General features: G+C 39.5%; 43 protein-coding genes and 2 tRNA genes. 20 read left to right on the plus strand and 25 right to left on the minus strand.

What is annotated here, in order from left to right; translation table 11 throughout:
- Positions 1 to 204: 204 nt before the first annotated feature.
- On the minus strand, positions 205 to 672 hold the full coding sequence (tadA, locus tag DNJ75_RS09500) for a tRNA adenosine(34) deaminase TadA (RefSeq protein WP_117003224.1): 468 nt from the start codon (positions 670 to 672) through the stop codon (positions 205 to 207).
- Between the two features lie 93 nt (positions 673 to 765).
- Between tadA and DNJ75_RS09505 the strand changes: the two genes are divergently transcribed.
- The 4 genes from DNJ75_RS09505 to DNJ75_RS09525 all read left to right on the plus strand — a co-directional run bounded on the left by DNJ75_RS09505 (position 766) and on the right by DNJ75_RS09525 (position 7,732).
- Entirely contained in the window at positions 766 to 2,562 is a 1,797-nt protein-coding gene (locus DNJ75_RS09505) for an autotransporter assembly complex protein TamA (protein WP_117003225.1), read from the plus strand.
- Entirely contained in the window at positions 2,559 to 5,849 is a 3,291-nt protein-coding gene (locus tag DNJ75_RS09510) for a translocation/assembly module TamB domain-containing protein (protein ID WP_117003226.1), read from the plus strand. The genes DNJ75_RS09505 and DNJ75_RS09510 overlap by 4 nt, the downstream gene beginning before the upstream one ends.
- Before the next feature lie 69 nt (positions 5,850 to 5,918).
- Positions 5,919 to 7,202 carry a DEAD/DEAH box helicase gene (locus DNJ75_RS09515; protein WP_117003227.1) on the plus strand — a complete coding sequence of 428 codons (1,284 nt, stop codon included), beginning with the start codon at positions 5,919 to 5,921 and terminating at the stop codon, positions 7,200 to 7,202.
- A 227-nt stretch (positions 7,203 to 7,429) separates the two neighbouring features.
- Complete coding sequence (locus tag DNJ75_RS09525; RefSeq protein WP_117003228.1) at positions 7,430 to 7,732, plus strand: helix-turn-helix domain-containing protein; 303 nt, start codon at positions 7,430 to 7,432, stop codon at positions 7,730 to 7,732.
- A gap of 181 nt (positions 7,733 to 7,913) precedes the next feature.
- Here DNJ75_RS09525 and cdd read toward each other — a convergent pair whose 3' ends face one another.
- From cdd to DNJ75_RS09570, 9 genes are all read right to left on the minus strand, one after another.
- Positions 7,914 to 8,309 carry a cytidine deaminase gene (gene cdd / locus DNJ75_RS09530; RefSeq protein ID WP_117003229.1) on the minus strand — a complete coding sequence of 132 codons (396 nt, stop codon included), beginning with the start codon at positions 8,307 to 8,309 and terminating at the stop codon, positions 7,914 to 7,916.
- An 11-nt stretch (positions 8,310 to 8,320) separates the two neighbouring features.
- Complete coding sequence (gene leuB, locus DNJ75_RS09535; RefSeq protein WP_224742302.1) at positions 8,321 to 9,427, minus strand: 3-isopropylmalate dehydrogenase; 1,107 nt, start codon at positions 9,425 to 9,427, stop codon at positions 8,321 to 8,323.
- A 315-nt stretch (positions 9,428 to 9,742) separates the two neighbouring features.
- Complete coding sequence (locus tag DNJ75_RS09540; RefSeq protein WP_117003230.1) at positions 9,743 to 10,093, minus strand: nuclear transport factor 2 family protein; 351 nt, start codon at positions 10,091 to 10,093, stop codon at positions 9,743 to 9,745.
- A 6-nt stretch (positions 10,094 to 10,099) separates the two neighbouring features.
- On the minus strand, positions 10,100 to 10,432 hold the full coding sequence (locus tag DNJ75_RS09545) for a helix-turn-helix domain-containing protein (protein WP_117003231.1): 333 nt from the start codon (positions 10,430 to 10,432) through the stop codon (positions 10,100 to 10,102).
- Between the two features lie 12 nt (positions 10,433 to 10,444).
- The gene (locus DNJ75_RS09550; protein ID WP_117003232.1) at positions 10,445 to 10,726 is read right to left on the minus strand and encodes a type II toxin-antitoxin system RelE family toxin; all 282 of its coding nucleotides are present in this window, start codon (positions 10,724 to 10,726) and stop codon (positions 10,445 to 10,447) included.
- 72 nt (positions 10,727 to 10,798) lie between these two features.
- Positions 10,799 to 11,365, minus strand: coding sequence for a 3-isopropylmalate dehydratase small subunit (leuD, locus tag DNJ75_RS09555; protein WP_117003233.1), 567 nt, complete (start codon positions 11,363 to 11,365; stop codon positions 10,799 to 10,801).
- Positions 11,362 to 12,780: a 3-isopropylmalate dehydratase large subunit gene (gene leuC, locus DNJ75_RS09560; protein WP_117003234.1), complete on the minus strand. Its 1,419-nt coding sequence runs from the start codon at positions 12,778 to 12,780 to the stop codon at positions 11,362 to 11,364. The genes leuD and leuC overlap by 4 nt, the downstream gene beginning before the upstream one ends.
- A complete protein-coding gene (locus DNJ75_RS09565; RefSeq protein WP_117003235.1) occupies positions 12,773 to 14,416 on the minus strand; it encodes a LeuA family protein in 1,644 nt (547 codons plus the stop codon). The genes leuC and DNJ75_RS09565 overlap by 8 nt, the downstream gene beginning before the upstream one ends.
- Positions 14,417 to 14,469: 53 nt before the next feature.
- Complete coding sequence (locus DNJ75_RS09570; RefSeq protein ID WP_117003236.1) at positions 14,470 to 15,372, minus strand: branched-chain amino acid transaminase; 903 nt, start codon at positions 15,370 to 15,372, stop codon at positions 14,470 to 14,472.
- A gap of 365 nt (positions 15,373 to 15,737) precedes the next feature.
- Between DNJ75_RS09570 and DNJ75_RS09575 the strand changes: the two genes are divergently transcribed.
- The 9 genes from DNJ75_RS09575 (at position 15,738) to DNJ75_RS09615 (ending at position 26,823) form a co-directional block, all read left to right on the plus strand.
- Complete coding sequence (locus DNJ75_RS09575) at positions 15,738 to 16,178, plus strand: CBS domain-containing protein (RefSeq protein WP_117003237.1); 441 nt, start codon at positions 15,738 to 15,740, stop codon at positions 16,176 to 16,178.
- Positions 16,179 to 16,254: 76 nt separating this feature from the next.
- A complete protein-coding gene (locus DNJ75_RS09580) occupies positions 16,255 to 17,754 on the plus strand; it encodes a DUF3375 domain-containing protein (RefSeq protein WP_224742303.1) in 1,500 nt (499 codons plus the stop codon).
- Positions 17,755 to 17,773: 19 nt separating this feature from the next.
- Complete coding sequence (locus DNJ75_RS09585) at positions 17,774 to 18,445, plus strand: DUF4194 domain-containing protein (protein WP_117003239.1); 672 nt, start codon at positions 17,774 to 17,776, stop codon at positions 18,443 to 18,445.
- Complete coding sequence (locus DNJ75_RS09590) at positions 18,445 to 21,849, plus strand: ATP-binding protein (RefSeq protein WP_117003240.1); 3,405 nt, start codon at positions 18,445 to 18,447, stop codon at positions 21,847 to 21,849. The genes DNJ75_RS09585 and DNJ75_RS09590 overlap by 1 nt, the downstream gene beginning before the upstream one ends.
- Complete coding sequence (locus tag DNJ75_RS09595) at positions 21,850 to 23,046, plus strand: Wadjet anti-phage system protein JetD domain-containing protein (RefSeq protein ID WP_117003241.1); 1,197 nt, start codon at positions 21,850 to 21,852, stop codon at positions 23,044 to 23,046.
- A 178-nt stretch (positions 23,047 to 23,224) separates the two neighbouring features.
- Positions 23,225 to 23,596, plus strand: coding sequence for an EamA family transporter (locus DNJ75_RS09600; protein WP_117003242.1), 372 nt, complete (start codon positions 23,225 to 23,227; stop codon positions 23,594 to 23,596).
- A gap of 31 nt (positions 23,597 to 23,627) precedes the next feature.
- The gene (locus DNJ75_RS09605; protein WP_117003243.1) at positions 23,628 to 24,782 is read left to right on the plus strand and encodes a DegT/DnrJ/EryC1/StrS family aminotransferase; all 1,155 of its coding nucleotides are present in this window, start codon (positions 23,628 to 23,630) and stop codon (positions 24,780 to 24,782) included.
- A gap of 9 nt (positions 24,783 to 24,791) precedes the next feature.
- Complete coding sequence (locus tag DNJ75_RS09610) at positions 24,792 to 25,790, plus strand: glycosyltransferase (RefSeq protein WP_117003244.1); 999 nt, start codon at positions 24,792 to 24,794, stop codon at positions 25,788 to 25,790.
- A gap of 13 nt (positions 25,791 to 25,803) precedes the next feature.
- Positions 25,804 to 26,823, plus strand: coding sequence for a bifunctional UDP-4-keto-pentose/UDP-xylose synthase (locus DNJ75_RS09615; protein ID WP_117003266.1), 1,020 nt, complete (start codon positions 25,804 to 25,806; stop codon positions 26,821 to 26,823).
- A 131-nt stretch (positions 26,824 to 26,954) separates the two neighbouring features.
- Here the strand turns inward: DNJ75_RS09615 and DNJ75_RS09620 are convergent, their stop codons facing one another.
- On the minus strand, positions 26,955 to 27,263 hold the full coding sequence (locus DNJ75_RS09620; RefSeq protein ID WP_117003245.1) for a hypothetical protein: 309 nt from the start codon (positions 27,261 to 27,263) through the stop codon (positions 26,955 to 26,957).
- A gap of 130 nt (positions 27,264 to 27,393) precedes the next feature.
- On the opposite strand from DNJ75_RS09620, the gene DNJ75_RS09625 reads away from it, so the two are divergent.
- Positions 27,394 to 28,290, plus strand: coding sequence for an ROK family protein (locus tag DNJ75_RS09625; protein WP_117003246.1), 897 nt, complete (start codon positions 27,394 to 27,396; stop codon positions 28,288 to 28,290).
- Complete coding sequence (locus DNJ75_RS09630) at positions 28,291 to 29,313, plus strand: L-rhamnose/proton symporter RhaT (protein ID WP_117003247.1); 1,023 nt, start codon at positions 28,291 to 28,293, stop codon at positions 29,311 to 29,313.
- A 54-nt stretch (positions 29,314 to 29,367) separates the two neighbouring features.
- Here DNJ75_RS09630 and DNJ75_RS09635 read toward each other — a convergent pair whose 3' ends face one another.
- The 5 genes from DNJ75_RS09635 to DNJ75_RS09655 form a co-directional block, all read right to left on the minus strand.
- The gene (locus tag DNJ75_RS09635; RefSeq protein WP_157968291.1) at positions 29,368 to 30,237 is read right to left on the minus strand and encodes a LysR family transcriptional regulator; all 870 of its coding nucleotides are present in this window, start codon (positions 30,235 to 30,237) and stop codon (positions 29,368 to 29,370) included.
- Positions 30,238 to 30,324: 87 nt separating this feature from the next.
- Entirely contained in the window at positions 30,325 to 31,182 is an 858-nt protein-coding gene (lpxC, locus tag DNJ75_RS09640) for a UDP-3-O-acyl-N-acetylglucosamine deacetylase (protein WP_170137217.1), read from the minus strand.
- A gap of 32 nt (positions 31,183 to 31,214) precedes the next feature.
- A complete protein-coding gene (locus DNJ75_RS09645) occupies positions 31,215 to 31,631 on the minus strand; it encodes a DUF1634 domain-containing protein (protein WP_117003250.1) in 417 nt (138 codons plus the stop codon).
- The gene (locus DNJ75_RS09650) at positions 31,628 to 32,461 is read right to left on the minus strand and encodes a sulfite exporter TauE/SafE family protein (protein ID WP_117003251.1); all 834 of its coding nucleotides are present in this window, start codon (positions 32,459 to 32,461) and stop codon (positions 31,628 to 31,630) included. Before DNJ75_RS09650 ends, DNJ75_RS09645 begins: the two co-directional genes overlap by 4 nt.
- A 60-nt stretch (positions 32,462 to 32,521) precedes the next feature.
- Positions 32,522 to 33,322 carry a hypothetical protein gene (locus tag DNJ75_RS09655; RefSeq protein WP_117003252.1) on the minus strand — a complete coding sequence of 267 codons (801 nt, stop codon included), beginning with the start codon at positions 33,320 to 33,322 and terminating at the stop codon, positions 32,522 to 32,524.
- Between the two features lie 135 nt (positions 33,323 to 33,457).
- Between DNJ75_RS09655 and DNJ75_RS09660 the strand changes: the two genes are divergently transcribed.
- Complete coding sequence (locus DNJ75_RS09660; RefSeq protein WP_117003253.1) at positions 33,458 to 33,973, plus strand: cytochrome b; 516 nt, start codon at positions 33,458 to 33,460, stop codon at positions 33,971 to 33,973.
- A gap of 122 nt (positions 33,974 to 34,095) precedes the next feature.
- Here DNJ75_RS09660 and DNJ75_RS09665 read toward each other — a convergent pair whose 3' ends face one another.
- The 5 genes from DNJ75_RS09665 to kdpA are packed head-to-tail and all read right to left on the minus strand — an operon-like array spanning position 34,096 to position 41,899.
- Positions 34,096 to 34,803 (minus strand): response regulator transcription factor, encoded by a 708-nt coding sequence (locus DNJ75_RS09665; RefSeq protein ID WP_117003254.1) that lies wholly within the window; start codon positions 34,801 to 34,803, stop codon positions 34,096 to 34,098.
- A complete protein-coding gene (locus DNJ75_RS09670; protein WP_224742304.1) occupies positions 34,778 to 37,495 on the minus strand; it encodes an ATP-binding protein in 2,718 nt (905 codons plus the stop codon). Before DNJ75_RS09670 ends, DNJ75_RS09665 begins: the two co-directional genes overlap by 26 nt.
- Positions 37,496 to 37,527: 32 nt before the next feature.
- A complete protein-coding gene (kdpC, locus tag DNJ75_RS09675; RefSeq protein ID WP_224742305.1) occupies positions 37,528 to 38,088 on the minus strand; it encodes a potassium-transporting ATPase subunit KdpC in 561 nt (186 codons plus the stop codon).
- Between the two features lie 8 nt (positions 38,089 to 38,096).
- On the minus strand, positions 38,097 to 40,133 hold the full coding sequence (gene kdpB, locus DNJ75_RS09680) for a potassium-transporting ATPase subunit KdpB (RefSeq protein WP_117003256.1): 2,037 nt from the start codon (positions 40,131 to 40,133) through the stop codon (positions 38,097 to 38,099).
- A 53-nt stretch (positions 40,134 to 40,186) separates the two neighbouring features.
- Entirely contained in the window at positions 40,187 to 41,899 is a 1,713-nt protein-coding gene (gene kdpA / locus DNJ75_RS09685; protein ID WP_117003257.1) for a potassium-transporting ATPase subunit KdpA, read from the minus strand.
- Positions 41,900 to 42,204: 305 nt separating this feature from the next.
- On the opposite strand from kdpA, the gene DNJ75_RS09695 reads away from it, so the two are divergent.
- From DNJ75_RS09695 to DNJ75_RS09705, 3 genes are all read left to right on the plus strand, one after another.
- Positions 42,205 to 42,280: transfer RNA gene (locus DNJ75_RS09695), tRNA-Thr, on the plus strand.
- 8 nt (positions 42,281 to 42,288) lie between these two features.
- Positions 42,289 to 42,365 (plus strand) — tRNA-Asp (locus DNJ75_RS09700).
- A gap of 120 nt (positions 42,366 to 42,485) precedes the next feature.
- Positions 42,486 to 42,785 (plus strand): hypothetical protein, encoded by a 300-nt coding sequence (locus DNJ75_RS09705; protein ID WP_117003259.1) that lies wholly within the window; start codon positions 42,486 to 42,488, stop codon positions 42,783 to 42,785.
- Here DNJ75_RS09705 and rlmH read toward each other — a convergent pair.
- Positions 42,776 to 43,246 carry a 23S rRNA (pseudouridine(1915)-N(3))-methyltransferase RlmH gene (gene rlmH / locus DNJ75_RS09710; RefSeq protein WP_117003260.1) on the minus strand — a complete coding sequence of 157 codons (471 nt, stop codon included), beginning with the start codon at positions 43,244 to 43,246 and terminating at the stop codon, positions 42,776 to 42,778. The genes DNJ75_RS09705 and rlmH overlap by 10 nt on opposite strands.
- Positions 43,243 to 44,016, minus strand: a complete 774-nt coding sequence (gene yaaA / locus DNJ75_RS09715; RefSeq protein WP_117003261.1) for a peroxide stress protein YaaA — start codon at positions 44,014 to 44,016, stop codon at positions 43,243 to 43,245. The genes rlmH and yaaA overlap by 4 nt, the downstream gene beginning before the upstream one ends.
- 275 nt (positions 44,017 to 44,291) lie before the next feature.
- Here yaaA and DNJ75_RS09720 point away from each other — a divergent pair, with 275 nt between their 5' ends.
- The gene (locus DNJ75_RS09720; protein WP_117003262.1) at positions 44,292 to 44,954 is read left to right on the plus strand and encodes a hypothetical protein; all 663 of its coding nucleotides are present in this window, start codon (positions 44,292 to 44,294) and stop codon (positions 44,952 to 44,954) included.
- 40 nt (positions 44,955 to 44,994) lie between these two features.
- Here DNJ75_RS09720 and DNJ75_RS09725 read toward each other — a convergent pair whose 3' ends face one another.
- Together DNJ75_RS09725 and DNJ75_RS09730 are read right to left on the minus strand one after the other, a co-directional pair.
- Positions 44,995 to 46,548, minus strand: coding sequence for an AbgT family transporter (locus DNJ75_RS09725; RefSeq protein WP_117003263.1), 1,554 nt, complete (start codon positions 46,546 to 46,548; stop codon positions 44,995 to 44,997).
- A gap of 211 nt (positions 46,549 to 46,759) precedes the next feature.
- The gene (locus tag DNJ75_RS09730) at positions 46,760 to 48,475 is read right to left on the minus strand and encodes an AAA family ATPase (RefSeq protein WP_117003264.1); all 1,716 of its coding nucleotides are present in this window, start codon (positions 48,473 to 48,475) and stop codon (positions 46,760 to 46,762) included.
- Positions 48,476 to 48,911 lie beyond the last annotated feature (436 nt).

Genomic DNA, 48,911 nt, shown 5'->3' on the forward strand with positions numbered 1-48,911 from the left:
AACCCTGGTGTGAAAACAATTTGGCTTGGGTTTCAACGAATGCATGACTTTGCCCTAGCCTGGTCAAGCTTTCAGACTTTACAAGGAGAAGAATTAAATGAATAGAAAAGATCCCTATAAACCTATGTTTGCAAGAGGGGTGGCAGCCGCAGGCTGACGGGGTGTTTATAAAATCATAGTTTTTTCTAAAATGCGTAACTCCAATTAGTTACTATGCTTTTTCTGCAACCGCCGCTCATTAAAAAATGCTTTAAGCATATCACTGGCATCATCTGCCAAGATGCCTCCTTCCACATTCAAATAATGATTTAAAAATGGCTCTGTATGTAACTGTGCTTTTGAGCAAGCAACCCCTGCTTTTGGCTCTTTAGTCGCAAAATAAAGCGTTCTGATACGCGCGTGCACCATCGCACCTAAACACATCATACATGGCTCTAAAGTGACATAGAGATCACACTCCGGTAAGCGATAGTTTTGCATCATTTGCGCAGCACCGCGCAATGCAATAATCTCAGCATGTGCTGTGGGGTCGTTATTCATAATCATCTGATTAAAACCTCTCCCAATGATTTGATTATCTTTGACAATAATCGCACCAACGGGGACCTCATTATGCTCTTGCGCTTTCTTTGCCTCTAATAGCGCATACGCCATCCACTGTTCTTTAGTCATTAATGACATGCTTAGCTTATTTATCTACACCTCAAGTTAGCCTATACTATACTACACTTTATCAACAACATGACCCTATAGAGCAATATTAAGATGTTAAGGAAGAGTATTCTTCGTATATTTTTTATATTTAGCCTGTTTAGCCTTAGCTTCTTGTACGCTGCTGATGACAATAAAAGTGATTCCAAAGCGCCAACTCTTGATATTGTTATTAATGGTATTAACGACAATAAAATCAAATCAAGCATTCTTGATAATATCAGCTTATCGCGCTTTAAGGCGTTTGCTGTTTCTCACCCCAATCAAATGCAACTACTACTTAAAAAAAGTGATGATGAAATCAAAACATTACTTGAGCCATATGGTTACTATAAACCAGTCATTACCACAGACTTTAGTGTCAAAGATAACCTTTGGATTGCTACATTCAATGTCAAACTCAATGAACCATTACATATTGATGCCTTAACCGTTAACATCAATGGCTCAGGTCAACATTCTAAAATCGCTACTAAGACGCTAAATGACTTGCCACTAAAGCAAGGCGATATTTTAACGCAAACTGCTTATGAAAAATCCAAAGCATTACTGACTGATAGCTTTTTTAACGCGGGTTACCTCGATAGCGAACTCACAGAACATGAGATTCGCATTAATATGCTTAAATACACTGCTGAAGTCATCTTGAGCATTGATACTGGCGATCTTTATACGATTGGTGCTATTAATATTAAACAGCAGCGTTATGATTATGCCGAGCGTTTTATCGATGATATTATCAAGGTTAGCATCGGTGATGTCATGTCGCAGAAAAAGATCACCAAAGCCAATAAGCGTTTACAAGATAGCGGTTATTTTAGCAACGCTCAGCTTGTGCCTAAAATCTCTAAGCGTGATAAAGTTAACAAGACCGTCCCAGTGGATTTAAACTTAACAGCAGGGCACGCACGCACTTATACTTTTGGTGTGGGTTATGGCACATTCACAGGTCCTAGGGTAAGCTTTGGTACGCTTTTTCGTCATGTTACCGATACCGGACAGCAGTTTTCCTTTAACGTCTCAGCGTCTCCTGCCAATAGTACCTTTAGCACAAGCTATGTTTTTCCAGGACAAGATCCACTACACGACAACTGGAGTCTTATTGCCGAGCAAAGCTATATTGAAACCGATACCTACAATGAACGCCAAACTAATTTTGGTATTGCACGCACTCACAAATATGGTAATTGGCAAACCACCGTGAGTTTGCAGCAATATCTTACCAACTACAATACCGTTGCCAACCCCAATAATACCAATGGTAAATACCTTGTTCCGGCTTTAACCCTTCTCTACGACGGCAGCTGGCAAAATGGTTTTTGGCGTCAAGGCTTAGTGTGGAATGAATTATTACAAGCTTCCATCAAATCCCCACTGTCGGATCAGGATTTTATTCGCAACAATATGAGCATTTATTACTCACTCCCCATTAATCCAGAATGGAATCGCTTACTCTTTGGTGCTAACTGGGGATTTATCACGGTTGACGACATCCAAAATGTCGCCCCCAATTTTCGCTTTTATGCTGGTGGGGTGAGTAACCTTCTGGGTTATCCCTTCTTAAGCCAAGGACCTAGCATTAATGGTAATGTCACGGGTGGGCGCTATCTTGCCACAGGTCTTGCCGGCATTGAACAACGTATTTATGGCAACTTCAGCTCAATGCTTTACTACAATTTGGGTAATGCTGCCAATAAGCCTAACTTTAGTGATGTTGAGATTTTGCGCGCGGCAGGTATTGGGCTTAGCTATAAAACACCACTTGGACCCTTTATGGTATTTTTCACGCGTACATTGAATCATAATGATGAGCATTGGCGCTTTGATTTAAGCATCGGGATAAGCCTATGAGAAGCTTACGTAAAACAGTTAAATGGTGCTTAATCACGCTCGTAAGCCTAATATTGATCATTGCACTAGCGCTTGGATTTTTATTGTTTACCACGCCAGGGTTGAAGATAACGCAAAAAATCACCAATCATTTTTTGCAACCCCTTGGCATTAGTCTTAAAGGCAATATTTCAGGTCAAATTAATCAACTCAAACTAGATGAGCTTGATATTAAAAACGACACCGTGGATATTCGCTTAAGCCAAGTTGAGCTTTCGTTATCATTATGGTCCTTGATCAGTCACCAAACGCTTGATGTTAAACATCTATCCGTAGATAAAGTCTATGTTGATATCAATACACATACAACAAATAATGCAAGTGATAGTCAAGCACATGAAGATAGCAGCCCCTTTAGTATGCCGCTTGATCTTTATGCTAAAAACATCAACGTTAGTGATGTAAAGTATTTGATGAATAAACAATTAATCACTCATGCGACGAACGTCAGTGCAAATGGTATTAATTTAGTTGATGACAAACTAGAGCTTAATAAAGTTTCTGCCAAGGTCCCCGCTTATTCAGCCAGTGCAACGGTAAATAGCGGTTATATTATATTAAACGCGCCTTTTAAAACGTATTTAAAGGTCAATTTATCTGCTGCACAAAGTGGCGCTGATATTAGAAGTACCCAAACCCAAATCATTGGTAATTTTGCAGATAAATTTAGCATCATGAGCGATGGTATTATTCACTACAAAACAAGACCCTATCCTTACTCTCTTATTTCAAGCTTTGATCAAGGAGAAATAGTTAACCAACTAAAACTTGATCATCTTGCCATGATTAATAATACACTGCTGTTTAATGACCAACTGGACTGGTCCGTCAACCTCACCTCTTTAAACCCTGCAGTGCCACTTAAATTTAATATCGGTGGTAAGCTTAATACCACTGACCATGATCTTCGACTTAAAACTAGCTTTTGTGATATTTTCAGCCACGATTCTGAGTTACGTTGCCATATAAACCTATCTAGCAGCGATGGCACTTTTCACCTAAATCAATTCAAGCTATTTAATCCACGCAATGATGATCGTGTGCAAGTCAAACTTGCGCAATCCAAGCAAAATATTCAAGCGCAATGGGAAGTTTTTGTGAATGATCTTAATGCTTACCCTTTTAATGTCAGTGGCAATATCTACTCACAAGGAAAAGTTGACATCAATGACAAGACAACCAAAGCACTCAAAATGACGCTTGATGTCGATGATTTTCTCTATAAGCAATTTGATCTCTCTAAACTTGTGTTAGCTGTTGATAATCACTCATTAACACTCAATGCTGATTCTCATAAAATCTCAACGCTCATTAAGATGCAATTACAGAGTCTGTCACTGTCACAGATTACGGCAAAGCTTAATACTTTAAACTTCACCAGCAAAACCTTTAAGCAAGACTGGCATCTGACGAAAGCCGTTGATTTAGCACTTAGTCCTGATAAAAGTAGCATGAGTGATCTGTGTCTTCTGGCATCGAATGATAATCATTTTTGCATTAGCGCTTCATTAGCACCGAATGCCATTACGGTTCAAACAGCTGGCGAGATAACCCCTGCGCAATTTATCCCTAATCTGCCTTATGGCGGTGATAGCTTTGCCTTAAGCTTCAAGGGGAACTATTTACAAGAACCTAATAGTCATCCCAAAGCAAATTTCAGTATCTCCGGACATGGGTTTTTCTTTGCCAACAACACCTCATGGTTTAAGCAATTGCAACAGATTGTGCCGATCCATCAGTTATCTTACACGACGAATATCAATACCGACTTATCACTTCAAGATCAAAAGCTTGCATTAAGCAGCAATGTTTCCTTTCCGCAAAACTCACTGGTACTTAAGCTTAATAGTGATAATTTTGATTTATATAATTTGAGCAAAGCAAAATTAACTGGCGCGCTTGAGCTGTCATCAACGCGCCTTGATTGGATCAGTAATTTCATCCCACAATTCCCAACATTAATTAATAAAGGTGATTTACATAGCAGCCTACAAGTCACAGGTACTTTGTTTGACCCGCGCGTTGATGGCGATATCGCACTTAAAAATGCGCAAATTGAGCTATTACCATTAAACACCACCTTAGATGATATCAATGCCAATATCCTGATACGCAATCCGCTGAATGCTAAGATCAATCTTACGGCAAACATCCAAAAATCGCCATTAACCGTCAGTGGATTAGTTGATTTGCATGGTGCCACACCAAATACCAATATTAATATCAATGGTAAAAAACTATTAGTGCTCAACACGCCTGATATGGAGGTCACGGTAAGCCCTACTTTAAATTTCAATCAAAGCAATGGCAGCAGTAACTTAAGCGGCAATATTTTTATCGATAAATTAATTGTCAATCTCGCTGATATGAAAAGCAGTAGTCTACAAAATACCATTCAAAACGATGTTGTCTATGTTAACAACAGTAATCAAGCAATACAAACACAAAAAAATACGCCATTTAGCATGAATCTCAATATTGATATGGGTAAAAATGCGCATATCTCAGGGCTTGGCATCGATACCAACATTCAAGGCAAACTAAATATCATTAGCCAACCGAATCAGCCAATGCTTGGTATTGGGACGCTGCAACCAGTCAATGGCGTATTTAGCGCTTATGGTAAAACGTTCAGCGTTGACCCTAAATCAACTATCCAATTTAATAACTCGCCAGTTGGTAATCCGATGCTAGCAATTACCACGTTTTACAATATCCCAACCTCTGTTAAGCTGACACAATCAAATGCACCTGATACCATCGGCATTGAAATCACTGGCATGGCAAATAATCCAAAAATACAACTCTTCTCAGATCCGAGCATGTCACAAACAGATATTCTCTCTTATATCTTATTTGGTCAGACGTTAAATGATGCCAATAGTAGCCAAGCATCATCAGATGCGTTATCGCAAGCAGCGCTTTTAATAGCGATTAATGAAGGCGGTAGCGGGGTCATTGATGAGCTTAAAGACAAATTATCACTTGCAGAGTTTTCACTTGGCAACTTAAACAATAACCCAACCAATACCACAAATAACACAACCGCTGAGCAAAACAACACAGCCGTTTTTATTGGCAAACAAGTAACCTCAAGACTTTATCTAAGCTATGGTGTTGGCGTATTCACCGGTGAACAACAAGGCATCGCAACCTTTTCACTAAGCCCTAATTGGAAATTAAAAGGTGAGGTAACAAGCTTTGACCGTGGTGGCGACATTCTTTATCAAACACATTCTGAAAATTAAAAAATAACTATCCATTCTCTGTCAATATGTCTATGCTTAGCACAAATTATTCAATGTTTGTAAATATCAATGTCATTCTCCTCATTAGGTTTAAGCAACGCCATCTTAAACGCACTCACCGAGCAAGGCTATAAAGAGCCATCTCCCATCCAACAAAAGGCCATTCCCGCTGTTTTAAGCGGGCGTGATGTACTTGCTGCAGCACAAACCGGCACGGGTAAAACCGCAGCCTTCACCTTGCCAATTTTAGAAATGTTAGCACAAGGACCACAGTCAACTGCCAATCAAACGCATGCCCTTATCTTAACGCCAACACGCGAGCTTGCCGCTCAAATAGAGGTAAATATCCAAGCGTATAGTACGAACTTGCACTTACGCTCTTGTGTCGTATTTGGCGGAGTTAAAATCAATCCACAAATGATGCGCTTACGTAAGGGTGCAGATATTCTCGTGGCAACGCCTGGGCGGTTACTTGATTTATATGAGCAAAATGCCATTCGCTTTGATCGCTTGAAATTTTTAGTCCTTGATGAAGCCGATCGCATGCTCGATATGGGCTTTATTCATGCTATTCGCAAAATTCTAACGCTTCTACCCAAAAAGCGCCAAAACTTAATGTTCTCAGCAACCTTTAGCCCTGAGATCAAAGAGCTTGCTAAATCTATTGTCCGTAATCCTTTAGAAATCTCAGTAAGTCCACCCAATCAAGCAGCACCCAAAGTTAAACATTGGATCGCTCCTGTTGATAAAAAACAGAAAGTTAACTTATTGATTAAACTCATTAAAACCCATAACTGGGCACAAGTATTGGTTTTTTCACGCACTAAACATGGTGCCAATCATCTTGTTGGCAAACTTGAAAAAGCGGATATCAAGAGTGCTGCGATTCATGGCAACAAAAGCCAAGGCGCACGCACCAAAGCATTAAGTGATTTTAAAAACAATGAGGTACAAGTATTAGTGGCAACAGATATTGCCGCACGCGGCTTGGATATCAGTCAGCTGCCTTGCGTGATCAATTTTGATTTACCGAATGTGCCTGAAGATTACGTCCATCGCATTGGACGCACAGGACGCGCAGGCGCCACTGGAGAAGCAATCTCTTTGGTCAGTGCCGATGAGTTTCCACAGTTAGCCGATATTGAAAAGCTCTTAAAAAGAGCGCTAGAGCGCGTTATTATTGATGACTTTGATCCAGTGCACAGCCTACCGCAATCTAATCCGCATAATTATAAGACCATCAAGAAAGTAACACCTAAGAAGCCAAAGATTGAACATCGCGATGGACAAAAAAAGCCCACGCGCCACCCTAAAGGCAATCGTCAAAGACAGAATCGCTCTGAGAAAAAATAATCTGCTAAAAATCACCCTGAACAGGGCATGCCCAATCATGGAAGATAAAAATGAACTTGATTATAGGTTTTGACCTATATATAGTATGAACTATAATTTGAAGAAGGAAATATTTATGTGCTGGAAATAAAACAGGTAAAGATAAAAGATTTTATGAAGTGATGATACCTATTGCAGATCAAGAATTTACGCTTCATTTAAATAACAATAAAATACAGGAGTGAAACATGGCGAAAACACTTAAACAAATACTTGCTCAAGAAAACGCAAAAGTTGTTACTCATGCTAAACAAAAGGCAGAGGCTATACTTTTGGATATCCACCTATCTGAGCTTAGAGAAAAAATGAATAAAACACAGGTCGAATTAGCCAACACATTAGGCGTTAAACAGCCAACCGTTGCCGAGATGGAAAAGCCAGGGCGAGATTTAAAGCTATCCTCATTAAAAAAATATATTGAAGCGACTGGTGGTAAACTAAGACTAGATATCGAACTTCCAGATGGAACACATTTCGGTTTTTCTGTGTAATATACCACCCATAAACCATTTTACAGCCTTTCTGCCATTGAATTTCTTGTTCTTTTGAGTCATTAGATATTGCTAATAGTCCTTGCTATTACCTGCAATCCAATGACTCAAAATTATCAAAAACTTCTTTGGCATTAAACACGGCAAAATGATTCATGAGTGGTATCAAACAACTATTTCGTCACAGACAAAATCGCTCCGGTAGCAGGTGATCAATTGAATATTGTTCGTGCTCTGTGCCATCTTGATTAAAGAGATGAATCACAACATCATTATCAAAAAACTCTGCCATAACTTGCCGACAAGCACCACATGGTGTGACCGGATTTCTGGCATCCGCCGTGACATAGATCGCTTTAAAATCTCCTTTACGCGCACCACTGGCAACAGCCGCATTAATTGCCACCATTTCAGCGCATGAACCCACGGGAAAGCTTGCGTTTTCAACGTTGACACCCTCGTGAACATCACCGTTTTTAAGCTCAATCATTGCAGCAACACTAAAATTTGAATACGGCGCATAAGCACGCTTTTTTAATACTTGCAGCTTTCTAAATACTTCATTTATTTCATGCATTCACAACTCGCTTAATAGGTTAATGCTGATTCTATCAGTGCTGTGACAATCTTCTGAGTAATCTCTTTACTGCCTATACTTTCTGCACCACCCGCAATATCCGCCGTTCTAAAGCCTTGAGCTAAGACTTGGTCAATTGCCTGATCGATCGCTATCGCCTCCTCATGCATGCCAAATGAGTAAGATAACATAAGTGCTGCTGATAAAATCTGTGCAATCGGATTAGCAATATCTTTACCCATGATATCAAAGGCTGAACCTCCTGCAGGTTCATATAAGCCAAAGCCTTCTTTATTTAAGCTAATCGATGGCACAAGCCCTAAAGAACCAGGTAACACTGATGCCAGATCCGATAAGATATCACCAAATAAATTACCCGTCACAATCACATCAAACTGCGCGGGATTCAACACTAGCTGCATTGCTGCATTATCGACATACATATGCTTCAAGGTCACATCTGGGAAGTTTTTTGCTTCTTCATTAGCGATATCACGCCAAAGTCTTGAGGTATCTAATACATTGGCTTTATCAATAGAGGTCAAGATTTTACGTCTTTCACCAGCGCGCTTAAAGGCAGCCCTGACAATATGTCGAATCGTCTGCTCATCATACTCGGCAACATCCGTAGCACAGCGAATACCCTCTTTATTGACAAAGCGCTTATGCTCACCAAAGTAAATATCTCCTGATAATTCACGAAAGATCTCAATGTCAGCACCATTGACAATGCGTTCATTCTTGATAGGGCTATTATCTTTTAATGCCGGAAACATTTTAATCGGACGAATATTTACCCCAAAATCAAACGTTTTGCGCAAAGCTAAAATACTTTTGGCTTCACAAGCCTGCCATTTAGGATCATTTTGCGCATCAACCGGACCACCCACTGAACCAAATAAAATGGCGTCTGCAGATTTGCAAATATCAATGGTTTGTTTCGGGCAATGCTCAGCATAAACATCAAAGGCAGCACCGCCAATTAAAGCTTCTTTATACGTAAATTCATGATTGTATTTATTGGCAACTGCATCTAACACATCAATGGCACATGCCATTACTTCAGGACCGATACCATCCCCTGCTAAAATTGCGATTGTTTTTTTTATTTTTTCCATTTTGTTAAGTACCTTCTACTTCTCTATAATTCACCATTCCATAACCGCTGTAAGAATACTTGCCAAGGCAAAATTAAAATTCCACTTGGTAAAGCTCTACCACCTAGCAAATTTGCTCCCGAGATAAAGGTAAATTTATTTTTCTTTCATACATAAAAACCTCACTATTACGGAGTTAATCCCCATAAAGGATAACTTATCCGGAATAAAGTGAAAGTAAAAACCAACCTTAATAGACAAACATTTTATAACCAAAGCCTTTAATACCTTTCAAAACCATTGACCAAAATACTCCGCACCCACTTCCTACAAGGACTATTGCACTGGCGTTCCTTGGTGAAAAATTAATTTCCACTCATTTGATTTTTTAACCCAAATTGAGCTGCGATTAGCGCGAAGCTTTGCATTTCCGACCTCACTAACATAGGTCACTTGTTTAATATTCTCGCCAATATCATGCACTTGAAAGTTTTCAAGTGGAAGCTTCGCTTTAATTTCCTGATAAGAATGCGCCAAGGTTTCCTCACGTGTATAAATACGTCCTGAGCGCCCATACTCAAAGAAAGTTGCATCTAAAACACTGTCCATATAAGCGAAATCAAATCTTGTTTTTTCAAGCCACAAAGATTCTTCAAGAATTTGTAATTTTTTGTTTTGTTCAATCATAAAGAATCAAATCGCTGATAATTTTCCATCACTAAGGCTTATTGCATAATCTAGATTATTCTTCCTTAGCATATCTTGAATGGCAATAGTGACAAAAAAACGTTTGCTTTGCCCAAGCATTTTGGCAAACTCAATCGCCTTAGCAATAGTCAGCCCTTTTCTGTCATTTTCTATGTCTGACAACCTTGTTTTACTGATTTTAAGTACTTCATCAGCAAACATTTGCTGTGTCATATTTTCATATTCAGTTAAACGAATATTTTTAATCAATGTACCAAAAGTCAATGGTGTTTCAAGTTGCTCATTAAGAAAATCGATAGCGTTAACGTTTCTGCTCATAGTTTTTCACCTTTAGTATTTATGCTTATTAATTTCAAATACCTCTATTACTTCTACCTCACCATTTGGTAACTTTCTGTAGAAAGCTCTATAAGCTTTGTTCAATCTAATAGAACGCTGCCCCTTTCTATTACCTTGTAACGGCTCATCATGATAACCTTTGATTTGCATCACTCTTCTCATTCCTAAGCTTTCTACTTGCATTACCCATGTTCTTAACTTCAGCACAACTTGCTTAGGAAGCACTTTAATCTGTTTCTGGACACTTGGTGTCAACTCAATAATATATCTCATAAAACATCTTCAGTGATCCGCGTTAAAGTGTACGCCAAAAAGGCGTTATCCGCAACCTCATTATCTCATTCTCTATTTTAGCATCGTTTCAAACCGACTAATCTCCTGATCTTTAGACAATAAATAGCCCATATCATCTTGACCTTGAAGTAAACACTCTTTGCGAAAAGGATCATAGTCAAAGTGATAAGATTCCCCATCTACGGTAATGGTTTGCGCAGCTAAATCAACGGTTATATCAAGATCTTCACTTTGTGCTTTTTCACACCATTTTTCCAATAGCTCGCCATCTAAAGCAATCAATAACAAACCATTTTTAGCCGAGTTATTAAAAAAGATATCCGAAAAAGAGGGTGCCAAGATCACATCAACACCCGCTTGTTGCAATGCCCACACAGCATGCTCTCTTGATGAGCCACAACCAAAGTTGTTACCACTGATAAGTATTCGCGCACCTTTAAATCGTGATTGATTAAATACAAACTCAGGATCTGCTGATTTTAGACGGGTAAAAAGATGCTCGCCGTAACCCGAAGTTGTCGTTTGCGTTAAGTATTGTGCTGGAATAATCATATCGGTATCAACATCACTTAACCACATCGGAATCGCTTTACTTGTTAGCGTTTGAAATGCTTTCATGCCAATACTCCTTCTTGTTCTAACTGCGCCACACTGCAAATCGCCCCTTTAATCGCACTTGCGGCTACCGTTTGCGGTGAAGCCAAATGGGTAATACTACCGGTTCCTTGACGACCGATGAAATTACGATTTGAGGTGCTGATACAGCGTTGCCCTGCTGGCACTTTATCATCATTCATCGCCAGACACATGGAACATCCTGGCATTCTAAAATCTGCACCTGCCTCGATAAATATCTTATCCAATCCTTCAGCAATTGCTTGCGTGCGTACCTTTTCAGATCCTGGCACAATATACATTGTTACCCCTTCTGCAATCTTATGCCCTTTTAACACATCTGCTGCTGCACGCATATCTTCAATACGACCATTGGTGCAACTGCCGACAAATGCCCATTGAATCGCTTTACCCAAAACGGCTTCATTTTCACTAAAGCCAGTATAACGATAGGCTTCTTTAGCTAATTTTTGCTGATGCTTCGGAATACTGGCTAAGCCTGGAATGGATTCATTAATTGCCACGGCATGTTGTGGATTAATCCCCCACGTAACCATTGGTTGTAAATTCTCAATATCAATTTCAACCACCTTATCATAACTGGCATTGTCATCACTCGTTAAGCTGCGCCATGTATTGATAGCATCTTCCCAATGCTCAGCATCAGGAGCATATTTGCGCCCTTTAAGATAGTCAAAAGTTATCTCATCTGGCGCGATTAATCCAGCTCTAGCACCACACTCGATTGACATATTGCATAAAGTCATTCGTGCTTCCATTGACAGTGCTTTTATCGCATCACCGCTATACTCAATCACAAATCCACTAGCACCACCTATGCCAATTTCAGCAATGAGCTTCATCACGATATCTTTTGCTGTTGCATAACTTGAAGGCTTGCCTTTGAAGTGCACTTTCATCGTTTTAGGGCGATATTGCAAAATGCAATTTGTCGCCATGACATGCCCAACTTCGGAAGTGCCAACGCCAAATGCTAATGCGCCAAAGGCGCCATGCGTTGAGGTGTGTGAATCACCACAAACAATCGTACTTCCTGGCCAAGTAAACCCAAGCTCAGGACCAATCACATGAACAATGCCCTGATATTGGCTGTCAAAATCATATAGCTCAACACCAAACTCTTTGGCATTCTTACGCAACGTTTCTACTTGCGCCTTGGCAATGGGATCATTCATCTGCGTGCGATCAATCGGTGAGGTAGAAATACTGTGATCTAAGGTTGCCACAATGGATTGTGGGTTACGCACAGGGATATTTAATTCACGCAACTTATCAAATGCTTGCGCTGAGGTAACCTCATGCATCAACATTCGATCGATATAAAAAATATCTGGAAAGCCTCTTTTTGACTCCACGACATGCTGATCCCAGATTTTATCAATAATATTTTTAGCCATGAGACACCTCGTATTGATTTATTTGTGTCGATGTGCTCTGCGCTCTATAGTTGGCATCTACATACATTTGATTCACTGCTTCGATAAATGCCTTGAGTGCTGAGATCTCAATATCATGATCTTTGGCAATACCTTTATAGGCATTGTGATTTGGCGCGCTAACAATAATCGTCGCCTCTGAGCTTGAACGCACCCCTGCTTCTGTTAACGATTTTGCATAATAATCTTTAACCTCAATGCCTGGCATGTATTTATCCGTCGCACTAAGCAATGCTGCAAGTGCTGAGTTTTCACCGGCTAGCTCAACTTTTAGATTTTCTTGATCAAAGAACTGTCCCGTAATCGTCACCGAACTACTGTCCTCTGATTTGCCATATGCAATTTTACTCGCCTTAATCGGCGCGCGTATTTTTTTATAGGCACTCAATAACTCAAGATCAGTTACGCCTTTGCGACGCTCATGATAAATATCTTTGATCTGTTGCGCTATTTTTGCTTTTTCATGTTCTTCACAGACATAACCAAAGTCTTCGATAATTTTCTTAGCATGATTACCACCAGATAACGGACCAAACACAAAGGAAATCTCACTACCGATGGATTTTGGATCAAATGGCTGATAAGCCAATGGGTTATTCAAAATCGCATTGGTATGCCCACCTGAAGTATGCCGTGTTGCATTTAAACCCACAATCGGAGAGTGTGGCTGTTTAGGCAGCATTTTTTGGGCGATAAAATCCGAGACTTCTTTCAAACCATTGATATTGATATTAGTGTAATAATGCACATCTTCTTGCTTACCAAAAGCATCGATAAACATCACACATTGCTCTAATGCCGCATTGCCTGCGCGCTCGCCTACACCATTAATACATGCTTCCACTTGACGTGCCGGACCATCAAAGACCGCATTCATCGAGTTCTCTAATGCCAAACCAAAATCATTATGGCAATGTGCCGACCAAATAATATCTTTATCAGGGAAAGTTTCTTTGATAATGCGCGCGTGCTTTGTCATGTTTTTCACAAAATACTCATCGCCTTCACGCTCGCATGCGCCACCGATTGTATCAGGACAGTTAATCACTGACACACCGGCCCTCACCGCGGACTTAAACACTTCAGTCACATAATCAAAACCATCTGCTAAACGCGAGTAACCTTCAGCACTAAACTCAACCTCATAACCTTGATCCGTTGCGATCTTAATCAAGCGATAGACTTCATCAATGTGTTTTTGTTCATCATTTTTATCTCCTAAACTTGCTTGCGCTAAGTTAGGATCAACTGGTAAATAAACATGGATACGCGCTTTACCAATAGCAAGTGACGGCTTTAACGCTTCCATCGTCTTTAAAACTTGCGCTTCTCTTAGCTGGCAAAGCCCAGCAATAATCATATTGGATTGTCGATTTGCCATACGCTCAGAAATCGTGTGCACAATTTGGAAATCCAACTGGCTTGCCGAAGGAAAACCCGCTTCTAAGACATCGATATTCAGTGCGTGCGCATAATCAGCATAAGCAATATTATCTTCAAAATTCATGCCCGCCCCTGGCGATTGCTGACCATCACGCAATGTGGTATCAAAAACATAAACACGCTGCTTATTATGTTGTTTGGTTTGTGTACTCATCGTTAACTCTCCTTCCTCAAAATAATTCTGTTTATGGGCATAGCCATACGCCGCTAGACGTAGGTTAAGGCATCAGATGCTTTCATGCCTTGAGTGATCTCGCTAAAGCACTGCTTAATATGTTTAGTAACACGCCCGATTTCACCGTGACCGGCAATTTTCTTGTCATCAATACTACGAATTGGGGTGATCTCAGCAGCCGTGCCACTGAAAAATGCTTCATCGGCATTGATAATATCTTCAACTTTGAAATATTGCTCATGCACCGTATAGCCCTGTTCCTTGGCGATTTGAATAATCATTCGGCGTGTAATGCCATCTAAGATCGTACCCAAAGGTGTCGTGAAAATCTCATTATTCTTAACATAAAAGATATTTTGCGCTGCCCCTTCAGCCACATTGCCATCAGCATCCAATAGCAAAGACTCATGATAATCCGTGCCACGAATCTGCATACTGGCGAGCATACTATTGACATAATGACCTGATATTTTTGCGTCACATATGGTTGACTGCGGATGAATACGAATATATTTACTAACCATCACATCAACACTTTCAGCTGCCAAATAACGCCCCATTGGTAAACACCAGACAATTACCTCAATCGGATGATCAGGTTTTGGCAATACACCAACACTTTGTTTATCGCCATAAAAAGCCAATGGTCGAATATAGCAAGACTCAAGCCCACTTTTTTTAACGGTGTCAATGACTGCTTGACACATTTGATCAACACTAAAAGGCGGATTCATACCCAAAGCACGCATTGAGTAATCAAAACGTTGCATATGCTCTTTTAGCTTTAGAATCGCAGTGCCTTTTGGCGTTTTATAAGCGCGAATCCCTTCAAACACCGCTGAGCCATAATGCAGTGCATGCGTCATGACACTCACAACCGCTTTTTCTTTCTCGATAAATTGACCATTTTGCCAAATATAAACCTGCTCACTCACTTACGCTATCCTCCAAAAAATGACACGTGATTTACTTAGTTTGCTTAAATGTAATAATAAAATATAACTGTAAAATACAAAGGGAAAATTAAATAGCTGCCTACCAGCGAGGCAGTCGTAGAGATAGCTCAAGGGAAAAAGAAAGTGGAAGCAGCATGTGTTTTTTGATTGTATATAACATCACCAGCCTCCTTGAGCTTTTTCAATGACAATAAACACAAGCTACCATCATCACCTGCGAATCGCAACAACAAAAAAGCATTTTTTCCATCACTCGTATAATTTGCTCTTTACAAATATCTCTCAACCGTTAGGCTATACTCTAGGAACACGATGTTCTGACATAAAACATAAGGAGCAACCCCATGCATAGCAAACTCAAAGAAATCGTCAACAAGGAAAAACGCGTTTTTAGCATTAGCGCCAATAGCAGTTTATTTGAAGCCGCACAAAAAATGGCTGAACATAAAGTTGGCTCACTACTTGTTATCGATAACGATGAATTTCATGGCATTATCACTGAACGTGATTTTTTATTTAAAGTCTCTGCACGCAACCAAGATCTCAAAAAACATATTGTCGCCGATATTATGAGCGAGCAGATCATTTCGATGAATCACAACCAAACCGCACAAGAAGCCTTGCAACTCATGACCGAAAAGCGTATTCGTCACTTGCCAGTCTATGATGATAACAATACGTTTCTAGGACTATTATCAATTGGTGACTTAAGTAAATGGGCAAGTTCTCGTTATCATCAAAAGCATGATGAAGTCGAGAGTTTGGTTAATTATATTCAGCAGTAGCTTAAGATTAATTTCAAGAAAAGCTATAACACACTTGATGAAGTGTGTATTATGTTCTCCATATTTTATAGAGTGAATGAGTAACGGTTACCTCTTAATGCAACTCGATTATCAAACGCTAGAGTCATTACGTCAAAATCATCCAGCATGGCGCTTATTAGCAAGTCCCCATGCTCCCTTAATTGTGAGTTTTCTTAATCGCATATTTATTGCTGAGAACGTGCGCGTTATTGCAGAAGCTGATTTAATCGAATCACTTGAGGATCAGTTATATGATTTAAGAGAGCGCTTAGGTGATGATAGTTTCCCAAAATCTGCGCGTGATTACTTAAATGACTGGGCTGCCATGGAAAAAGGTTGGCTTAGGAAGTTTTATCGTCAAGATTCAGATGAGGCTTATTTTGATCTCATGCCCGCAACAGAAAAAGCAATTGCTTGGCTATCATCACTAGGTCAGCGCAGTTTTGTTGGTACCGAATCTAGATTGTTGATGTTGTTTGACCTGCTAAAACAGATCACTCAAGGTAGTGCCGTTGATCCTGAAACCAGATTGAATGAACTCAAAAAGCAACGTGAAGCAATAGATGCTGAGATTGCCCAAGTTGTCCAAGGTAATATTACATTATTAGATGACACCGCATTAAAAGATCGCTTTATGCAATTTAGTCAACAAGCACGAGAACTATTATCGGATTTTCGTCAAGTTGAACATAATTTTCGCTCACTGGATCGCAGTGTGCGCGAACGCATCGCACTTTGGGATGGCAAAAAAGGCGATTTACTTGCCGATATTATGGGCGAGCGTGATGCGATTGCCGATTCTGATCAAGGCACCAGTTTTCAGGCATTTTGGGACTTTCTTATGTCGCCAGCACGCCAAGAAGCATTTAGCCAGATGCTACATGAAACACTTAATTTACCCGCAATTAGTGACTTGCAACCGGATAGAAGAACACACCGCATTCATTATGACTGGTTGGAAGCAGGAGAACATACACAAAGAACAGTCGCACAATTATCCTCACAACTTCGACGATTTTTAGATGATCAGGCATGGCTTGAAAACAAGCGAATCATGGATATTATTCGCAGTATTGAATCTGCTACATTAACTGAAAAAGACACCTTATTTAAGTCAGATATTAACAATACCTTTATGTCAATTGATGTGGCAAGTGCCAATATCGATCTACCAATGGAGCGTACACTTTACCGCCCTCCACTTAAAGTAAAACTCAATAATGTTAAGTTAGAAGAAGGATTAGAAGAAGCTGATTCAAGTGCTCTTTTTTTACAAACCATTATTGATAAACAAGCAATAGCCCAACATATTCGTAAACATCTTCAACAAAAAACGCAGATGAGTTTATATGAATTGTGTCAGCTAAGACCATTAACACAAGGTTTAGCTGAGCTTGTTGCTTATCTAGAAATGGATAGCGATGCTTATACAGATCGCTTTAATGTGATTGTTGATGATACTAAAGAGGATGTGATTAGTTGGCAGGCTAATGTTAATGATGAGTTGATAACAAGAACAGCGACATTACCTAGAGTGTTGTATTTAAGAAAATAATTAAGAAGTGTACAGAGAAATGGCAATAGAGAGCGAACAATTAAGCTTAGACTTAGATGATATTCAAGAACAAGACAAATCTCAGACAGTTGGACTATCTGTGATTGTTATTAGCCTGTTAAAGGGCGTTATTTATCAAGATACTGATCCAAAGCGTTGGAGCGCTTTGATTCGTTTACATGCACAAATTTGTGATTATGTCGACATTTTGGGGTTGGAACTAATCTTAGATGAAGCAGAAGGTTATGCCTTTCTGCGCGCAAAACAAGATGAACAGCAAGAAAGTGAAATAGCTATTACTAAAAGCTCGCCAGAGTTGCGCTTGTTTGCCAGAAGACCCCTGTCATTTGCAGTAAGTTTATTACTTGCCCTATTGCGTAAAAAGCTGGCTGAATTTGATGCTTCAGGTTCAGACACACGTTTGATATTAACAAAAGCAGAGATTGTTGAGCTATTAAAGGTGTTTTTGCCGGAATCAAGCAATGAGGCAAAACTCACCGACCAAATTGAAAAGCATATCAACAAAGTAGTTGAACTGGGCTTTCTTTATAAACTCAAGCAAAGCACTCAAGCAACTGAAGCACGTTATGAGGTCAAGCGTATTATTAAGGCGTTTGTCGACGCACAATGGTTGGCAGAGTTTGAGTATAAACTTGCTGAATACAAGCAATATTTACAGGATAAGAAATAATGGCTGAACAGTTGAACTTAGAAACGATCGAAAACTTTGACGATTTGGAAGATGTTCGCTTAAGTGGATTTCGTTTGGAAAGACTTGAAGTCTATAACTGGGGCACCTTTGATAAGCAAGTGTGGCGTTTGCAGTTAGATGGTAGAAATGGGCTATTAACCGGAGATATCGGTTCTGGCAAATCAACCTTAGTTGACGCTGTGACAACGCTATTAGTGCCAGCGCAACGCATTGCATACAATAAAGCTGCTGGCGCTGATACCAAAGAACGCTCGCTAAGATCTTATGTTTTGGGACATTATAAATCAGAGCGCAATGATCTAAGTGGCAAAGCAAAGCCTGTCGCTTTGCGTGATCACAATAATTATTCAGTAATTTTGGGTGTTTTTCGCAACAAGGGATTTAACCAAGTCATTACCTTAGCTCAAGTCTTTTGGATGAAAGATATTCAAGGTCAACCTGAGCGGTTTTTTGTCGGCGCTGAAGCCGAGCTATCAATTGCTCAAGACTTCAGTCGTTTTGGTACCGAGATAACGAAGCTTAAGAAGCGATTAAGAGATGAAGGTCATGAGCTCATGGAGCGCTTCCCACAATATAGCGCATGGTTTCGCCGTCGTTTTGGGATTGATAATGAACAGGCACTAGATCTATTTCATCAAACTGTTTCAATGAAATCTGTTGGGAATCTTACAGAATTTGTGCGCCAACATATGTTAGAGCCATTTGAAGTTGATCAACGTATCAAAGCATTGATCGACCACTTTGACGACTTAAATCATGCTCATAGTGCGGTACTCAAAGCCAAGCATCAAATTGAGTTATTGGTGCCGCTGACGGATAATTGCCAGCAATTTACTCAGCAAGTTGAAACGATTGATCTTTTGAAATCTTGCCGAGATGCATTAAAGCCATTTTTTTGGACACACAAAAAGACACTTGCTGAAAAGCGTCTTGATAATATACAAGTTGAGCTAAATCGCGCCCATGCCAAAATAGAGCGATTAACAACTCAAATTCAACAAAATAGGGAAGATGAGGCTAATCTAAAACAGCAAATTGCCGAAAATGGTGGCAATCGTATTGAGCATTTGAAGCAAGAAATTCTACGAGCCAATGAACTTTGTCAAAATAGACAAAGCAAATATGAACGTTTTAAATCATTATTGGCTTTGCTTGAATTAAGTCCAGTTGACGATGAAGCAGCCTTTATTACACTAAGAGACCAACTCTCATTGCAGCAAGAAGCAATGCTAAATCAGCAAGCTCATTTAAGTAATGACCTCAAAGAAACAGAGTTTTCTTTTTTACGGATAAAAGAGCAGTATCAAACGCTAGAAAAAGACATTAATCACCTAAAAAAACGAACGAGTAACATTGATCAAGCACAAATCAATATTCGCAGTGATATCTGTAAAGCGTTGAATTTAAATGAAGAAGATCTTCCCTTTGTTGGCGAACTTCTACAAGTCAGAGAAAATGAAAAGTCATGGCAAGGTGCCATCGAGCGTGTGATGCGTAACTTTGGCTTGTCATTATTGGTTCCTGAAGCACATTATGCCGCAGTCGCTAATTGGGTTGACCAAACACATTTAAAAGGGCGTATTGTATATTATCGGGTACGTGAGCGCAGCACCACTAACTCCTATTCCCTACATCCGGATTCATTAGTACACAAACTGTCGATCAAATCAGACTCACCGTTTTATATCTGGCTTGAAAATGAGTTAATGCATCGTTTTGACTTAGCCTGCTGCGACACACAAGAGCAGTTCAGACGTGAGAAAAAAGCGATCACACAAAATGGTCAAACTAAAGGCGGTAATGAGCGCCATGAGAAAGATGATCGTTTTGCATTAGCTGATCAAAGTCGCTATGTCCTTGGTTGGAGCAATAAACAAAAGATTCAAGCACTCGAATCTAAAAAAAGAATACTTGAAACCGAAATGGCTGATTTTGCTTTAGAAATTAGCAACTTCAAAAAAGATGAAAAAGCATTGCTCAATAGCTTAAATGCGTTAAGTAAGCTAGAAGAATATCAGCGTTTTTCAGAGCTTGACTTTAAACCTGTTGCCTTAAAAGTCGATGCATTAAGTGATGAATTAAAGGCACTAGAATCCGCCTCTGATTTGTTAAAGATGCTCTCACAAAAGCTTGAACAAACAGAAAATACACGAATTGAAATGGAGCAAAAGCTTGATCAAGAGAAAGACTCTCGCTCCAAAGCTGAACAAAAGCAAGCTGACATCAATGATCTTAAGCAAATAATTGATGAATTTTTAGCACAAGAAGATAGCCAACAAGCAAGTGTTTATTTTGAACAAGTAGAACTGCTACGCGTTGAAGCCTTTGCTGAACATAATTTGACGCTTGAGTCATGTGATAATAAAGAACAGGAACTCAGAGGCTATTTGCAGAAAAAGATTGATAATGAAAGTCGCAAATTAAGTTTACTACAAGAGAAAATTATCAAAGCGATGAGCCATTATAAAAATGTCTATCCATTGGAGACACAAGAGGTTGATGCAAGCGTTGAGGCACATCATGAATATCAGGCTATGCTTGATAATTTGCAAGCGGATGACTTGCCGCGCTTTGAGGCCAGATTTAAAGAGCTTTTAAATGAAAATACCATTCGTGAAATTGCCAACTTTCAGTCACAGCTTAATCGTGAACGTGAAACAATTAAAGAGCGTATTACGCAGATCAATAACTCCTTAGGGCAGATCGATTATAATCCTGGGCGTTATATTCTATTAGAAGCGTCTGTAACACAAGATGCAGATATTCGTAATTTCCAGAGTGAGCTGCGCGCTTGTACTGAAGGAAGCCTCACAGGCTCTGATGATACACAATATTCCGAGGCAAAATATTTACAGGTTAAGCAGATTATTGAGCGTTTTCGTGGACGAGAGGGCTTGAGTGATCAAGACAAGCGTTGGAGCGCTAAAGTCACCGATGTACGTAATTGGTTTAACTTCTCAGCATCAGAGCGTTGGCACGAAGATGATACTGAGTTTGAACATTACTCTGACTCAGGCGGTAAATCAGGTGGACAAAAAGAAAAACTAGCCTACACCATTCTTGCTGCAAGTTTAGCCTATCAATTTGGCTTGGAATGGACAAATACGAGATCGCGAACCTTTCGCTTTGTGGTTATTGATGAGGCATTTGGCCGTGGCTCTGATGAGTCAGCGCAATATGGTTTGACGTTATTTAAAAAGCTCAATTTGCAGCTGCTTATTGTCACACCACTCCAAAAGATTCATATTATTGAACCACATGTGTCAAATGTTGGTTTTGTGCATAATGAAGGTGGCAAATCTTCCAAAGTGCGTAATCTAAGTATTCGTGAATATCAAGAAGAAAAAGCCAAAGTGCTTGCCTTAGAAGATACTGTGACTTAAATGCAGTGGACAACACCTAAATGCTTGCGAAAGGAAGCTCTAAAACTATGGAATAGCGGTGCATTACTTAGAAGTATATTAGCTGATGAAAGCTACTTTCCAAAACGCTTAAGCTTTAAAAAGCCTAACACCCAAGAGCTGGTAGATCGCTTTGATGAGGTGAGAAAATGGATTGCTGAAATCAAAGCACATCACTACCCCGACATTGATTTTAAGACGATTAATCATCGCATATTGGGCGAAAATACCATCCCTTGTGGTGCATCGATTCCTGATCTTGAAAGTGCTGTCAAATGGCTAGGAAAATTTCAAGCGTATCAACAATTTAGCAAAATGATTACATATACACGTCAGTTTCAACCAGAGCTTTTGCTATGGCTTGAAAAATATCCGTTAAAGGCATTGGAGATTGCAGATGACTGGTCTCGCCTACTTAAAGTAATCGATTGGTTAAAGAAAAATCCTAATCCAAATATTTATCTTAGACAGGTCGATATTGCAACAGTTGACACTAAGTTTATTGAACGTAACAAGGCACTATTGGTACAGATGCTGCCATTAGTCCTTACTGAGAGAGATTTATCACTACTCAATAGTCGTAACTTTGAAAAGCAATTGGGATTTAAAACCAAACCCTTATTCGTGCGCTTTCGATTATTGGATCAACAGTTACAGTTTATCTTGGGTAAACAGCAGGATTTCACTTTAGCAGATAATGATTTTAAGGAACTGATATCTTTACCACAAATACAGCACAGCTTAAAAAATGTTTTTATCACTGAGAATGAAATCAATTTCTTATCTTTTCCTCAATTGACCAATAGTATGGTTATATTTGGTGCAGGGTATGGTTTTGACCACCTTGCAAAAGTCTCCTGGTTAAATGACATGAATATCTACTATTGGGGAGATATTGATACGCACGGTTTTGCCATTTTAGATCAATTGCGTGCAAAATTCCCCAAAGTTAAAAGCCTATTAATGGATCAAGAAACCCTATTGGCACATAGCGAATTTTGGGGTGTTGAGCCAAAGCCTGAGCATCGCAAATTACTGCGTCTAACAGTTGATGAAGAGCATTTATATCAACAACTTGTTGGAAATACCTATACTCAAAACTTACGTTTAGAACAAGAAAAAATTAGCTATAGCTCGGTTATGCATGCAATAGCCAGACTAAGTAATGGGAGTCAATAAATGTCACGAATACATTCATCAGAGTCAAAACAAAAAGCTTATAAAAGCGCTCATGATTAGTTTTTCTGTTTCTTAATGCGATGTGTTTGTCTTTAACCCTTAAAGCCATTACAATGCTAGCCTATTGAATGTGGTTTGGACTTGAATTTTTATTTAAGTCATAAGAGGGTAATAAAAAATGACCGTTGTTGTATGGAGTCTATTGTTGTTTGGTGTGCTTTTAAACGCCTCAGCGCAACTGTTTTTAAAGTTTGGTATGGATCGCATTGGTGAGTTTAGCTTCACCCTTGCCAATATTTGGCCAATTGGCTGGAAGGTCGCAACGAATTATTTCGTCATTCTAGGGCTTATGTGTTACGTCATCAGTGTTGTCGTGTGGCTGATGGTGCTATCACGCGTGCCTGTTGGTTTAGCCTACCCAATGGTGTCTATCGGTTATATTGTCACCGCAATTGCCGGTTATTTTTTATTGGGGGAAACCCTTACTGCAACACGTGTTGCCGGAATTTTTGTGATTATTTTAGGCGTTTATTTGGTTGCAAAACCATAAATCAACATCAATCAGTAATAGAGACAAATAAATGAGAGATACATTTTTACCTTTTGCCAAACCAAGCATTTCAGAAGATGCGATTGCCGACGTTGTTGAGAGCTTGCGCTCTGGCTGGTTAACAACAGGACCAAAGCTTAAGAAGTTTGAAAGCATGCTTCAAGAATACCATAACGCACCACATGCCTTATGCTTAAATTCTGCAACTGCCGGATTGCATTTAGCTTTATTGGCACTTGATTTAAAGCCAGAAGACGAAGTGATCACGACACCGATGACTTTTGCTGCCACTTTAAATGTCATTGAAATTGTTGGTGCCAAAGTTAAACTTGTTGATGTTGAACGTGACACTTACAATATTGATGTTACAAAAATTGAAGCAGCAATCACACCTAACACAAAGGTAATTATGCCGGTGCATTTTGCTGGCTTACCCGTGGATTTGGATCCTATTTATGCATTAGCTCAAAAATACAATCTCACTGTGATTGAAGATGCAGCGCATTCGATTGGTGCTGAGTATAAAGGCAAAAAACTAGGCACCTTTGGTGATATGCAAGTCTTTAGTTTTCATCCGAATAAAAACATGACCACTGGCGAAGGTGGATGTGTCGTGACACGTGATGATGCGATCGCTAAACATATTTCCTTAACACGTTTTCATGGCATGGATCGTGAAGCATGGAATCGCTTTGGCAAAGAAGGTAGTGCGCACTATCAGATCGTTTACCCTGGTTTTAAATATAACATGATGGATTTGCAAGCAGCACTTGGTATACACCAGCTACCTGCTTTAGACGGTTTCATTGAAAAGCGCACGCAATTAGCAAAGCGTTATTATGAAAAGCTTGCAAACTTTAACGCACTCATTCTGCCAAAAGCACCACAGTTTGAGCACAAGCATGCATGGCATTTGTTTGCGCCAACCTTAAATACACAGGTTGTTAAAATCACGCGCGATGAGCTGATGACTCAGTTAAAACAGCATAATATCGGCTGTGGTGTGCATTATGAAGCCGCACATTTATACCCTTATTACGCCAATAAATATGGCTTTAAAAAAGGTGATTTTCCAAACGCCGAGGAAATTGGCGCTAATGTGATTAGCTTGCCTCTTTTCCCAGATATGACCTTTGCTGAACAAGACGATGTGCTTGACGCACTCAACAAAATACTAAGAGCTTAAGGAGCTAATATGACTAAGCCTTATTTAAGTGTGGTAATTCCAATATACAACGAAGAGGAGGTGTTACCTACGCTTTTTGGACGCCTTTTCCCGGCACTTGATGCCATTAACAAACCCTATGAAGTCATCTTTACCAATGATGGCAGTAAAGATAAATCCATCGAGCTATTGCGTGAGATGCATGACAAGCGTCCAAATGAAGTTAAGGTAATTAACTTTAATCGCAACTTTGGACAACATATGGCGATTATGGCAGGCTTTGAGCATGTTGATGGCGAAGTGATCGTAACCATGGACGCTGATCTACAGAACTATCCAGAAGATATTCCACTATTGTTAGAGAAAATCGAGCAAGGTCACGATGTAGTTGGTGGCTATCGCATGGATCGCCAAGATAAAAAATGGCGTTTATTTGTCTCCAAATTACATAATTCATTGCGTTTAAAGTTAACCGGCATTGATATGGTTGATGAGGGTTGTATGCTTAGAGCCTACACGCGTGACGTGATTGATCGCGTTGTTGCTACCGGTGAGAACTCAACCTTTTTACCTGCACTAGCACATAGCTTTTCATCAAATCCAACCGATGTTGGTGTGCGCCATGCCGCACGTGAAGAAGGGACTTCAAGCTATAACTTGTATAAGTTAATTCGTTATAATTTTGACTTCTTTGCCAACTTCTCAAAAGCACCTCTTGAGTTCTTTACAATGACTGGCTTAATCGTGTCATTTTTGAGTATCTTGTTGTTTATTTATTTGATTGTTAAACGTCTTGCCTTTGGTCCTGATGCCGATGGCGTATTTACACTTTTTGCGATCATGTATTTCCTCATTGGCATGCTGTTAATGGGACTTGGTATCGTTGGCGAATATATCGGACGGATTTATGAAGAAGTACGTAAACGCCCACGATTTATTATCAAAGACTACATAACAACGACTGAATCAAAAGATAAGCCGCACGCTAAAAAAACTGAACAAAGTGAAAACACAAAAGAAAGTGAATAAAAAAGGTAACAATATGTCCGTTAAATTATTAGTTTTAGGTGTCAATGGCTTTATTGGCAGCAGTATGGTTGAAAAAATATTAAAAGATACCGATTGGGAAATCTATGGCATGGATCTTTCTGATCATAAAATTACTGAGTTTTTAGATCATCCACGCTTACACTTTGTTAAAGATAATGTACTTGAGAATATGGCATGGGTTGAAGAACATATCCAAAAATGTGACGTTATTTTCCCACTGGTTGCTGTTGCCAACCCCGCGCTTTATGTCTCTGATCCATTATTTGTTTATAAGCTCGACTATGAATCAAATGTTGATATTGTGAAGCTATGTGTTAAGCACAAAAAACACCTTATTTTCCCATCGACATCAGAAGTCTATGGCATGAGCAAAGACATTCCATTTAATGAAGAAACCAGCGCTTTAGTGACGGGTCCCATCAATAAGCCACGTTGGATTTACTCTTGCTCTAAGCAGCTACTTGATCGTGTCATTCACGCCTATGGCATGCAAGAAGGACTTAATTACACGTTATTTAGACCCTTTAACTGGATTGGTCCCAAGCAAGATGAAATCAAATCGTCTAAAAAAGGCAGCGCCCGCGTATTAGCACAATTTGTTTCAAACATTATCGATGGTAAAGATTTACAACTAGTTGATGGCGGTACACAACGTCGTTGTTTTACTTATATTGATGATGGCATCGATGCTTTGATTGAAATCGTTAAAAAACGTGATAACGAAGCACATCGACGTATTTTTAATATTGGTAATCCGGATAATGAATATTCAATTAAAGAACTGGCGGAGTTAACCGTTGATGCGATGAAGCGTTATCCAGAGTATCAAGCACGTGCTGAGAATACTAAAATTATTGCGACAACTGCAGGAGACTATTACGGTGAAGGCTATCAAGATGTCGATCGCCGTGTGCCGTCAATTGAGAATGCTAAGACACACCTTAACTGGTCACCTAAAGTGTCAATGCAAGATGCCTTAAGAAAAACTTTTGATTATCATTTACTGCAGTGATTCTCGCACTTTCAAAGGATTCACTGTAAGTTGCAGAAGTTTCTTGTTCGATGCAAGGTTCTATACATCTGATACACAGAGCCATACGCTATTGCACCATTAATATTATTATTTTTCATCAAAGCACAATATCAAACTTGCGACAATACAGTAACTAACTGTTGAATTAAATAGTTCTTATTGATGAGAACAATAGCTAGACCAATTAGTAAAACAGCATATAAAAATACAATAGCATAACGCTTAGATGTTTTACTTTTGAAAAATTTTAAATATGTCTCTATGATGTCATAAAGAATGATTATAACTAAATATAAAATTCCAATACCTATAATTAAATAGCCAATAATAGCAAGCATTTGTGAGTAGTAGACAGCTGAACTAGCAGCAAGCCCAAAAACAATGAAAACTAATGGTGATAGGTAATTTAATCTATTCATGGTAAGTCCGTTTTTATATTTCCCAGTAAAATGATAATACCATTAGCAAAAAATAACAATGACTTTGGTTTTGTTACGTTTAGTTGTATCTTATATCCCTAATTACACAAACATTTAAGGATACATACAAATGGAGTCAACGGGTTGCTATATTGGCTTAGATATTGGCGGGACAAAGACAATGGTTAAAGCCATTGATGCCAAGGGTCATGAAATCGCCTTATACAAAGAAGCGACACCATTAGATTTTGATGAGGGTATTTCACTACTTCACACTTTGATTGAAAAGGTCGCAGCTAACCATGACATCAAAGGTATTGGTGCTGCCATTGGTGGCCCCTTAGATGCTGATAAAGGCATTGTTTCACCACTTCATCAACCACAATGGCGTAACATCCCGCTTAAAAATATTATGGAAGAACGTTGGCAATGCCCTTTTCATGTCGATGTGGATACGAATGTTGCTGCAGTTGCAGAATATCATCTAGGGAATTATCAAGCATCGCGCTTTTTATACATCACATTGAGCACCGGCATGGGTGGTGGTTTTTTAATTGATGGCAAGATTTATCAAGGACTATCGCACCCTGAAATTGCACATCAGGCTATTTCACACTGTTATGACAGCCATGACATGATGCAGCGTATTAGCTGTGAATGTGGTACAAATGATTGTTTGGAAGCAATGGTTTCAGGCAATGGTATTAAACGTTTATATCTTAAATCAGCTGAGAATTTAAATGAGAAGGAGTGGTCAGAAGTTGGCTACAACCTAGGGCAGGGCTTACGTAATATCGCGACAATTTTATCACCGGAAATTATCGTATTTGGTGGCGGTGTTGCTTTAGGTGGTGGGCAAGCTTTATTAGATCATGCGCAAAAAGTATTAAATGAAAAGCTAAAACTGGTTAAGGCGCCAAAGCTTGTACTGTCTCAACTGGGTTATAACACAGCTTTGGAAGGGGCGCTATGCTTTGCTAAAGGCATGCATTTGCCACAGAAACAACAAGCTGCCATGGGGGTTTAAATGACGATTATTAGCGCTTTATTTTTCTCGGTTTTAGCGGGCATTTTAAATGGCAGCTTTGCCACTCCAACAAAACATATGCAAATCAATCCAGTCAAGATGTGGCTTAACTTTGCTTTCTGGGGATTTATTATTATCCCTTTTTTGACCTTCTTAATAGTTGATCCGGCATTTTTTGGCTTGCTACTACAGGTACCTACTATGGCAATTGTTATTCCACTAATTGCCGGTTTAATCTGGGGTATCGGCATGGTTTGTTTAAGTGTTGCGCTTAAACATATTGGTATTGGTGTCGCTTTTGTTATCAATATTGGCATTGGTACGGCAGGTGGTACACTTATCCCACTGATATTCTTCCCACAACAGCAGTTAAGCACGGGATTTGTCAGTTTAGTAATAGTAGCGGTTGTTTTCTTATTGGTTGGTGTATTATTGGCAGGACTTGCCGCACAACAACGTGAGAAAGAAACCTTAACTAACACAACCAACAAAGCAACTAAGGTGGCATTATTTGCCATTTTAATTACAATTTTTGCAGGAATAAGCTCCGCACTGCAAGGGGCTAGCTATGCCTATGCATTAAGTGCATATGCCACACTGACAAATGAAGTGAATAGCCCCTTCATTCTTGCGATATTGCCGTGGTTTTTTGTATTTGTTGGCGGTTTTATACCTTATGTTATCTACTTTGCGATGTTAAATGCTAAGACTCAACGTCAAACCCAAGCCGTTTCCACACAAAAAATGACCTTAAAAGATCAACTGTTGATTATTGCCATGGCAGTGATGTTTTTTGAATCAACGGTTTGTTATGCCAAGGCCTCACAAATCCTAGGCGCTTTGGGCCCGATTATTGCTTGGCCACTATTTATGACATTTATTATTTTAATGTCTAATTTCTGGGGACTTAAGCACGGTGAATGGCGTAATGCATCACGTGCTGCAGGTATTAAAATTATTAGCGCAATTATATTATTGATTGTCGCTGTAATCACCTTGGTTGGCGCAAGTCTATTTCGTTAAGCCTCTACCATCTATTGCTTTGTCACCCAATCAAGGACAGTAAGATGTAGAAGTTTAGACCTGATCTAACAGCAGCCTCTCTTCCCACCATTGCATAAAAAACCTTGCCAGCTCTTCACTATGCACAGTTTTGCGCCAACTATAAAAAACCAGTTTTTTCTCAAAGGCAAAATCAAAATTGACACGCTTTAACTTAAAAATATCACGGTAGTACTCATATAAATGATGCTCGGTAGACATCACCGTATTGGGCATACTGCTTAATAAACTCATCGATGTCAAAATGCTGTTAGACAACACCACCTTGCTGCGCGGATGATGTCCGATAGTTTGGCGAATATAAGGTGTCTCTTTATCATGCATGGTGATATGTTTTGCTTGCAGGTAATCAACCAAAGTCATTTTATCAAAATCACTTTGTTGACTTGTGATCACAACAGACTGGGTTTCCATCAATGGTTGCGTTGGAATACTCAACACACGATCTTCCATCCCAATAAATAAATCAAATTGGCTCACATCGCATTGTGCTTTATTCAAGTCTTTAAGCTTTAATACTTCCATTTCGATTTCAATATCATGGACTTTGCAGGCTTCAATAAACTCAGGCATATATAACAGCGCGAAAAAATCACTGGTTAGTACTTTGTAACACTTTTTCTCAGATTGCGCACTACTGTGTTTTGCCAGAGCAACAATATGCCCAATATAACTGCATAACTGCAAGCCCTTGGCAGTTGCCACACAGCGTCCATCCTGAATCTGCATCACATCATCACCGAATGTCTTTCTAATCAGTCTCAATGCGGCACTTACCGTTGATTGATTCTTATTTAAAAGCTTAGCTGCTTCCGATACTGAACCGACTTCAATAACCGCTTTAAAAACATAGAGATTATTCAATGTAACCGAGCTTATATCCATTACGTTTACCATGATTTATTTTAACAGTTATAACCAACTGGAGTTACGCACTTTTTAACTACTGTCGATTATCAGGCATTCACCATATTAACACAACCTCCATGCGCTATTATCTGCAAACAAAGCTCTTAAAAGCTTATTATTTAGGGTGTGCCCTGATTTATAGCAATTAAAGTGTCCCAAAATCGCGCCACCGACATAAAAATCACCAATCGCATCTAGCAGTTTATGTTTTACAAATTCATCGGGGTATCTTAAGCCCTCAGGGTTTGCAACACCCTCATTAGTGACACCAACGGCATTATCAAGTGAGGCACCTTTTGCAAGATTGTTTGCATGCAAGTATTCCAGTTGCTCAACAAAACCAAACGTGCGCGCCTTGGCAACTTGCGCTATATACTCCTGTTGCTCACCTGAAAACTCAACAATCAAAGGGGTAGCGGCAATCACTGGGTGATCCCATTTGATTTCAAAGCGATAACGCGTTTCATCACTCGGGGAAATTTCTGCAAACTTATCTTCATCAGTGACGCGTATTGTCTTTAACACCTTAATCACTTGACGCTTTTTGTCCTGCGCTTTAACCCCTACTTTTTGCAACGCCTCAACAAAGGCAATACTACTGCCATCCATTACTGGCAATTCTGGCGCATCGATTTCTACGATGACATTGTCAACCTGAAACATACAAAGCGCTGACATGAGATGTTCAATCGTAGATACCGTTATCGTTTTATCATTTGGCGAGACCAGCAATGTGCACATCACTGCTTCAGTAATATTAAAGGGCGTAATCTTAATATCATGCACTTGGGATAAATCCGTGCGCCGAAAAACAATCCCCTGATCAACAGCTGCCGGTAATAAGCGCATATTGACATTGACACCTGAGTGTAAACCAATACCTTGAATTTCAATATGATGATTAATCGTCTGTTGCTGCACATTTTTCTCCATGCGTTTGGCAATGACAGAGACTATATAAAATCTGGGCTAAAAAAGCTAATCAATAACACCACTAATACCATTAAACTAATAACAACATAACACTTATTATGTTGACGTTTAAAGTTATAAGCCGTAATTGCCACACGTACGATCGGGTTGATTAAAATAAGCAAAACCCCGAATTGCAATAATGATTTAATACTGCCATGAAATGCTGTTGAAACAATCAGATTAACATCCTCCAAGCGCTTGGGCTCCCCGCTAAAAACATGTGACAAGTGCACGATGCCATGATGATTCATCAGATAAAGCACTTCAGCAACAAACACTACCGAAATGGAGACAATAATTGACACCATCATTACCATAACAATCATTGCTGAGTCTGGTTTTTTTTGGTTTTTCAAATTTTTTATTTTTTGCGCTCTAGCACCATTGTCACTCATAAGTGAACTCCTAAGCCATTTAAAACCATTTGCACGCCGATAATAGCAATTAGCACTAAAAACACTGTTTTCAAGGTCTTCACCGGAATGATCGGCAACAATTTAGCACCTAAGAATGCACCAACAAAAACGCCCAATGCCACGGGTGCAGCAAACAATGGCTCGATATAGCCTGCTTTAAGATAAATACCAACACTTGCCGCAGCGGTAATACCGATCATGAAATTACTGGTTGCAGTGGTCACTTTAAAGGGGATCTTCATGATTTGATCCATGCCCAATACTTTAAAAGCACCTGAACCGATACCCAAAAGCCCAGATAGCACACCTGCAACCCACATAACAACAAAGCCAGGAACGACACCAACGACAGCATAAGACTCTATTTTGTCTTTTATTTGATAGGTATCTGGGAGTTGTAATTTTTGCGCCAGTTTACTTGACTCAACCACTGTGTTTTTCGGCTTATTCAGTAATGAAATTATAATATTTAAAAGCAGCATAACCCCGAAGATAAGTGATAGTATGTCTTTATTCATCACCACCGCAAGGCTTGCACCACAAATGGCACCAATCGTTGTTGCCACTGATAAAAACATACTAATACGAATATTGCTTATTCCATCGCGAAGATATGAAATCGCAGCACCCGATGACGTAGCAATCACCGAGGTTAATGCCGCCCCCATTGCATAGCGAATATCAATGCCAAATCCAAGGACTAAAAAAGGCGTGATAATCACCCCACCACCAAGACCGGCTAGGGCACCAAGGATACCTGCAAACATCGAAGCCGCTATAACAATCAGCTCAAATACAATAAGATCCATCTTTATTTCTCTCTATGGCAAATACACTGCGTCACATGCTAGTGTTATGGTAAACCATAACTATTGATATGCTGAAATTGCAGCTGATTCATCAACTTTAAACCCTTGCGGGTCACTAATAATCTTATAATCCCCTGCAATCACTTCATTGGCCGTCATTGACGTAATCTCGCCCAAGCCTGGTAACATCTTGCCAATATTAGCAATCGTGAAGGTGCCATTGTTGGATTGCAGTACAAGTCCATAACTATTGGCTGAGTAAATCTTATAGTTTGTCGCCACTTTATCCGCCGTTGTTGGCATGGTCATGATTGGCTGCATAGCTTGACCCTTATCATTTGATGCGCTACTTGCTGCTATCTGCGTAAGCTTGGCTAAGAATTGCTTCGCCAAATCATCGCTGACTTTATCTAAGCTTTTGGTCTGTTTTTGAACCTCATCTAGTTTCATTTGCATTTGCTGTAACTGCGTTACTGCCTCGGTATTACTGTTTAAAATCATCTGTTTTAATTCAGCAATTTTGGCATCTGCAGACTTTCTCACCTCTTCAGCCTCGGCGTGAATGATATTCGACAGCGTATTTCTAATGGCACCAGCTTGATCTTCAATATGCGACTGTAGCACTTTTTGATGCGCTTGGATTTCTTTTTGATTAGTGATAATAAACAATTGAAATACCAGCACACATGCCACACCCACACCACCTAGCACCATCAGCTTTTGTTGTTTTGTTAGCGGAGTTTTGCCTTTTTGTCGGCTTGATACCTCAACATCAAACTCGTCATTTTCCAACTCTATATCAGATGCTTGATCTTGTGTTTTGTCTGCTTTTTTATTTAATGAACCAAATAATTTCTTCATTGCAGCTTAGTCCTTCTTTACCAATGATAGTGCTAAGTATAGAAACTATTTCGAGCATCGCCTAGCAGTTGATGGTGATTTATGTTTTTTTGTTTATACTACTGTAGGAAATTAATTTGATAAGGATTAAAACGAATGAAATATAACTTTCTAATACGACTGTTTCACCTACTTATTGCTATTGGCGTCATCTTGCAATTCTTGATTGGTTTTTTCTTTGATGATTTATTTGCCAAGCTCAATGGTGCATTTTTTATGACAATACACAAATCAATCGGTTTATCTTTAGCTATTGTGGTGATTCTACTGATCATTACCCGCTTATTATCAAAGAAAATTCCTTACCCTAAAGCGATGTCATCCTTACATATTTTCCTTGCAAAGATTGTCCACTTCGGTCTTTATCTTTGTGTATTTTGCATGTCGATGACGGGACTTATCGCCTCACAGTTGTTTCAAAGTCAATGGCAATTTTTCTATTGGTTTAATGTACCTATCTTATTGCCGCAAAACCCAGAACTTGGTAGTGAGATCTTTAGCTGGCATCCTTGGTTTGCCTATATTCTACTTGTGCTTGTCATACTACACATCTTCGCGGCACTTTATCATAAGTATATTGCTAAGGATGATATTGTTAAGAAGATGTTGTAAGCCAACCTAATTAGCAAATGAACAATAAGTTAAATCACCCCTCACCCGTGTCGCTTATACTCCACGACCTCTCCCGCAAGGAGAGAGGTGAGAAATGACGCCATCTACTTTTTGATCATTCTCTATTGATAAACATCCACCTTAGCAAACCGATAACCAACCCCTGATTCGGTGGTAATCAATGGCTGTTTGCTGCAGGCAGCTAGTTTTTTGCGCAATTGCCCAACGTAAACACGCAAATACTGTACTTCATCGGCAAAATACTCGCCCCATATTTGCTGTAAGATCTGATTTTGAGTCAATAGTTTCCCCGCATTTTGACAAAACACACTCAATAACAGAAACTCTTTTTTTGATAAATGAACCACCTCATCATTGATCATCACACGATGATCAGCAATATGGACACGCATATTTTCAAACTGATAAACAGACTCTGCTGCCTTGTCCTCAGCTTTAAACGCATCGACAAGTTCAAGGTTACGTTTGATACGCGCAACTAGTTCAGACATATCAAACGGTTTTCTGACATAATCATTCGCACCATTTTCAAGTGCTTTGACCACTTCATCACCATCGCATCTTGCCGATACCACAATCACTGGCACATGCAAGTGCTTAACTCTTAGATTTGCTAACCACTTTTGTCCATCCTGATCCGGCAACCCTAGATCTAATAGAATAAGATCAGGGTGCTGCTGGTTTAAAATCTCTGTCGCGTGTTCAGCACTAACGGCATCATAGACATCATAGCCAAGAACCAATAAGGTTTTCTTTAAGAATTTGCGAATTTGCGCTTCATCATCAATTAATAATATTTTCTTGTTCATATGGATTCACTATCGGTAATTTAACAATAAATGTACTGCCTTTATGAGCACCTTCACTGGTGGCATAAATCTCACCATGATGGGCTGTAACAATATCCTTACAAATGGCAAGACCCAGTCCATGCCCTTTAGTATAACTATCTGACTTCTTGAGTCGATGAAAAATTGAGAATACACTCTCTAGCTCCGCCTGCTCAAGTCCAATGCCTTGATCAATGACCTCAATAACTGCCGAAGTGTTTATACATTTTAAGCTCAAAGTAATTTGACTATTGGCAGCACTAAACTTAACCGCATTGGACATCAGATTAAGCAAAACCTGCTCCAATAACAACTTATCACCATTAATCACAAGGTCTTTATCAAGACATTGCAGCTTAAACTGGTGACTCACAAAACGCTTTTTGGCAATAGCCAGCACTTCGCTAATTAATGTCTTTAACGGCACGCTTTGCTTATTAATGGTAATACCTGCGCTAAACTTCAGCATCTGTAGAATATGATCGATATATTGATCTAAGCGTTTGCTTTCCTCTAAAGCAACAGTAAGCATCTCGGCTTTATCTTCTTTGGAAAACATATCCTCATAGCTTAATACGCTAGATAACGCACCGGTGATCGATGCCAACGGTGTTTTTAAGTCGTGAGACACCGATGATAGTAATGTTTTTTGTAGCTTTTCCTGCTCTTTTAAAATCACCGCTTCTTGCTCCTGTTGTGATAAGCGCTGCTGCAGTAATGCATTAGCAACGTGTGACAGCATTGTTTTAATGAGTATTTGATCAAACATGAAAGCTTCGACTTTATATTCAAACTTCACACAAATGGCAATAATGCCAAGCATACGCCCATCAACAATCAATGGTTCAAAATACCATGGTAACGCGCTAAAGGTTTGCGTGCTTTTGCCACAAGCCGTTTTATTACTCCAACACCAGCGCACCGCGGCTTGCTCTTTATCACTTAACTGACATGAATTGGGAATGGTTTCATATAACTTATGATCATCAGCAACAATAAATGCAAACTCATAATCAAAGTACTGCGCTAATGCTTCTAAGAAACGCTGATAAAATGACTGTTCTTTTTGCTTGATCGTAATCTCATTGGAGAACTTATAAAGCATCGATAAAGTCTTTTCACGTGAGCGCAATACCTTTAACGAGCGGCGTGTACGTGCCGTTAATTGGCTAACGATCATAACAACTAACATAAATATGATAAAGGTAATGACTTGTGAAAAAGTACCAATCGTGAATTGAAACGTAGGCGTCAAATACATATACATGTACATTATGAAACTTAGAATTGACGAGACAATTGATGCTTTAAGTCCATAGCGGTAAGCGCATAATATCAAAACCAGTACCAGAATAAGTGATTGCCCAGATAAGCCGACAAAACTTAATCCAAAAAATATAAAGAGCCCTGAGACAAATGTAATTGCTAATGCTTTAATGACATTCATCCACGTCGTATTGCTACTTTGTTTAGCTTCTTTAAAGCGCGAGAAGACATCAGAGAGACGAGCTTTATGCGTACTAATCACATGCACTTGTTTGTGCTCACTATGACGAATAACATCATAAACCACTGAACCTAACAGCCAATCCAACCATTTAGCCCGTCTTGATTTACCAATGACAATATCAGTGACATTGTGATCATTGGCATAGCGAATAATCGCTTTTGATAACCTACCACCTGAGATATGCTCTAATTGATAGCCCAACTCAATTGCTAACGTCTTATAACGCCTAATCTCTCTTAGTTTCACGCGCGATAGTTGCTTTTGCGGGTTATGGATAAATATCGCTAATAATCGCGCATTGGCGATCGTGGCAAGCTGCTTGCCTTTTCTAAGCAGTCTTGGCGTTGACGCATCATAGGCACAACAAACCAGCACACAAGGTGAAGCGGCAATATTGGCATGTGAATCATAAAGTTTCTTATATGAGCGGACATCTTCACCGACATGCGAAGCGGCTAAACGTAGCGCATAATCTCGAAGTATCGCAAGATTGGTGTATTGGAAATAGCGTGATAAAGCGCGTTTTGCCATGTCATGATGATAAACGCGCCCTTCATTTAAGCGCTTGATCAGCTCCTCAGGCGTGATATCAACAATCATCAGCTCATCGGCTGATTGAATAAAACTATCCGGTACAGTTTCTTCAACGTTGACCAGAGTAATCTCCTCGACCTCATAGCTTAAGCTTGCGATATGTTGAATATTAATTGCGGTATAGACATTAATCCCTGCTTCTAGAATCTCAACAACATCTAAATAGCGTTTTTTGTTACGCTCCATTGCAAGATTCTTGTGCGGTAATTCATCGATGATTACCGTTTCTGGCTTGCGCTGAATAATGGCATCAACATCAAGCTCATTAAACACCTTGCCTTTGTAAGCGATTGCTTTTAGTGGGATTTGCTCAAGATCACCGACTAAACTTTCCGTCTCTTTACGCCCATGTGTTACCACCAAGCCGATAGCCACATCATGCCCTGCACGCCTAAGCTCTTGGGCACGTGTTAACATCGCATAGGTTTTACCCACACCAGGAGCCGCTCCCAAGAAAATCTTTAGCCGTCCACGTTTAGATCTCTCCGACTTATTTGCAAGATTTAGCAAAGCATCGACTTTATGACCGTTAGAATTTTCATGAGTCGGCATGTGCTCATTCGCCATAGTTGATTCCACTAAACAACATATGCACTAGTTTAACCCAACTTTTGTTTAAATGCTTGCAGCGCCAAGTTTAATTTAAGCACATTAACCGTTGTTGGATTAAAGAGATGATGCGCTGTATTGTCATCAATCAATTGCAGGACTTTAGTAAATGACAAATGATTGACCTTGGCAATATATGGCGCTTGATACTTAGCTGCCATCAGCGAGATATCCGGATCTAATCCACTGCCTGAGGAAAACACCAAATCAGCAGGGACTTTGCTCGTCCCGTATTTTTGCTGCAAACCCTCGATTCGAGTCTGTACATTCTTAACTAAATTTACATTGTTAAGCGCCATACTCGTACCACCCGAGGCAAGTCCATCATAGTTGTTTGCCGATGGTCGTGACTGAAATAAATTATCGGCAAAATTTTGTCCAATCAGGCTTGAGCCAACAACCTGCCCATCGTATTTAACCAACGAGCCTTGTGCCTGATCTTTGGCAACGAAAAAACCAATACCCGTCATCAATAAGGGATAAAAAACACCTAAGATAATCGTGAAAAAAAGCATTGCTATAAGCCCGCGACGAATTTCATAAAACATCATTTCTCTCCTTACACTAGACCTATGGCTGTAATGACCATATCGATTAATTTAATGCCGATAAATGGCACTAAAATGCCCCCTAAACCGTATAGCAACAGATTACGCTGCAGCAGCTTATGCGCACTGACACTGACATTTTTCACACCAACCAATGCCATCGGAATTAAAAATACAATAATCAATGCATTAAAGATTACTGCTGACAAGATCGCACTCATCGGTGAGTGCAAATGCATGATATTAAGCGCATTTAAGCTTGGGAAACTGACCACAAATAATGCTGGAATAATCGCAAAATACTTAGCCACGTCATTGGTGATACTAAAGGTTGTCAGCGCACCACGCGTTACCAGAATCTGCTTACCAATGCGCACGATTTCAATCAGCTTTTTAGGATCTGAATCCAAGTCGACCATATTGCCCGCCTCGCGTGCTGCCGTTGTGCCACTTGCCATGGCAACGCCAACATCGGCTTGCGCTAAAGCAGGCGCATCATTAGTCCCATCGCCACACATTGCTACCGTTTTGCCTTCTTTTTGCACCTTTTTGATGTAGTCTAATTTGTCTTGCGGTGAGGCTTGCGCGATAAAATCATCTACGCCTGCTTCAGCAGCAATTGCCGCTGCCGTTAAAGGATTATCCCCCGTGATCATCACCGTTTTAATCCCCATTTTTCTTAGCTCATCAAACTTTTCTTTAATCGCGGGTTTAATCACATCTTTAAGATAAATCACCCCCAATAATTCATTATTTTGACAGACTGCTAATGGTGTACCTCCTTCTTCAGCAATACGCTCAACCATTAAAGTAAAACTGTGACTTACCGTATCTGGCGAGTGATTACCCAGATGCTTAGTAATGGCACTCACTGCCCCTTTGCGGATATTAAGCGCGTTATAATCAATCCCGCTCATGCGTGTGTAGGCTGAGAAAGGGATCATCTGTGCATGAGCTAAATCAATATCCTCACGCTTAAAACCAAAGCGTTTTTCGGCAAGCTTAACAATAGACTTACCCTCTGGTGTTTCATCTGCTAATGAGGACAACCATGCAGCATAGGCTAGATCGCGCTCACTGACACCATTAATAACCAAAAACTCTGTGGCAAAGCGATTACCTAAGGTGATCGTACCAGTTTTATCTAATAGCAATACATCGATATTGCCTGAGGCTTCAACTGCACGCCCAGAAAGTGCAACAACATTAGCTTTCATCAAGCGATCCATGCCCGAGATACCAATAGCTGATAATAATCCGGCAATCGTCGTTGGAATCAAGGTCACAAATAACGCAATCAATACGACAACAGATAGTGTTACATGACTAAATTGTGCCATGCCGTAAAGCGCGCAAACAGCCACGATAAAAATCAGCGTCAACCCGGATAATAAAATCGTTAAGGCAATTTCATTCGGCGTTTTCAAGCGTTTAGCATTCTCGACCAAAGCAATCATCTTATCCAAAAAGCTTTCACCGGGATTCGAGGTAACGCGCACTTTAATCTCATCGGAGATAACCTTGGTACCCGCCGTGACTGCTGAGCTATCAGAGCCTGCTTCTCTAACCACTGGTTGTGACTCCCCAGTAATTGCAGACTCATCAATCGTGGCAATGCCCTCGATCACCTCACCATCTGCTGGCATGAAATCACCGGTTTGCACCAAGACAATATCCCCTGCGCGTAATAACTCAGCGGCAAGCACTTCAAGCTCACCATTTTCATTGTAACGCTTGGCACTTAATTGTGATTTGGTAGCGCGTAAACTATCGGCCTGCGCCTTGCCTTTGCCCTCGGCAATACTCTCAGCAAAGTTAGCAAATAAAAGGGTTATCCATAACCATAAAGTGATTTGTAATGTAAAGCCAATCTCTTTGCCGCTAACGAATGCTTGTATGAGATAGAGCGAGCATAAGATTGTGACGACATAAACACAAAACATCACCGGATTGCGATACATCTCTTTCGGGTTACACTTTATAAATGCCGCTTTAATCGCCGGCATGATCAATGTTTTTGAAAAGATTGATCCATTTTGATGTGCCATTTTCATAAACTCCAAACTATAAAAGATATCAATGATCTAAAAGATTAAAAAAATTAAAACGTGACGTAATCAAGAATCGGTCCTAGTGATAATGCGGGGAAAATCGTGAGACCGCCAACAATCAAAATCGTAAATAATACCAATACACCAAATAAGACACTTGTTGTTGATAGTAAGCTCGAGCCAACTTGATTCGTGGCACGCTTTGTCGCAACCAAACTTCCCGCAAGCATAATCACCGCAGCAATGGTAACAAAGCGTCCCAAGAGCATCGCTAAGCCAAGGGTAACATTAAAAAACAAGGTATTAGCATTTAAGCCTGTAAACGCACTGCCATTATTGTTAGCTGCTGAGATATAAGCATATAGGATCTCACTAAAGCCATGCGCCCCCGTATTGGTAAGACTTGCATAAGTACTTGGTAACACCGAAGCAATCGCGGTAAATATAAGCACACAACAAGGAGAAATTAACACGCCAAGCATTACCCATTTCATTTGCGTGCCCTCAATGCGCTTGCCTAATATGCTTGGAATTCTGCCAACCATGAGTGAAGCGATAAAAACGCTTAATAACATAAACAGTAAAAAGCCATACATCCCCGTACCAACACCGCCGATAATAATCTCGCCAAGCGCCATATTAACCAATGCTGCAGCACCTCCAATTGGGGTATAGCTATCAAGCATGCTATTGACACCGCCATCTGAAGCAGAGGTGGATACTGTGTTATAAAGCGTGGATTGGAAAATTCCAAAACGCATCTCTTTACCTTCCAGATTCGCTAGATGTCCAGATTGCCCATAGATATCGGCGATATGCGTGCCTTGTGGATTGGGCATGCCTTTTAATTCAGCGTAGGTCATCACAGTTAATGAGCAAATAAACAACACCCCCATTACCGCTAAAATAAACCAGCCTTGCTTAGTGTTTCCTACCCATTTACCAAAGGTATAAGTTAGTGCAGCACCAATGGCAAAGATACTCAATACTTGAATAAAGTTGGTTAATGCCGTTGGGTTTTCATACGGGTGTGCAGAGTTAGCATTAAAAAAACCGCCTCCATTAGTCCCTAGTGATTTAATTGCTTCTTGTGACGCCACGGGACCTTGTGGGATGATTTGCTCAGCACCTGATAAGGTATGTGCATGTACGTAATCCATGAAGTTTTGCGGCACTCCTTGCAATATATAAACAATGGTAATGACGATACAAAGCGGTAGTAAGATCCAAAAAACAGCCTTACCTAAATCTGACCAGAAATTACCAATCGTTGTTTCATTGTTTCTCGCAATGCCACGAAACAAAGCAATAGCCACTGATATACCCACCGCTGCTGATACAAAATTTTGCACAGCCAATGCTGCCATCTGTGATAAATAACTGACACCAGTTTCACCAGAATAGCTTTGCCAGTTGGTATTAGAAACAAAGCTTGCTGCGGTATTAAATGCCTGATGCCAGGTCATATTGTCAATATGCCGTGGATTTAAAGGCAAAAAAGCCTGCAGCATTAATATAACAAACACGAATAACAGCGCGAATAGCGAAAACACTAACAAGCTCAATAAATACTGTTTAGCGCTTTGCTCTTTATTCAGATGAGCGCCAATTAATTTGCCATAACCACGTTCAAGTGGTGAAGCAAACCAATCTAAAAACGTTCTTCGTCCATGATAAACATTATAAATATATGTTCCTAATGGCTTTGTGATAACTAACAAAACGCCAATAAAAATAACGAATAACCAAATATTGTGATACATACTTTTACCTAAAATCGCTCTGGGAAAATTAAAACAATAATCATATAAATGGCTAACACCGCCATTATCACGCCTGAAAATATTGTCATCTAAAACCTCTCTTAATGTTGACAATAATCACTCAGGCCAAATTGTACGAGTGATGAGCATAAAAATTCGATAGGGCTTTTATTCGGAAATATAAAAAAAATATAAATGACACCGAACACCTCAACATGATTTGTGATGGGTACAGCAAATATTTCATTATTTTTAAAAATTAGGCGTTGACATCTAATCGGAAATCTATAGAATGCCTTTCTGTCGCCGACATGGCTCAACTGGTAGAGCAGCCGACTTGTAATCGGCAGGTTCCGGGTTCAAGTCCTGGTGTCGGCACCATCAAAAGCGGAGTGGTAGTTCAGTTGGTTAGAATACCTGCCTGTCACGCAGGGGGTCGCGGGTTCGAGTCCCGTCCATTCCGCCACGATATTTAGATATTTTTTCAAAGAAGATTCCTTAGAAATAAATTCATGATAACGACCTAATTTGCATGTATTAAAATACCTGTTAGACTTATGCTCATTAGGAATTCAGTAGAGTACATATGAAGTTAGCAAACGAAGATGATGCCCTCAAACTGCCGATCAAGATCCGCGATCACAAAGGACAATTAACGATTATCTATATTTCTTATTCAGATGATGGTATTACTTTTAGCTATCTTGAGATGACCGCAACCTACCCTGAAGAACTTAACATCCATGGCTGGCTTGAGTCTGTGACCAAGAAAAAAATTCTGCACTTTCCCAAGAATATGGATTTCATTTATGAGGAATGTCAGCAGAACCCTGAAAATACCTTAAATATATTCCATCATTATTTCTCAGCCATTCGCTATTTATGATACGGGTGACCTTGCAAAATCGTCCACGCACGATAGATCTGCTCAGCAAAAATAATCCGTACAATCGGGTGCGGGAACGTCATTTTTGAAAGAGATATTTTCTCCTTTGCTAAATGCTTGATCGAATCATCAATCCCATCTGGTCCACCGATCAAAATCGCAACATTTGGCGTATTTTGCTGCCAGTTTTCCATTTTTTGCGCCAGCTCTTCAGTACTAATTAATTTGGACTTAACATCTAAAATAACTAAATGATCTTGCTCATTTAGCTTGGACAATACTGTTTTTGCTTCTTGCGCCAACCAACCATCAATTGAGCCCGTTTTTGTGCGCTTAGCAATAGGCAATTCAACTACCTGCAACTGAATTGAAGAACCTATTAATCGCTTTTGATATTCATTAACACCTTCTTGCACCCATGCTGGCATTTTCTCACCTAAGGCAAGTAATTTAATTTTCATGGCTTGACCCGAGTAAAGCAGAATGACTTATCACGCGAAAGCTCTGGATTAAAGACATAACCATCATAGTCAAAGCCTTTAAGCGCTTCTATATCATTAATGTTATGATCGATAATATAGCGCACCATTCTCCCGCGTGCACGCTTAGCAAAAAGTGCTATGGTTTGATATTTACCTTTATGGAATTCTTTAAAATCAACTTCAAGCCATGTCGCTTTAATCATTTTCTTATCAATTGCCTTGCTGTACTCATTGGATGCCAAATTAACGATCGCTTGGTGATTATTCTCTTTAATAATATCATTTAGCTTCTGTGTTAACGTTTCTCGCCAAAAATCATATAGCAATACATCATCGATATAAAATTTAGTGCCCATTTCCAAACGATATGCCTGAATTAAATCCAAGGGTCGAATTAGCCCATATAAGCCTGAAATCATCAATAAATGCTCTTGCGCATAATTAATGTGTGCAGGTGACAAAGTAAGTGCATCCAAACCCCGATAAACATCACCAGTAAAAGCAAATAGCGCTTGTTTGGCATTGTCTTTGCCGTAGTGATTGCTATCAAAGTTGATATACATATCAAACACACCTTCGGCAAGCTTTGGTGATATTTTCATTAACCGCTCAAACTCATCTGGCGTATAGTGTTTAAGCTTAGCCACGAGCTGCTTTATTTGCTCAGCAAACAATACTTTACTGGTAAGTTCTGTTGGCGCATTTTGACTGAAATCTTGACTTTTTGCCGGTGAAATAAGACTTAGCATTATCGTTTTCCGTTTTAAAAAATTTTCCACATTGTAACAAAACTTGCTGCCAATAAAACATAAAATCATTTACCATTATGGGCAATTACGTGAGATTAAAATAAGCGCGTAAAACCGTGTTGTCATTTAATATTTTGAGGATTGTACACCAACGGAATCTGTGCATTAGCATATGCAATATTTAAAAAACCTAATACGTCTATAAAGTTTTTAAATTTCTCTTTCTTCAGACTATTCAATACACTGCCAGATATCAAAACAATCTGGGTAAACACATGAAAAAGCTCACTCTATTCTTAAGTACGATTTTATGCGTAAGCCTTGCCAATGCGGGGCATGAAGCTGGCGAAGAAGCTTGTGATATGCACGCTTTTTCACGCTATCAAGCGAATGTGTTTATTCATAAAAGCTTAAATTTTGACAAATCGCCTAAGATTACCCTTGGCAATCCACAGGCAAGCAAAGTCATCACGCAATTCTGTGATTACTCGAAGGTTGCCTGCTTAGAGAATATAAATACGTTATTCACATTTACAAATGATAAAGATATCAAAATAAACATTTACCCCATTAGCACGACACAAAGCCCTGATGCGTCACATTATTTGGCTTTCACTTACACTGTGGGCGGGGTGGAGCTCATGCAACAATTTTTGCATGAGCTCCATAGTTTGGTTAAATCAGATCAGGTTATTGATCAAAACGCCTTGTCTGATTTAATGATCAATTTAAACATTAGTGAAACACCATATCTTAAAGAGATGGTTGATCAAGAAATTAAAGATAATAATGCTTTAGCAACAGCCGCTGGTGTAACTCACTCACCGAGTGTCTATGTGTATCAGCACAACGCAACTGAAGTAAACCAAGTCTATTTCTCTGAATATCAAAATGTGCCTGAGTATATCATCAAACGTGCACTGGGTTATTTGGCGTAGCAACGCTGTGGGCGTTAGCTGAGCGTCTACTCAAGTCAGACTACTTTATTTGATAGAACGAATCAACACCAGGTCCAACGGGTAAATTAAATAAAAACACCCAAAGATAGAGGAAAATACTCCACGTGATCAATAATACAATCGAGTAAGGCAACATCGTGGCGACAATCGTGCCAATGCCTGAATTTTTATCATACTTTTGGAAAAATGCGACGATCAAAGCAAAATAGCTCATCAATGGTGAGATAATATTTGTTGCTGAATCGCCAACACGATATGCCACTTGCACTAACTCAGGCGAATAACCTAATAGCATAAACATCGGCACAAATACAGGCGCTAACATCGACCACTTTGCTGAGGCGCTCCCCATAAACAGATTGATAAAAGCCGCTAAAATCACAAAGCTTATAATCAATGGCGCCCCTGTGAAGTTAATACTCTCTAGCGCTGTTGCACCAGCAACTGCGATGATCGTGCCTAAATTTGTCACTTTAAAATATGCGACAAACTGTGCCGCAAAAAACACCAAAACAATATAAGTACCTAAGGTGTTAAACGTCTTATCCATGGCATTGACGATATCTTTAGTGCTTTTGAAGCTTTTAGTCACATAACCATAAACAATACCTGCCACTGCAAAAAATAATAATATCAAAAACACGATACTATTTAAAAAGGGGGAATTAGCGATCAATCCAGTTTGCTGATTACGTAGGATTGCACCTTCAGGCACAACCAAATAAACAATTACAAGTGACAAGATGACAATCGACACAAGCGCCCAGATTAAGCCTTTTTTCTCAAGCTTAGTCAAATGAATCTGTGACTCCAATGCTTTTTCCTCATCATCAAGCTCAGTACCTGATTGGTATTTGCCTAAACGTGGCTCAACTACTTTTTGTGACAATAGTGTCACAACGGCAGTTACTAAAAAAGTGCTCCCTATCATAAAATACCAATTCGCCTCGGCACCTACTCGATATTCAGGGTTCAGCAAATGCGCGGCTTCCTGCGTTAATCCACTTAATAATGGATCAACCGTACCTAATAATAAATTAGCACTATACCCACCAGAAACACCAGCAAATGCCGCCGCCATGCCAGCAATTGGATGACGTCCCATCGAGTGGAAAATCACACCCGCCAAAGGAATGATCACCAAATACCCTAGCTCACCTGCAGTATTTGACATAACCCCAGCAAAGACAATAATTGCGGTGACGGTCACTCGATTGCTTTTACCGATAATTGCCCTAATGGACGCACTAATAAAGCCAGAATGCTCAGCAAGACTTACCCCTATAAATGCTACCAAAACTGTACCTAATGGTGCAAATCCGACAAAGTTATCAACAACACTGCTAAAAATATAGCGAACACCTTCAGCACTCAGCAAATTAAACACATCAATATAGGCTTTTGCATCCTGCACACGCGGGTCCAATACCTTAACACCTAGCCAAGCAAATAATGCACTTAATACAATTAAAAATATCGTTAACCAGAAAAACAGCATCGCTGGTGGTGGTAGTTTATTACCCACCACTTCAATTGCTGATAACGATCGACTAATTAAACCTCGCTTTGTCATAAGCACCCCATCAATTTATTGAATAAATAATTACTATAATTCATTCATATGGATTCAAGGGAAATAATGTGTAAATAGTAATTACACTTAGGCGCTTTTATGCGTATAAGATGCGCCGAAGCTAAACAGCCAGTGCGAAACAAAAGTGCTCATTAAGTGCCATATAAAGTTAAGTGCAACAATGAACCACTAAACAAGATGCCTAATAACACTAGCGCACTATCTGCCAATGAGATTTTACTATGACTTGTTTATGGTTAAATGCCAGTCCCAACAGCAAAATACGTTTGACCTGCGCTTGCGCCTTAAGCTCAGTGATGTAGTTCTTTTGCTCAATTTGCTCCAAGGCTTTAACTGCAAGCATCTCAACATCCTGACTATTGTCTTCCTTGGCATGCTTAAACTCCATCACAATCCCGATGTCATTCTTGTGATTACTCGCCAATGGATAGAGCAACACATCAGCAAAACCAAAGCCTGTTTCACGATTGGAGTGCACGATATGCGTTGATCTTAATGAAGCAATCAAACCTAACACCAGCCCATGATAAAACTTCTCCGCCGTATAACCGGTATCACGCACACTTAATGCCTCTGTCAAATAGTCATTTAACTGCTCACTAAATGCCTCGACCTGTCCATAAACAAGATTATCGAGAAAGGACTGATACTTTACTCCCATGCGCGTATTCAACCAGAATTTAAAATAATAATTAAGAAGATGCACGATCTCAATATTAGGCAAACGTATCTGACATTCATACAAAAGCCCATCGGTTGTTGCAACCTGCTCCGTTGTTAAATAACCGGCAAACAACAGCAGACTCCATAAGCTACTACTTTGGTAATCCAACGTATTATAAGTAACATGACGATCAACCAGCACATTCGCTGTTTTATGCTCCATTAACTGTGCTAATGCAGGATGCACATCCTCGCGAAACTTTAACAATAAATTCTCAATCATTTGATTATTAGAGGTATGTATCCAAAAATCATCAAATTTCCCCTTTTTATGCAAACAATTCAATATTGACCAAGGATTATAAATTTCTAGTCCACCAAATTTGTAGCCGTTGTACCACTTTTTTGCATTGTCTCTAGCATCACTCAAGCCCTGCTCTTGATAAAGCGCATCAACCTCTTCACTGCTAAAGCCAAAGTACTGACGATACTCTTTATCCAAAATAGTATAAACTTCCAAATTATTCAAACCTGATAGCATACTGTCTTTAGAAACACGTAAGATCCCCGTCATTACCCCTTTGTATAAGGCATTGTTATCCTTGAAGGTATTGCTCATTAAATTACGTATTAAGGGAGTGAATTCCTCAATATAGTTTTCAACATAGGCGGCATTTAATGGTGTGTCATACTCATCTAACAATATGACCACTCTTTGATGATAATGCTTATAAAGCAGATGACTTAAAAAACGTAAACTGACATCAATTTTTGAAGCGCTAAAGATTTCCGTTTCTAGATAGGTACTAAATTTTGACTTATCAAATGCATCTAACCGATCTGACTGCAATAAATCACGGTGACTGGCAAACACCTCTTGTAATAGAAATGTCAATTGCTCATGTGCTGCATCATAGTCTCGTGCTTTAATATCTTTAAAGCTGACAAAAATGACGGGATATTGCCCTTGGTAATTAGCGACATACGAGCCATCATCCTCATACGCAATTGCCAGCTGATTAAACAGACCAGTCGTTTCGGTAAAATCAATTTTTGCTGCAAAAAAATGATGCAACATTGACATATTCAAGGTTTTACCAAAGCGCCTTGGACGGGTGATTAAAATCACTTTACTGGTGTCTTCAATAATATCTTTGATAAATAAACTCTTATCAACGAATACACTATTTTCAGTGATTAACTCCCCAAAATTCGAGGATCCAATATGGATTTTCTTCGCCATCGCTATCCAAATCTAAACATAAAAATTTTCAGCCATAGTAACAATCTTAAGGTGAAATTGCTATTGCTAGCAAACATTTGATTCAATACGTACGTACGACATATTTTAGATGGGGCAGCCGTGTAATTACATGCAACTCTTATTCACTGTAATTGCTTGTAACAACCCTAAAATCTTAACTAGACCTGAGTTCGGAATTAAAATCCTTGATTTAAAAGGGTTTTATGGTGTTAAAATAAGTAATTCTTATGGTAATTTCTCAAGATCAACATGATAGAACTACTTATTTCAACATTTTGCCGCATAGACGACTTTTGCATTATCTATGAAAAGCAACTTAAACTCAAACAAATTGGCATGGATAGAAACAGAAAATATGGCAAAGCCCAGCAGTTAGCAGTGAGTGAAATTATGACAATTCTTATTATGTTTCAGA

Origin of the sequence: Cysteiniphilum litorale, assembly GCF_003428165.1 — a bacterium.
Taxonomy (GTDB): Bacteria; Pseudomonadota; Gammaproteobacteria; order Francisellales; family Francisellaceae; genus Caedibacter; species Caedibacter litoralis.

Excerpts from the sequence above, each read along its gene's own strand:
- tadA (WP_117003224.1), bottom strand. The coding sequence starts at position 672 with ATGACTAAAGAACAGTGGATGGCGTATGCGCTATTAGAGGCAAAGAAA.
- DNJ75_RS09505 (WP_117003225.1), top strand. The coding sequence starts at position 766 with ATGTTAAGGAAGAGTATTCTTCGTATATTTTTTATATTTAGCCTGTTT.
- DNJ75_RS09510 (WP_117003226.1), top strand. The coding sequence starts at position 2,559 with ATGAGAAGCTTACGTAAAACAGTTAAATGGTGCTTAATCACGCTCGTA.
- DNJ75_RS09515 (WP_117003227.1), top strand. The coding sequence starts at position 5,919 with ATGTCATTCTCCTCATTAGGTTTAAGCAACGCCATCTTAAACGCACTC.
- DNJ75_RS09525 (WP_117003228.1), top strand. The coding sequence starts at position 7,430 with ATGGCGAAAACACTTAAACAAATACTTGCTCAAGAAAACGCAAAAGTT.
- cdd (WP_117003229.1), bottom strand. The coding sequence starts at position 8,309 with ATGCATGAAATAAATGAAGTATTTAGAAAGCTGCAAGTATTAAAAAAG.
- leuB (WP_224742302.1), bottom strand. The coding sequence starts at position 9,427 with ATGGAAAAAATAAAAAAAACAATCGCAATTTTAGCAGGGGATGGTATC.
- DNJ75_RS09540 (WP_117003230.1), bottom strand. The coding sequence starts at position 10,093 with ATGATTGAACAAAACAAAAAATTACAAATTCTTGAAGAATCTTTGTGG.
- DNJ75_RS09545 (WP_117003231.1), bottom strand. The coding sequence starts at position 10,432 with ATGAGCAGAAACGTTAACGCTATCGATTTTCTTAATGAGCAACTTGAA.
- DNJ75_RS09550 (WP_117003232.1), bottom strand. The coding sequence starts at position 10,726 with ATGAGATATATTATTGAGTTGACACCAAGTGTCCAGAAACAGATTAAA.
- leuD (WP_117003233.1), bottom strand. The coding sequence starts at position 11,365 with ATGAAAGCATTTCAAACGCTAACAAGTAAAGCGATTCCGATGTGGTTA.
- leuC (WP_117003234.1), bottom strand. The coding sequence starts at position 12,780 with ATGGCTAAAAATATTATTGATAAAATCTGGGATCAGCATGTCGTGGAG.
- DNJ75_RS09565 (WP_117003235.1), bottom strand. The coding sequence starts at position 14,416 with ATGAGTACACAAACCAAACAACATAATAAGCAGCGTGTTTATGTTTTT.
- DNJ75_RS09575 (WP_117003237.1), top strand. The coding sequence starts at position 15,738 with ATGCATAGCAAACTCAAAGAAATCGTCAACAAGGAAAAACGCGTTTTT.
- DNJ75_RS09580 (WP_224742303.1), top strand. The coding sequence starts at position 16,255 with ATGAGTAACGGTTACCTCTTAATGCAACTCGATTATCAAACGCTAGAG.
- DNJ75_RS09585 (WP_117003239.1), top strand. The coding sequence starts at position 17,774 with ATGGCAATAGAGAGCGAACAATTAAGCTTAGACTTAGATGATATTCAA.
- DNJ75_RS09590 (WP_117003240.1), top strand. The coding sequence starts at position 18,445 with ATGGCTGAACAGTTGAACTTAGAAACGATCGAAAACTTTGACGATTTG.
- DNJ75_RS09595 (WP_117003241.1), top strand. The coding sequence starts at position 21,850 with ATGCAGTGGACAACACCTAAATGCTTGCGAAAGGAAGCTCTAAAACTA.
- DNJ75_RS09600 (WP_117003242.1), top strand. The coding sequence starts at position 23,225 with ATGACCGTTGTTGTATGGAGTCTATTGTTGTTTGGTGTGCTTTTAAAC.
- DNJ75_RS09605 (WP_117003243.1), top strand. The coding sequence starts at position 23,628 with ATGAGAGATACATTTTTACCTTTTGCCAAACCAAGCATTTCAGAAGAT.
- DNJ75_RS09610 (WP_117003244.1), top strand. The coding sequence starts at position 24,792 with ATGACTAAGCCTTATTTAAGTGTGGTAATTCCAATATACAACGAAGAG.
- DNJ75_RS09615 (WP_117003266.1), top strand. The coding sequence starts at position 25,804 with ATGTCCGTTAAATTATTAGTTTTAGGTGTCAATGGCTTTATTGGCAGC.
- DNJ75_RS09620 (WP_117003245.1), bottom strand. The coding sequence starts at position 27,263 with ATGAATAGATTAAATTACCTATCACCATTAGTTTTCATTGTTTTTGGG.
- DNJ75_RS09625 (WP_117003246.1), top strand. The coding sequence starts at position 27,394 with ATGGAGTCAACGGGTTGCTATATTGGCTTAGATATTGGCGGGACAAAG.
- DNJ75_RS09630 (WP_117003247.1), top strand. The coding sequence starts at position 28,291 with ATGACGATTATTAGCGCTTTATTTTTCTCGGTTTTAGCGGGCATTTTA.
- DNJ75_RS09635 (WP_157968291.1), bottom strand. The coding sequence starts at position 30,237 with ATGGATATAAGCTCGGTTACATTGAATAATCTCTATGTTTTTAAAGCG.
- DNJ75_RS09645 (WP_117003250.1), bottom strand. The coding sequence starts at position 31,631 with ATGAGTGACAATGGTGCTAGAGCGCAAAAAATAAAAAATTTGAAAAAC.
- DNJ75_RS09650 (WP_117003251.1), bottom strand. The coding sequence starts at position 32,461 with ATGGATCTTATTGTATTTGAGCTGATTGTTATAGCGGCTTCGATGTTT.
- DNJ75_RS09655 (WP_117003252.1), bottom strand. The coding sequence starts at position 33,322 with ATGAAGAAATTATTTGGTTCATTAAATAAAAAAGCAGACAAAACACAA.
- DNJ75_RS09660 (WP_117003253.1), top strand. The coding sequence starts at position 33,458 with ATGAAATATAACTTTCTAATACGACTGTTTCACCTACTTATTGCTATT.
- DNJ75_RS09665 (WP_117003254.1), bottom strand. The coding sequence starts at position 34,803 with ATGAACAAGAAAATATTATTAATTGATGATGAAGCGCAAATTCGCAAA.
- DNJ75_RS09670 (WP_224742304.1), bottom strand. The coding sequence starts at position 37,495 with ATGGCGAATGAGCACATGCCGACTCATGAAAATTCTAACGGTCATAAA.
- kdpC (WP_224742305.1), bottom strand. The coding sequence starts at position 38,088 with ATGATGTTTTATGAAATTCGTCGCGGGCTTATAGCAATGCTTTTTTTC.
- kdpB (WP_117003256.1), bottom strand. The coding sequence starts at position 40,133 with ATGGCACATCAAAATGGATCAATCTTTTCAAAAACATTGATCATGCCG.
- kdpA (WP_117003257.1), bottom strand. The coding sequence starts at position 41,899 with ATGTATCACAATATTTGGTTATTCGTTATTTTTATTGGCGTTTTGTTA.
- DNJ75_RS09705 (WP_117003259.1), top strand. The coding sequence starts at position 42,486 with ATGAAGTTAGCAAACGAAGATGATGCCCTCAAACTGCCGATCAAGATC.
- rlmH (WP_117003260.1), bottom strand. The coding sequence starts at position 43,246 with ATGAAAATTAAATTACTTGCCTTAGGTGAGAAAATGCCAGCATGGGTG.
- yaaA (WP_117003261.1), bottom strand. The coding sequence starts at position 44,016 with ATGCTAAGTCTTATTTCACCGGCAAAAAGTCAAGATTTCAGTCAAAAT.
- DNJ75_RS09720 (WP_117003262.1), top strand. The coding sequence starts at position 44,292 with ATGAAAAAGCTCACTCTATTCTTAAGTACGATTTTATGCGTAAGCCTT.
- DNJ75_RS09725 (WP_117003263.1), bottom strand. The coding sequence starts at position 46,548 with ATGACAAAGCGAGGTTTAATTAGTCGATCGTTATCAGCAATTGAAGTG.
- DNJ75_RS09730 (WP_117003264.1), bottom strand. The coding sequence starts at position 48,475 with ATGGCGAAGAAAATCCATATTGGATCCTCGAATTTTGGGGAGTTAATC.